Below are 48,958 nucleotides of genomic sequence, written 5' to 3' on the forward strand. Positions count from 1 at the left end.
TCGGGGCGGACCGGCGATGGTCTCGTCCTTTACTTGGCCCCGGCGCGGCTTAAAGTGCCGTGATTCGCAATGGAGCCGTCATGACTTCCTGGCTTTCGAGAACCTTGGCGAAGGTCGTTCTTGTCGTCGCCTTGCTCGGCGTCGGCATAGCCGTTGGCGCCGCCGCCTCGCCGAACAACGCCTCGCCGCCGAGCGGCACGGTGAAGTCGACGCATGGCGCTTGGTCGATCATCTGCGATACGCCGGCGGGCGCTACCTCCGAGCAATGCGTGATGATGCAGAACGTCGTCGCCGAGGATCGTCCTGAAATGGGCCTTTCGGTCGTGGTGCTGCGCACCGCCGACAACAAGGCCGAGATCCTGCGCGTGCTGGCGCCGCTCGGCGTGCTCCTGCCCAACGGCCTCGGTCTCAATGTCGACGGCAAGGATATCGGCCGCGCCTATTTCGTGCGCTGCTTCCAGGATGGCTGCTATGCCGAGGTGATCCTCGAAAAGCCGTTGCTCGACACGCTGAAGAGCGGCACGTCGGCCACTTTCATCGTCTTCCAGACGCCGGAAGAAGGCATCGGCATTCCCGTCGATCTCAAGGGCTTTGCGGAAGGCTTCGCCGCCCTACCTTGATCTTGCCGCCCATGCGCCGCGGCCATTCCTGACGCTGAGGTCCGGTGGCGGGTGCGCGTTGGCGGCCAGGAGACTCGATGCGCGCGTCGTTACCCGTCGTCATCACTGGCCTGGCGCTGGCCGGCGCGGTTTCGGCCGCCAGGGCCGAGGATCGCGAAATCCTCCAGAAGCCCGACCCCGCCGCGATCCTCGATATTGCCAAGGGCTTCGGCTCGGCCAGGATGGGCAGGGACGACAATGGCGATCCGATGATTTCCGGACGCATCGAGGGCGTCAAATACGTGATCTATTTCTATGGCTGCGAAGACCATGAGAACTGCACGTCGCTGCAATTCTCGACGGGCTACACCGACCCGCTGACCGCCGAGCAGGCCAACGCCTGGAACAGGAAATACCGCTGGGTGAAGGCCTATTCGGGCGACGGCTCGAATTTCAGGATGGATGTCAGCTTCGCCGGCGGCATCACCAGGGCCAATCTGGAGGAGCAGTTCTCCAACTGGGACTCGATGGCCGGCAATATCAAGGATTTCGTCAACGAGAAATGATAGCGGGCAGCATTGCAATCGCCGGCTTCATCCCGTTGGCGATTGTCTGGCGGCGGCTTCGCGCCTACATCCGTTGCACAACGATTTTGTTTCCACGAATGGATTTGCCATGAACAGCCTGATCGGCCAATTCGACGTTTCCGACGATCGCGTCAAAGAGATCGTCACTGAGACCATCAAGGGCGCCGACGACGGCGAACTGTTCCTCGAATACAGCGAGAGCGAAGCGCTGATGTTCGACAATGGCCGGCTGAAGACGGCCAATTTCAACACCGACCAGGGGTTTGGCTTGCGCGCCGTGGCCGGCGAGGCCAGCGGCTATGCGCATTCCAGCGATCTGTCCGAAGCCTCGCTGCTGCGCGCGGCCGATGCCGTCTCGGCGGTCAAGGGCGGCTATTCCGGCACGCTTGCCGGAGCGCCCGCCCGCACCAACCGCCACCTCTATGGCGACGAAAACCCGATCCCCTCGCCTTCCTTCGAAGCCAAGGCCAAGCTCCTGCAGGAAATCGACGGCTGGCTGCGCGCGAAGGATCCGCGCGTGCGCCAGGTGACGGCATCGCTCGCCGCCTCGTGGCAGCATGTCGAGATCGTGCGCGGCGACGGCCAGATCGTGCGCGACATCCGCCCGCTGGTCCGCATCAACGTCTCGGTCGTGGTCGGCAGCGGCGACAGGCAGGAGAGCGGCTCCTACGGCATGGGCGGCCGCAAGAGCTTCGGCGAGTTCGTCGGCGAGGAAAGCTGGAAGCATGCCGCAAGCGAGGCGCTGCGGCAGGCGCTGGTCAACCTCGAGGCGGTCCCCGCGCCCGCCGGCACGTTCGACATCGTGCTGTCCAGCGGCTGGCCGGGCGTGATGCTGCACGAAGCCGTCGGCCATGGGCTGGAAGGCGATTTCAACCGCAAGAAGACATCGGCCTTCGCCGGCCTGATGGGCAGCCAGGTTGCGGCGAAGGGTGTCACGGTGGTCGATGACGGCACCATCCCCGAGCGGCGCGGCTCGCTCACCGTCGACGACGAAGGCACGCCCTCGGCGCGCAACGTGCTGATCGAGGATGGCATACTGGTCGGCTATATGCAGGACCGCCAGAACGCCCGGCTGATGGGCATGAAGGCGACCGGCAATGGCCGGCGCGAGGGCTATGCGCACCAGCCGATGCCGCGCATGACCAACACCTACATGACCTCCGGCGACATGGAGCCGGACGAGATCATAGCCTCGGTCAAGAACGGCATCTACGCCGTTTCCTTCGGCGGCGGCCAGGTCGACATCACCTCCGGCAAGTTCGTGTTCGGCTGCACCGAAGCCTACATGATCGAGAACGGCAAGGTGACGCAGCCGATCAAGGGGGCGATGCTGATCGGCAACGGGCCGGACGCCATGCACCGCGTCTCCATGATCGGCAACGACATGAAACTCGACACCGGCATCGGCATGTGCGGCAAGGCCGGACAGGGCGTGCCGGTCGGCGTCGGCCAGCCGCATCTGCGGATGAACCAGATGACGGTGGGCGGCACGAGGGTTTGAGCCCCGACGCGGCCGCAGGACGTGTTTGGGGTCCTGCAGCAAGCTGGCGGGCCAAAAACGTTGGAAAATATGGACGGGCGTACTCGCCGAAGCGCAGCGGCGCCATGCTCGCGATTGACAAAGCCTGGGCGTAGCAGCCTCTGCCTTACCCCGAACACAATCGTGTTAGGATATTATTAATTGTTCAATTGCCCAGGCTGGCTTTCGCGCATTAACCTGCCTCCAGTCTTCTCGTTGAGGTGGTGTTGGCAGTGCTGCGTTCCCCTGGCGTCCTGACCCCTTGTTTCCTCCTTGGGTTCGTTTCATTGATTGGTGCGACTTCGCTGCAGGTTAACCCTGTGGCAGCTCAGTCGTCATGGTTCAAACGGCCGGCGACGCAGCCTGCCGCGAATGGGGTTCGCTCCGCCGCGGTCGGAGGACGCACCAGCGTTCCCTACGGCTGGGTCGATTTCTGCCATCGCCGGCCGAAAGAGTGCAAGGTGCCTGCCCTGCCTGCCACGACCGTCAGGCTGACCGCGCAGAAGCTGAGCGTCCTCAAACGGATCAACCAAAAGGCAAACCGCTCCATCAAGCCCGTCAGCAATTACGATCACTGGGGCACGACGATGGACCACTGGGACTATCCAGTGGACGGCAAGGGCGACTGCAAGATCTACGCGCTATACAAGCGCAAGCTTCTCCTGGAAGCAGGCTTTCCCCGGCAGGCGCTGCTGATGACGGTGGTGCGCGACCTCAACAATGAGGGCCACACCATCCTGACGGTGAAGACCGACAAGGGCGATCTCATCCTGGACAATCTGGTCGACGAGATTCGCCCCTGGAACGCAACCGGCTATTATTTCCTGAAACGGCAGTCGCAGCAGAACCCGAACATCTGGGTTTCGCTCAACCAGCGAGGCGGCACGCCGAAAACCTGAGGTGTCGCCAGGGCTCTCAGACTAAGCGGCCGAACTTTGCGCCTTTCCTGGAACTGCTCCCGCTGCGGCCAGCCTACTGGTTGCAGGACGGCTCGCCCTCTTGCCCGCAAGACGGCTTCTTCTTGAACTCCTCGGGCTGCGGCAGACGCCGCTCCTGCGGCTGCTGCAGACGCCGCTCCTGCATCTGCGGTCTCGGCTGCGCTTCCTCCGGCCTCCGCTCCAGTCTTTGCGGCCGCAGCGCCTGCTCGCTCGGCCTTTCCTGCCCGAACTGGCGCTGTGCATTCTCGTTCGGCCTGTTGACCCTGAAGTTGCGCTGGACGTCGACCTCCGGGCCGGCGGACCCTCCTTCGTTCTGCAGCCTGCGGAACTTCCTGCCCCTGTCGCTCCGGTTGGGCGAACCCTGATCGCTCGGTTCGACGATGGCCTGGCCGGAGGAGAAATCCCTGCGCATCAGCTTCCTCGGCCTGCCATTGGTCCGATCGGAGAACACGTCCGGATTGTTGTTCTGGAACCGCTCCCTAGCGCTCGGCCGGTTCTCGGCCGGCATGCCGTTGACGGTCGGCAGCCTGCGGAATTTCCTGCTCTTTTTGTTTGCGCCGGCCGAGCCCTGATCGCCTGGCTCGACAACGGACCGGCCCGCGGACAGGTCCTTGCGCGTCAGCTTCCTCGGCTTGCCGCTGCTCTCATCGGAGAAGGCGTTCGGATTGTTCTTCCGGAATCTCTCCCGCGCGCTCGGCTGGTTCTCGGCCGGTATGCCATTGACGGTCGGCAGCTTGCGGAGCTTGCGATTCTTGCCCTGGGCATTACCGGCTCCGATCTGCTCGTTACCCTGGCCGGTAACGGCGGCGCCGGTATTTCCGCCCGCCGCGTTCCGCTTACTCAGCAGTTTACTCGACTTGTTGCCAGGCAAGTTCTGGTCGTCGAGCGCCGGCTTGCCATTGACGAGCGGGAGCCTCTTGCCGTTCGCTCCGGGCAGGGCATGGTCGCGCGACAGCTTGCCGGTCCGGGTCTCCGACTGCGGAATAGCGGTGCCGGGCTGCTGGCCCTGGATGACGCGCTGGCCGGGCTTCGGCGGCAAGCTGACCTGTCTCTGGCCGCCCGGTTGCTGATTGGTGATCTGACGGGACAAGGCCGCCTTCTTCTGCAGCGGCGGCGGCAGCGCGACCCTGGCCGCCAGCGCATCCGCGCGGGCACCAACGGCGCCTCCGGTCGTCTGCCGGCCAGTGGTACGGCCACCCTGAACACCGGCGCCTGGCTGCGCGGCCTGATTGATGGTTTCGTTCTTGATCGTCGTGTTGATGTTGTTGATGACGGTCGTGTTGTGGATGTTGTTGAAAATGATGTCGTTCGGCGGCGGCACGATGCGGCGTGGCGGGTTGATGAACACGGGTATCGGCACGAATACCGGCGTCGGCAGGACGAAGACATCGACCGGCGGCGGCGGTGGCTCAAGCACGATGAAATCCGGCGGCGGCGGCGGCAGGAAGATCACCGTGATCGGCGGTGGCGGCGCGAAATCGAAATCGTCGAAAAAGATTACTGGACGGTCGACATAGATAATTTCCTCGGGCGGCGGCGGCGCCACGTCGTAGACGATGACGGTAAAGCTCTCCGGCGGCTCCAGCTCGGCGTCGAAATGCTCCAGCCGGCGGCGCGCGTCCCAGGCATGCGGGCCGTGCGGGTAGCGCTCCAGATACGACCAGTAGGCTTCCGGCGTGTCCTGCTCCCAGGTCTCGCGCCAGGTGATCGCTTCGCGTCGCGCGGCGATGATGGCGCGCACGCGCTTGGCCATCGGATCGTGCGGATAGGCGTCGAGGAAATCCTCGTAGCCGCGCATCGTGTCGCGATCGAGGGCGGCAACATAGGCGTCATGCGCGTCGAAATCGCGGATCGGCCTGGTTCGCGCCGCCCGGGTCTCCGCGGCCGAAACCTTGGGCGGAGGAGCATCCGCGCTGCGTTCGAAGAAGACGAAGGGCGCGTCGATCTTCGAAGCGCTCCATGGCAGTTCCCCGCCTTGGGTGACTTCGCTGACACGCAGGCGCGTGCGGTCGAACACGTCCTGCAGCGATAGGCCGCCTTCGCGCATCATCTCGGCAAGCGCCTTGGCGTAGGCTCCGTAGGGGCCCTTGCCCTCCGGCGCGACGGTTCCCGGAGCGGCATTGAAGGCGACCAGCATGTTCGGATCGGGATCGACCAATGCAAGGCCACCGGCCAGCGGCTCCTTCCACTTCGGGAAGGAATTTGGCCGCGCCGCATCAAGCACGACGATATTGACCTTGGTCGGCAACCCGGACAGCGGCCTGGTGATATCGGAAATCCGCATCGCCTGAAGCGGGACATCGTTTGGATTGGCGATCTGAGCATCGACCGGAAGGAAGTAGTTCTCGCCCTCGAACTGCACGCCATGGCCGGCGAGATAGACGAAGACGACGGCATCGGGGCCGGCGGCGGACACCTTTCTCATGAAATCGCGGAACGCGCCGCGCAGCGAGTCTTGATCCACGTCACGCGCGCCGACCACGTCGAACCCAGCGGCCTGCAATGTCTGTCCGATCAAGCCGGCGTCATTGGCCGCCGTCGCGAGCTCTCCGGTCTCATAGGCGCCGTTGCCGATGACGAAAGCCAGCCGCTTCTCGCCTTGCGCAAGCGCTCCGGTTGCGGCGCTGACCACGAAAAAGATGAGAATGACGACGAGACCAAGGAATTTCTGAAGCGTCCGCATTGCAGTCCGCAATCCGCTATCCGTGTCCGTCGTCCCTTCAGCCTAACAACGCGGAGGGGTCGAAATGTTTCCCGAAGCGGACAAAATAAAGAGACGCAACACGGCGGCTTTGGGGCGCAATTTCGTCGAAAGAACCGAGGCTTCACAAATTTCCGCGAACCAGCGGCATTGGACTACCGGCGTCGCCTCGGTTTCTCCAGCAAAGCGACTGCCTCGACATGGGGCGACCACAGGAACTGGTCAATCGGCGTAACGGCCTTCAGCGTGTAGCCGCCATCGATCAGTATCCTTAGATCCCGCGCGAGCGTCACCGGATTGCAGGAAACGGCGGCGACCAGCGGCACGTCGGAACGGGCGATCTGCTTCGATTGATCCTCGGCGCCGGCGCGCGGCGGATCGAAGACCAGGCCGTCGAATGCGTTCAGCTCCTTGAAGGTCAGCGGTCGGCGGAACAGATCGCGGCGTTCGCTGGTCACCCGCTTCAGGCCGCTGGCGAAGCGGAAGGCGCGGTCGAGCGCGGCAAGCGCTGCGGCATCGCCTTCGACGGCATGAACCTCGGATTTCGCGCCAAGCCGCAGCGCGAAACTGCCGCAACCGGCAAACAGGTCCGCGACCTTCTTCGCGCGCGACAGATGCTGGCCGACAAGGCTCGCCATAGTCTGCTCGGCGGCTTCCGTCGCCTGCAGGAAGGCGCCCGGCGGCACGGCGACGGCGACCGATCCGAACTGCACCACCGGCTTCTTCGGCTCGACAATGATCTCGCCGTCGACGGAAAGCCTCGCCAGGCCTTCGGCCATGACGAAGTTGGAGGCTATGCGGCGCTGGTTGTCGCCCTGCTTGCCGGCATCATGGACGGCAATGTCGAGGCCGGACGCGGTGACGGTCACCGTCATATGGAATGCTTTCGGCGTCGCGCAGATCAGGTCGGCCAACGCGCGCAATTTATCGAGCGCCGAGACGATCGCCGGAAGCGAGATCGGGCATTCCTCGATCGGGATGATCTCGGAGGAAAGCGCGCGCACGAAGCCGAGTTGCATGCCGGCCTCCGTGCGCCTGGCGCTGAACGTGACGCGGCGGCGGCTGTGCGGCGCGCAAGGCACCAGCGCAGCGATTTCGCAAGCGATGCCCTTGCCCTTCAACGCCTGCACGACTTTCTCGCGTTTCCATTGCCGGTAGGCTTCGGCCTCGTAATGCTGGAGCGCGCAGCCGCCGCATTCGGTGAAATGCCGGCAGGCCGGGTCGATCCTGAGCGGCGAGGCTTCCAGCACCGACATCAGCGTAGCGCGGTCCTTCTGGCGCGCGGCAGTGACGGTTTCACCCGGCAGCGTGAACGGAATGAAGACCTCCCCGCCCTCGGCATTGGCGATGCCGTCGCCCTGCGAGCCCAGCCTCGCGATGGTGAAGCGTGTGCTCATCGCGCGTCCTTCATGGCGGCGAGCAGGAACTCGCGGTTGCCGTCGCCGCCTTCGATCGGCGACGGGTGGAGACCCAGCACGCGCCAGCCGGGGACGCCGGCAAGCCAGTCATGCAGGCTTTCGGCGATGCGCTCGGCATCGCTTGGATCCTTGAGCAGGCCGCCCTTGCCGATCGCCTCGCGGCCGGCCTCGAATTGCGGCTTGACCAGAAGAATTGCCTTGGCGCCCTCGCCCGCCAATGCCAGCGCCGGTGGCAGCGCCAGTTTCAGGGAGATGAAGCTGACGTCGCAAACCAGGAAGCCGGGAATGCGGCCGCCGAGATCGGCTGCCGTCAAATCGCGGGCATTCAACCCTTCGATCACCGTCACGCGCTGGTCGCCGGCGATGTCTGGGTGGATCTGGCCGTGGCCGACATCGATTGCCGTGACATGCGTTGCGCCGCGTTTCAGCAGCACCTGGGTGAAGCCGCCGGTCGAGGCGCCGATATCGAGCGCCACGCTGCCGGAAGGATCCAGGCCGAAACGGTCGAGGCCGGCGATCAGCTTCAGCGCCGCGCGCGACACATAAGCCCGCGCCGGATCGTTGATCGCCACGGCGCAATCCGGCGCGACGGGCTGGCCGGGCTTGCGGGCAACGATGCCGTCAACCGTGACCGTGCCGCGCTCGATCGCGTCGCGGGCACGCGAGCGGCTGGCGAACAGGCCGCGCCCGACGAGCAATTCGTCGAGCCGCTGGCGCTGGCTGGCTGGCTGAGCGGAATTCATCGGCCTTCATTGGCGAAAGCCGGGCGCGAACGCAATGGGTTGAATAAGGGGCGAGAGGCTGCAGAATGCCGACAGGAGCGGGCCGTTCATCAGTCGGTGGAGGTGGCAATGCTGAAGGGTACCTGTCATTGCGGCGCGGTCCATTGGACGCTTGAGGGCGATCCCGGTGGGATAACCGCCTGCAATTGCACGCTCTGCCGCCGCTACGGCGCGCTCTGGGCCTATGACTATGTCGACGAACGCATTCGCGTCGCCGGGCCGGTGAAGTCCTATACACGCGCCGAGGTGGCCCAGCCCGTGCTGGAAATCCTGTTCTGTCCGACCTGCGCCTGCGTGGTCGCCTGGCGCGGCCTGCGTTCCAGCAAGAGCGGCCGCACGCGCATCGCCGTCAATGTCAGGCTGGCGCCGCCGGAGGAAGTCGCCGACCTGCCGATCGACCATTTCGACGGCCTCGACACGTTTGACGACCTGCCGCGCGACGGCCGCTGCGTGCGCGATATGTGGTTTTAAAAAACAGTCCGTGAAACCGGGCGCTCGACGGCCGGCATCAGGCCATCTTTGCCGGAGGCCTCCTTGCGCGGCGCCTCGGCCGGGGCCGGCGCAGCTTGTGTCGCTTGCGGCAGCACGACGAGCTGGGGCGCCTGCTTATAGGAGAAGCCGCCGCGAATGTTGCCCATCTTGCCGGCGACGATATCCAGCACCGCCTTTTCGAGATTGCGGTCGTAGCGCGTTTCGGCCGCCGCGGGCGCCGCCATGGCTGCCAAAAGGGCCATGCCACAAAGGAACGACTTCATTGTTCTTATCCCCTGCCTAGGACCAAGGTCTTAGCAGGGCGCCGTTGAAAATCGGCCAAGAGACAGGGTAAGCGAACCACCAAACGGGAGCGTTAACAAATACTTACAGAATAAAGCCGGCAAACGGATTCAGCGCGTTGAGATTTCGATTCAGGCGCGCTGCGCCTGGGTGCCGTGGCCGAGCGCAGCGAAGACGGTGCGCACGATGCCCGCCGAGTCCAGGCCGGCATCGGCATACATCTTTTCGGGCTTGGCATGGTCGGCAAACGCATCCGGCAGCACCAGCGGGCGCACCTTGAGGCCGTTTTCGAGCAGGCCTTCATGGGCAAGGAAATGCAGCACCTGGCTGGCGAAGCCGCCAATGGCGCCCTCCTCCACCGTCACCAGCACTTCATGCGAGCGGGCGAGCCGCCGGATGAGATCTTCGTCCAGCGGCTTGGCGAAACGGGCGTCGGCGACGGTGGTGGACAGGCCCGCCGCGCTGAGTTCCTCGGCTGCCAAAAGGCAATCCTGCAGCCGCGTGCCGAAGGAAAGCAGGGCGACCTTGGCGCCCTCCTTCAGGATGCGGCCCTTGCCGATTTCGAGCAGCGCGCCACGCTCCGGCATGTCGACGCCGACGCCATTGCCGCGCGGATAGCGGAAGGCGATCGGGCCATCATCATATGACGCGGCGGTGCGCACCATATGGCGCAGCTCCGCCTCATCCGCCGCTGCCATGACGACGAAGCCGGGCAGCGTCGCCAGGAAGGTGGTGTCGAATGCACCGCAATGGGTTGCGCCGTCTGCGCCGACGAAGCCGGCACGGTCGATCGGGAAACGCACCGGCAGCTTCTGGATCGCCACGTCATGGACGACCTGGTCGTAAGCGCGCTGCAGGAAGGTGGAATAGATGGCAGCGAAGGGCTTGTAGCCTTCGGTGGCCAGCCCCGCGGCGAAAGTCACCGCATGCTGCTCGGCAATGCCGACATCGAAAGTCCGCTTCGGAAACACCTCGCCAAAGAGGTCGAGGCCGGTGCCGCTCGGCATGGCGGCGGTGATGGCGACGATGCGGTCGTCCTCGCGCGCCTCCTGGATCAGGCTCTCGGCGAAGACCTTGGTGTAGGCTGGCGCGTTGGCCGGCGCCTTGGCCTGCGCGCCGGTGATGACGTCGAATTTGTTGACGCCGTGATATTTGTCGGCCGCGGCCTCCGCCGGCGCATAGCCCTTGCCCTTCTGGGTCACGACATGGATCAGCACCGGGCCTTTGCCGTTGTCGCGCACGTTTTTCAGCACCGGGATCAGGTGTTCGAGATTATGCCCGTCGATCGGGCCGATGTGATAGAAGCCGAGCTCCTCGAACAGCGTGCCACCGGTGACGTAGCCGCGCGCATGCTCGACGGCGCGGGTGATGGCGCGGTCGGCGCGCTTGCCGAGATAGGATGTCAGCTTCTTGCCGAAATCGCGCAGGCCCAGATAGGCCTTGCCGGAGGCGAGTCGCGCCAGATACGCGCTCATCGCGCCGGTCGGCGGCGCGATCGACATGTCGTTGTCGTTGAGGATGACGATCAGCCGGGCATCGAGCGCGCCGGCATTGTTCAGCGCCTCGAAGGCCATGCCGGCCGACATCGAGCCATCGCCGATGACGGAAATGACATTGTTGCGGCTGCCCGACAGGTCGCGCGCCATGGCCATGCCGAGGCCGGCCGAAATCGAGGTCGAGGAGTGCGCGGCGCCGAACGGGTCGTATTCGCTCTCGGCCCGCCGCGTGAAACCGGAGAGACCGCCTTCCTGGCGCAGCGTGCGGATGCGGTCGCGGCGGCCGGTCAGGATCTTGTGCGGGTAGGCCTGGTGGCCGACATCCCAGATCAGCCGGTCCTGCGGCGTGTTGAAGACGTAGTGCAACGCAACGGTCAATTCGACCACGCCGAGGCCGGCGCCGAGGTGGCCGCCAGTCTGCGACACGGCGTCGATCAGTTCGGCGCGCAGCTCCGCGGCAAGCTGCGGCAGCGCGCCCTCGTCAAGCGTCCGCAAATCCGCCGGAATGCGGACCTTGTCGAGCAGCGGCGTGTCTGGCTTCACTCGGGCGCGTCCTGCCTCAATCGATCGAACACGGCGCTACCAGCGAATTGCGCCATAATCATGCGCGGGAATAGGCCGCCGGCAGGCGAATGTAAATGCGCGTCAGTGACGCGCAGCCTTCGCCCACCTTAACCTTCGGGCAGCGGGATGAACTCTTCCTCATCGCCAGGAACGATATCGAAGCGGCCTGTCTTCCATTCCTGCTTGGCCTGCTCGATACGTTCTTTCGAGGACGCGACGAAATTCCACCAGATGTAGCGCTTGGAGCCCAGCGAGGCGCCGCCGAACAGCATGAAATGCGCGCCGCGCTCGGAGGAAACGACGATTTCCTCGCCCGGCTTGAACACCAGAAGCCGCTCGGCCGGGAAAACATCGCCGGCGATCGAGACGTCGCCGTCCAGCGTGTAGATGGCGCGCTCCTCGGCATCGGCCGGGATTTTCAGGCTGGCACCCGATGCCAGGCGCAGGTCGGCGTAAAGCGTGTCCGAGGCGGTCGCGACCGGCGAGCGCAGCCCCGAAAACTCGCCGATGACGACGCGGCCGCTAACGCCGTCGGCATCGATCTCGGGCAAGCGGGCCACCGACGTGTTGGCGAACACCGGGGCGACTTCTTCCTTGCCGTCCGGCAGCGCGAGCCAGGTCTGCAGGCCGGAGACCGACATCGGCGCGCCGCGCAACTCTTCCGGCGTGCGCTCGGAGTGAACGATGCCGCGGCCGGCGGTCATCAAATTCACGTCGCCCGGCGCGATCACCATTTCGGTGCCGAGCGAGTCGCGATGCCTGATCCTGCCGTCGAACAGATAGGTGACGGTGGACAGCCCGATATGCGGATGCGGGCGCACGTCGAGCGCGTGGCCGGCGCGCAGGATGGCAGGGCCCATGCGGTCGAAGAAGATGAACGGCCCGACCAGACGGCGTTTCGCCGTCGGCAGGGCGCGGCGTACCTCGAAACCGCCGATATCCTTGGCGTTGGGGATGACCATCAACTCGATCTGATCGCAGGCGAAGGCGTCACCGGGTTCGGGATCGTTTCCTGGAAAGAAGCTCATGTTGTCCCTTAGGCGAAGCGCAGCGCCGACCTGGCTTTCGCCTTGGCCGCCACTTCCTCGCGATTGCGTGGTTCCTGTGTCGTTTCAAGCGAATCCAGCAACTCGCGCGCCGCGGCGGCAATCGCCTCGACAGCATGGTGGAAGGCATGCTCGTTGCGTTTGGACGGCTTGGTCGAGCCGCTCAGCTTACGGACGAACTGAAGCGCGGCGTCATGCACTTCGTCATTGGTCGCCGGCGGTTCGAAATTGGCCAAGGTCTTGATGTTGCGGCACATGGCTTGAACTCCTTACCTGCTTTCTCTGCCCCACCCTTTGTCAACTATTCCGCGTCGAGCGGTTCCGTTCCAACCGGCTTGCCGTCGCGCGACAGCCTGATCTTCTCGACCTTGTCCTCGGCCGCCTTCAGCAGCCGGTCGCAATGGGCCTTGAGCGCTTCGCCGCGCTCATAGATCTTGATTGACTGGTCGAGCGGGACGTCGCCGCGCTCCAGATCGTCGACGATCTTCTCCAGCGCGTCGAGCGCCTGTTCGAAGCTCATCGCCTTGACGTCCTCATTGCCTTCGACAGCCATGCTTTATCCCTTCATCAGCCGCCCGACATGGGCGGCGACCGAAAATGCCAGTCCCTGCAGATCGTAGCCGCCTTCCAGCAGGCTGACGAGCCTATTGCGGCTGTGGCGGCCGGCGCGCTCCATCAGCTGGCCGGTCGCCCAGTCGAAATCATCCTCGGTCAGGTTGATCTCGGCGAGCGGGTCGCGGTGGTGCGCGTCGAAGCCGGCGGAAATGATGATCAGGTCCGGCGCGAACGCATCGATGGACGGCAGCACGCGCGACAGGAAGGCGTCGCGGAACAGATCGCTGCCGGTCTGCGGCGCGAGCGGGGCGTTGACGATGTTGCCGGCGCCGGTTTCGCTCTTCGCCCCGGTGCCCGGGTAAAGCGGCATCTGGTGCGTCGAGCAGTAGAGCACCGACGGATCGTCCCAGAAAATGTCCTGCGTGCCGTTGCCGTGGTGGACGTCCCAGTCGACGATGGCGACGCGTTCGGCCTGATGCTTCTTCTGCGCATAGCGGGCGGCGATGGCCGCCGTATTGAACAGGCAAAAACCCATTGCCGTCGCCTTTTCGGCATGGTGGCCGGGCGGGCGGGCGGCGACGAAGGCATTGGCGGCGCGGCCCTCGAAGACGTCGTCTACCGCCGCATTGGCGCCGCCGATCGCCGTCACCGCGGCCTGCCAGCTCTTCGGGCTGGCGCTGGTGTCAGCATCGATCGAGGCGATGCCGCTCTGAGGGATCGCCGCTCGCACGCGTTCGACGAAGTCCTCGGGATGCGCGTAAAGGATAGTCGCCTCGTCACCTTCCGGCGCCTTGACGCGGTCGAGCGCCGAAAAAGCCTCGTCGTCCAGCACGCGTTCGATGGCGCGCAGGCGATCGGGCCGCTCGGGGTGGCCGGGCGGCGTGATGTGTTCCAGGAAGATCGGGTGCGTGTAGAGACGGGTGGCCATGGCGCCTAATCTAGGCACCCGCGACGTGGATGACCATGTTTGGAAGCCGAATGGCTGGGGAAAATTGCGCCTTGCCATGTCGCCCGCGCCATTGGCGCTGCCCAAGCTTCGCGGTAAGGTCGCCTCGCTGCCTGGTGCCCGCGACGCGGGAGAATCGGGAACACGGTTGAACTCCGTGGCGTGCCCAACGCTGTGAGGGGGACCGCGCCGGCAAAGCCACTGTCGATGACGGGAAGGCGCCGGATGCGGGACGATCCCGAGCCAGAAGACCGGCCTGGCAGACATGGTCATCCGCTTGGTCAGGCGGGTGACTGCTTGTCGCAAGGGGAAAAGCGATGACGGCAGCAGCGATCGCCGCAAGCGGCGATGACTTTGACCAATTTGCGCGCGACGCCGTCTACCGGGCGATGTTCACCAGGCGCGACGTGCGCAGCCATTTTATCCCGGACGATCTCGATGACGGTGTGCTGGCGCGCTTGCTCACCGCCGCCCACCATGCGCCGTCGGTCGGCTATATGCAGCCGTGGAACTTCATCGTCATTCGCGATGCAGCAAGGCGGCGGCAGGTGCGCGACCTGTTCCTCGCCGCGCGCGAGCAGGAACTGCCGGCGATCGAGGCGGAGCGGCAGGCGCTCTACCGCAAGCTCAAGCTCGAAGGCATCTGCGAAGCTGCTCTCAATCTGTGCATCACCTGCGACCGGCAGCGATCAAAGGACTCGCCGCTGGGGCGCTGGCACAATCCGGAAATGGACCTCTACAGCACCGTCTGCGCCGTGCAGAATTTCTGGCTGGCGGCGCGAGCCGAAGGCGTCGGCGTCGGCTGGGTCAGCATCATCGAAACCGAAGCGCTCAAGCAGCTTCTGTCAATTCCAGAACATGTCACGCCGATCGCCTATCTCTGCGTCGGCCGCGTTTCGGCCTTCGCGCCGAGGCCGGACCTCGAAGCGCATGGCTGGGGCAAGCGCCTGCCGCTGCCGGAACTGGTGATGAGCGAGACGTTTCGCGGCGCCGGCGAAGCGCCGCTCAAATCGGCGATAGCAAGGCTTGGCTGTCCGCCAAAGCCCTGATCGGCCGGCCGCTGATCAAGCGGCCCGGGGCGTATCCCAGCGCGAGCCGCCACCGACGGAGCCCAGCGCCTTGTCGCGCAGTTCCCTGAACTTCGAGGATGCCTCGGCCAGCCGGCCGTCCCATTCGGGGTTGGGGACCTGGCCCTCGATGGCTTCGAAATAGACCTGCATCAGGGAGGCGATCGCAAAAGGCTCGATGAAGGCTGCCTTGAAGGCCCAGGCAAAGACGATTGCCAGCACGAAAGCCCAGCCGGCAAGCTGACCCGGCATGACCCAAAGGATCGCGGCGGCAGGCGCCAGCATCAACAGGAAGATGACGAAGGACACGCCCCACATGATCACCGCCAGCCAGACGGCATTCTTGACCATGTGCTTGCCGTTCTGCGCGTAAAGCACGACGCCTTGCCGCGCCGTCTCGAAAGGCGAGCTCGAATTGATGCGGATGTTGTAACCGAGGATGATCTCGTCGACATAGGTCAGCGACAGGCGGATGACGGTGTTGATGAAGCTGACCAGCCCGCTCAGGCCCGGAATGGGCAGGAAGGCGGCGATGCCGCCGATCAGGCCGGTGATGGCGCGGATGGCGCCCTTGACCAACTGGTCGACGACGAAAAGGATGTTGGCCTCGGCGAAACGCTGGGTCACCACTTCCTTCGCGTAGGCGATCTGGCCCTGGCCGTCGGGAACGTCACGGCCGTCGATCAAATGCACCATGACGGCGATATGGCCGGCCTTGAGCACGTAGAGGATGTATTCGCGGATCCAGTAGACGGCGATCGAGACGACGCCGAAGCCGACCACGCCGCCCCAGAGCGCAAATGACGTCGGGCCGTCAGGATCGGTCGAGATGTGGCCGACGCCGTAGCCGACGCTGGCGCCCGTGCCGGTCGCCATGATGTAGGCGATCGTGATGCCGAAATAGACGATCATGCGAAAGACGATGAACGGCCATGTCCGCATCATGATGGACACCGACCTGGCGATGCTGAAGTCCCACATGCCCCGACTCTCCAACCCTCGCGCATGACCCCGAAAATCGGAATCGATTTTCGGAGAAGGATCATGCGCTGAATCAAGTTTTTACAGCGTCCTTTGCGCGTTCAAAGAACGCGCGGTGCTATAGTAGGTGGCGCAGAAGGATGCGCTCGCCCCATTGATTGTCAATCGCGGCAGGGTTGCGCTGGCCCGAAACCGGTGCACAACGCGGTGGCTTGGTTACCCAAGCGTGCCCTCAAAGCTTCTTTCGCAAGCCTTCGAGCAGTTGCTTGAACGCCGCGATCGCCTTCTTCGACGTCGCTTCGGGATCTTTCGAATTGGCGATGCGCTGCGCGGCCTGGCTGCTGGCGCCGTTGATAAGCCGCGCGGCGGTCTCGGGATCGAAATCGGGAACGACGACGCCTTCCTCCTGCAGCCTGGTCAGATGATCCGTCATTGACGCGGTGCAGGCGTTGGCGTTCGGCCACTGCGCCGGATCGCCGAGCACGGCCGGGCCGTCGCGGAACATGATGCGCTGGATCTCCGGCTCCAGCGCCATCTCGATATAGGTGGTGCATTCGTCGACGAAGTGCCGCCAGCGGGTCGGTGCTTTCGAAGCCACCTCGTTGACACGCACGGCCATCTCGCCGTCGATTTCGGCGATCACCGCCTGCAGCAGCCCTTTCTTGTCGCCGAAATGATGGTAGAGCGCGCCGCGCGTCAGGCCGGCCGAAGCGGTGAAATCGTCCATCGAGGCCTCGGCATAGCCGATCGTGCCGAAGGCGTGGCGGCCGGCCGCGATCAGCTTGGCGCGTGTCTCAGCGATCATCTCCTTGCGCGGTCTGTGCATGGCTCTGGACCTATTAACATACGCATCGTATGCCAATTGACATACGCAACGTATGAACTATCTGACACTCATACGCTGCGTATGTAATCGCAGCGCCTTCCCTTGTCGAGGAGCAGGATCATGCGAAACCCATATTCGGACATCTTTCGGGCTCCCGGCACGAAAGGCTTTGCCGCCGCTGCCTTCATCGCGCGGTTGCCGATCGCCATGGCGCCGATCGGCATCGTGGCGATGCTGTCGCAGACGCATGGCGAATACTGGCTGGCCGGCGCGGTTTCCGCGACCTATGCGCTGGTCAACGCTTTCCTGTCGCCGCAAGTGTCGCGGCTGGTGGACCGGCGCGGCCAGACAGCGGTGGCCGCGCCGATGACGCTTGTCTCGGTGCTTTCCTTCGCGACATTGACCGTGGCGGCCAACCAGCACTGGCCAGTCTGGACCTTGTTCGGGTCGGCGCTGCTTGCCGCCGCCATGCCCAGCATCCCGGCTCTGGTCAGGGCGCGCTGGACCGAGATCTTTCGCGATCGTCCCGAGCTCAACACCGCCTTCGCCTTCGAATCGGCCGCTGACGAACTGGTCTATATCGCCGGCGCCTCGCTGTCGGTGGGCTTGAGCGCGGCGCTGTTTCCCGAAGCCGGCATGGTCGTCAGCACATTGCTGCTTGCGCTCGGCTCGGCGGCATTCCTGCTCCAGCGCACGTCCGAGCCGCCCGTCCGCCCGGCGGGGCATGGCGCGGCCAGTTCTGCGATCCGCCTGCGGCCGGTCCAGATCATCACCTTCGCGCTGATCTTCGTCGGCGCGACCTTCGCCACCACGGAAGTCACCACCGTCGCCATCACCAAGGAGCTCGGCCAACCGCAAGCGGCGAGCCTCGTCATCGGCGTCTATGCGCTTGGATCCTTCGTGCTCGGCATCATCGTCGGCGCGCTCAGCCTGAAGGCGCCGCTGCAGCGGCAATTGGCGCTCGCGGTCACCGTCCTTGCGATCAGCACGCTGCCGCTGCTCTTCGCCGACACCGTGCCGACGCTGGCGCTTGCCGTCTTCGTCAGCGGCGTCGCGATCTCGCCGACCTTCATCACCGCCTTCGGCCTGATCGAACGCCACGTGCCGCCGGCAATGCTGACCGAAGGCGTCACCTGGGTGACGACCGGCATCGGCATCGGCATGGCGCTGGGCTCCTTCGCCGCCGGCTGGATGGTCGACAATTTCGGTCCGCAGAGCGGGTTCTTTGTGTCCGTCGCGGCAGGCGCGATCGCTCTTGCCACCGTGCTCGCCGGCCAATGCCGGCTGGCGACGGGTGATTGCGACGTGGATCGGGGCGAGGCGGCAGTGCCCGCAGAGTGATGGTTGGGAGCGTTCCGACACTCGTTTCGCAAACGTTTGGAATTGTCCGAGCCTCCGCGACGTCGTCATCCACGGGCGGAGCGACGCGAAGCGGAGCGCAGACCCGAGGATCCATTCCGTTACCTTGATCGTAGAGCGCAGCGGAGCAGAATTCTGAACCGTCGCAGCGCGTCGAAGTCACGGAATGGATCCTCGGGTCTTCGCGCGTCGCTTCGCTCCTTGCTTCGCCCGTGGATGACGAAGTCGCGAGGGCGTTAGCCAGCTACAAAATTTCTGTCTTGGCGATATGAATGCCAAAGCCCTCGAGACCGACATAGTGGCGCTCGCGCGAGGCGATCAGGTTGATCGAGGAAATGCCGAGATCCTTCAGGATCTGCGCGCCGAGGCCGATCTCGCGCCATTCGTTCTCGCGGCGACGGGCTTCCTCATGGTCCTCGCGGTCGCCGCTTGCCGGCCGCTTGCGCTCCTGATGGGCGACGCCGACCGAGCCTTCGCGCAGATAGACAATAACGCCGCGCCTGCGCTCGCCCATCGCCTTCATGATGCCGTCGAGCCGATGGCTGGTGCCGAAGACGTCGGTGACTACGTCTTCGGAATGCAGCCGCACCGGCACCTGCTCGCCGTCACGGATATCACCGAAGACAACGGCGACATGATGCATGGAATCCCAGGGCAGCGTGTAGGTGAAGACCTGCGCCTTGCCGCCAAGCGTCTCGATGTCGGAACAGGCGACGCGTTCGACCAGCGTTTCCTTGCGCTGGCGATAGGCTATGAGGTCGGCGACCGACACCTGCTTCAGGCCATGTTCTTCGGCGAAGGCCTGCACTTGCGGACCGCGCTTGACGGTGCCGTCGTCGTTAACCAGTTCGGAAATGACGCCGACCGGCGGCAGACCGGCGAGCTTGCAGAGATCGACGGCGGCTTCCGTATGGCCCGAGCGCATCAGCACGCCGCCTTCGCGCGCGATCAGCGGGAAAATGTGGCCGGGACGCACGAAGTCGGAGGCGCCGACATTGCCGTTGGCGAGGTTGCGCACGGTGAGCGTGCGGTCGTCGGCTGAAATGCCGGTCGTGGTGCCGTGCTTGAAATCGACGCTGACCGTGAAGGCGGTGGTGTGGGCGGAGTCATTGTCCGTCACCATCGGCGCGAGGTTCAGCCGCCTGGCGTCTTCGCGCAGCATCGGCGTGCAGACGATGCCGGAGGTGTTGCGCACGATGAAGGCCATCTTTTCCGGTGTGCAGTGGACAGCCGCGACGATCAGGTCGCCCTCGTTCTCGCGCCCGTCATCGTCCATGACGACGACGATCTCGCCGCGCTCGAAGGCGCGGATCGCTTCGACGATCTTCTTCTGGTCGTATGGCATGGAACGCTCGCTTTGCTCGCAGGGGAGTAGGGGAATAAGGCAGTAGGGCAGTAGGGGAAAGGAAATTCTTGGCTGCTTCGGCGGAGCTGCTTAACATACTGCCATACTGCCATACTGCCCTACTGCCCTACTCCCCTCCCTTTCCTGTCTGTCCTCGATGCCGCAGATAATGATCTGCAATCGCGCAGGCAACCATGGCCTCGCCGATCGGCACGGCGCGAATGCCGACGCATGGGTCGTGGCGGCCCTTGGTCATCACCTCGACGTCCTTGCCGTCCTTGTCGATCGACTGGCGCGGGGTCAGGATCGAGGAGGTCGGCTTGACGGCGAAGCGGGCGACGATCGCCTGCCCGGTCGAGATGCCGCCGAGGATGCCGCCGGCATTGTTGGACAAGAACACGGGCTTGCCGTCATTGCCCATGCGCATCTCGTCGGCGTTCTGCTCGCCGGTGATGCGGGCCGCTTCGAAACCGTTGCCGATCTCGACGCCCTTGACAGCGTTGATCGACATCAGGCCGGAAGCGATATCCTGGTCGAGCTTGGCATAGATCGGCGCGCCGAGGCCGGCCGGCACGCCGTCGGCGACAATCTCGATCACCGCGCCGACCGAGGAGCCGGCCTTGCGGACGCTGTCGAGATAGGCGGTGAACACCGGGACCGATGCCGGATCGGGGGTGAAGAAGGGGTTTTCGGCGTCGCCGACGAAATTCCAGTTCCAGTTTGCGCGATCGATCGATTTCTCGCCCATCGAGACCAGCGCGCCGCGCACCACCATGCCGGGCACTATCCTGCGCGCCAGCGCGCCGGCCGCCACTCTGGCTGCCGTCTCGCGCGCCGAGGAGCGGCCGCCGCCGCGATGGTCGCGCAGGCCGTATTTGACGTCATAGGTGTAGTCGGCATGGCCAGGACGGTACTGGCGGGCGATCTCGCCATAATCCTTGGAACGCTGGTCGACATTCTCGATCAGCATCGAGACAGGCGTGCCGGTGGTGATCATCGTCTCGCCGTCCTCGTCGAGGATGAAGCCGGACAGGATCTTGACCTCGTCCGGCTCGCGGCGCTGGGTGACGAAGCGCGACTGGCCGGGCCGGCGGCGGTCGAGCTCGGCCTGGATGTCCTCGCGCCTGAAGCGGATGCCGGGCGGGCAGCCGTCGACAACGCAGCCGAGCGCCGCGCCATGGCTTTCACCCCAGGTGGTGACGCGAAAGAGATGGCCGAATGTGTTGTGAGACATGAAGGTTTGTCCTGCCCGGCGGCGAGCCGCTAAGGCTGCGTTCTATTGGCGTTTTCCACAGTGGTCAAACGGTGATCGGATGCATCAAACTGTGATATTGCGGATTTAGTTTTGACACATTCGGTTGGTTTCTGCTCTCTTCCCATCCGCCGTTGAGGACCCGCCGCTGACCAACCGGCGCAATGACCAAAGAGGACGACGATGCGTACCCTGATCGGCGCTGCCTGCGCCATGTTGCTGATTTCCACCGCCGCCGCGTTCGCCGGCCAGACCGAAGGCCTGATCAAGAAGGTCGACAAGGACACGCTGACGCTGACGCTTGACGACGGCAAGGCCTACAAGCTCAACGCAGAGACCGATCTCGACTCGCTGAAGCCTGGCATGGACATCGTCCTCGCCTACGATGTGACGAATGGCGAGAATGTCGTGACGGATATGCAGTTGCCCGACAGCGACCAGAATTAGGCTCGCACGCGAGGTTCTGACCGCTGCGCTGCGTCGGCAAAGGACGACCTTAGAAATTGGCCGAAACGCCGAAAGCTTCGTCATTCTAGGGCGAAGCAAGGAGCGGAGCGACGCGCGCAGACCCTAGAATCCATGCCGTTACGTCGAGGCTTCGCAGCGGTGCTAAACAACCTCTGTTCTGCACCGTTTTTACCATTTAGCTGGGGTCACGGCATGGATTCTAGGGTCTCCGCGACGGAGCTTCGCTCCTGCTTCGCCCTAGAATGACGAAGCGGAGGCGCGTCTTCCTCACAGCCACTCCAGGCTGCGGCCCTCCAGCCGCAGCAGGCGGTCCTGCGGGACCTCGAGGCCGGCGGCTTCCTGCTTGGACAGGCCGGCAACGAAGCGGAAGAAGCAGCGTATGACGCCGCCATGGGTGACGCAGACCGTCGGCTGACGGAGCGCATCGAACCACGGCTTCATCCGCTCGAGCAGCATCTCGTAGCTTTCGGCGCCCTCGCCGGGCGGCTGGAAATCCCATTTGGCGGCGCGGCGGCCGTCGGTTGAACCCGGGGCACGCCTCTCGAGTTCGGCGAAGGTGAAGCCCTGCCAGTCGCCGAAGCTTATCTCCACCAGACGCGGATCGGTGCGGTAGGCGGCAGGATCGAGCCCCATCGCGGCGCGCATCAATTCCATCGTCTCGCGCGTGCGCCGCATCGGGCTGGCGACAAAATCGAAACCCTCGCCCTTGCCGATCAGCGCGGCCAGCCGCTTGCCGTTGCGCCTTGCCTGCTCGCGGCCGAATGCGTTGATGTCGGTGTCGGCCTGGCCCTGCAGGCGATGCTCGGCATTCCACTCGGTCTGGCCATGGCGCGCGATGTAGACGAGCGGGTACATCAGGTCTTCCGAGGTCGGGCCAGGGCCTGGGACGAATTAGGCGAAGCGGATTATTCCTTGACGGTCGAGATATCCGGCGCGTCGACCGCCTTCATGCCGACGACATGGTAGCCGGAATCGACATGATGGACCTCGCCGGTCACGCCACGCGACAGGTCAGACAGGAAGTAGACGCCCGAATCGCCAACCTCTTCCTGCGTCACCGTCTGCTTGAGCGGCGAATTGTACTCGTTCCACTTCAAGATGTAGCGGAAGTCGCCGATGCCGGAAGCGGCGAGCGTCTTGATCGGGCCGGCCGAAATCGCGTTGACGCGGATCTTCTTGGCGCCGAGGTCGACGGCGAGATAACGCACGCTCGCTTCGAGCGCCGCCTTGGCGACGCCCATGACGTTATAGTGCGGCATCACCTTCTCGGCACCGTAATAGGTCAGCGTCAAAAGCGAGCCGCCATCCGTCATCAGCGGCTCGGCGCGCTTGGCGATGGTGGTGAAGGAAAACACCGAAATGTCCATGGTGCGCAGGAAATTGTCGCGCGTCGTCTCGACATAGCGGCCGGTGAGCTCGTCCTTGTCGGAGAAAGCGATGGCGTGGACGAGGAAGTCGAGCTTGCCCCAGCGCTTGGCGATGTCGGCAAAGACGGCGTCCAGGCTATCGGGATCAGTGACGTCGCAATGGCCAGCGACATGCGCGTTGAGTTCGGCCGCCAGCGGCTCGACGCGCTTCTTGAAGGCCTCGCCCTGATAGGTCAGCGCGATTTCGGCGCCGTGATCGGCGCAAGCCTTGGCAATGCCGAAAGCGATCGACCGATTGTTGGCGACGCCCAGGATCAGGCCTCGCTTGCCGGCCATCAGGCCTTGTCCACCCGCCATGTGCGCGTTCTCCGCAAGAATGTCTGCTTTGTGGAGTGCCTATCGCACAGGCACAAAGCCCCTTCAAGCGTTGAAAACAGACTGACTGGCGGAGAAAATCGCCTCGATCAGCCTTTTCGGTTGCGCATCAAGGCCTCGAGATCGGCGTCTCCGCCTTCCGGCAGCATCAGCCGCACATGGGCGTAGAGGTCGCCGTGGCCGCCTGTTTTTTCCGGCAGGCCCCTGCCCTTCAGGCGCAGCACCTTGTCCGAGCTCGACCATGCAGGCACATTGACCGCAAGCTTGCCGGTCGGCGTCTCCACCGCCACCTTGGCGCCGAGCACGGCGTCGGCCAGATCGACAGGCAGGTCGACATGCAGGTCGCGGCCCTCGATGCGGTATCGCGAATGGCGGCGGATGTGGATCTTGACCAGCGCATCGCCCGGCTGGCCGGGCCCCTGCTCGCCCTGCCCCTTAAGGCGGATGGTCTGGCCTTCCTCGACATAGGCCGGAAGCTTGACCGCCATCTTGCGGCCGTCGGGGAACATCGCCGTCACCTTCTCGGCGGTGGCGGCTTCCTCGACGCTGATATCCAGCGTGACGTTCAAATCGGCGGCCTGGGCAGGCTGGCGACGATCGCCACCCCTGCCGGCGCCGCGCGCGCCGGAAAAGGCATCGCCGAAGATCTGGCTGAAGATGTCGCTGTTGCCGTCGAACGGATCGCCGCCCGGCCGGCCGCTGCGAAACTCGAAATGCGCGCCGCCCGGGCCTTGCTGGCGCCGGAAGCCGGCGAACGGGTCGCCGCCAGCCGCACCTTCGAAACCCTGGAATTTCGGCTTGCCGTCGGCGTCGATTTCGCCGCGATCGTAAGCGGCGCGCGTCTTCTCGTCGCCGACGATCTCGTAAGCCTGGTTGGCGGCGGCAAAACGGTCCTTCGCCTTCGGATCATTCGGATTCTGGTCCGGATGATATTTCTTGGCGAGCTTGCGGTAAGCCGATTTTATGTCCTTGGCCGATGCGTTCTTGGCAACGCCCAGCACCTCATAGGGGTCGCGCATGCTTCCTGCCTGCAAGAGGGAATGGATTTGTAGTCGCCCCCTATATGCGCTCGCATAGGAAGAAATTCCAGTGGCGCAAGGGCAATTTGCGCGAAACTCAGAGCGCCTTGAATTCCTGCATGCGCCAGCCGCCGGCGCCGGCCAGGCACAGCTCGCCCTGGTAGAGGGCAACGCCGTCGAAGCTCTCGCGCGTGGCGCTGAAACGGCGGCAGGTCAGCCCGCCATCCTTCAACTCCACCAGCTCGGTGATCGCGCCGCGCGACCCGGTGCCTGCGTTGGCCCATGGCACCGTCTGGCCGCCAAGCTCCTTGATGTCGGCGGAAGAGACAGCGTTGCCGATGGTGGTCTGGTCGGAGTCCTTGTCGGCCGCCGCCGGGGCGGCGGGCGAGAACGGCGCGCTGGAGGTGATGATCGAGCGGTCGACCTCAGCCTTTTCCAGGCTGAAACCGCCGGCGCCGCAAGCGGCAAGCGGCAGGACCGCCGACACGACCACAGCCTTGACGCTGGCCGAAGCGATAACGCCCCATTGCCTGCTGTCAAAAGCTTGCGCGATACGCAACAATCGGCGAACTCCTCCCGCAACGGTAAAAATTTGGAAAACTATGAACGAAACCGAGTTAACAAGCAGTGACTTCACCGAGGCTGCGGAGCCGTTCAGGCTCTTTGCCGCGTGGCTGGAGGACGCCACCAAAAGCGAGATCAATGACGCCAACGGCGTCGCTCTGGCGACCGTCGATGCCGACGGCATGCCGGATGTGCGCATGGTGCTGCTCAAGGGGTTCGACGAAAAGGGGTTTGTCTTCTACACGAATTTCGAGAGCGCCAAGGGCCGCGAGATTCTTGGCAGCATGAAGGCGGCGATGTGCTTCCATTGGAAATCGCTGCGCCGCCAGGTGCGCGTGCGCGGGCCGGTGGAGATCGTCAGCGACGCCGAGGCCGACGCCTATTACGCGACGCGGCCGCGCGGCAGCCGCATCGGCGCGTGGGCCTCGAAACAGTCGCGGCCGCTGGAGAGCCGCTTCGCGCTGGAGAAAGCGGTAGCCGAATACACGGCGCGCTACGCCATCGGCGAAATCCCCCGGCCAAAACACTGGTCGGGCTTCCGCATCCTGCCGCAGACGATCGAGTTCTGGCACGACAGGCCGTTCCGCCTGCATGACCGCGTCGTCTTTTCGCGCAACGCCGCCGGCGGCTGGGACAAGACGCGGCTTTACCCTTGAGGCCGAGAAATCCCCGCGCAATGGTGTGATCTCGAGCTCAATCGGCTGCAATGCAAAGGAGTTGATCTCATGAACCTGGTCTTGGCCTATCTAGGCGTCTCGTTCATCGTGATTGCAACGCCCGGGCCAGATACGGCCATCACCATTCGCAACACGCTGCTCGGCGGGCGCATGGCCGGCGTGTTCACCGCGCTCGGCATCTCCAGCGGCCAGACGATCTGGGCGCTTGCCACCAGCGCCGGCATCGTCGCGCTTCTGGTCGCTTCGGAGCCGCTGTTCCTCGCGGTCAAATATGCGGGCGCCGCCTATCTCATCTATCTCGGCTTCAAGGCGCTGCAGGAGGCCTGGCGGCCTTCGCATCAGCAAGACATGGCAACCATCGCGGGGCCGTCACGGCGGCTGACCAGCACAAACGCCTACCGCCAGGGCTTGATCAGCGACCTTGGCAATCCGAAGATGGCGGTGTTCTTTGCAAGCCTCCTGCCGCAATTCGTGCCGCCTGGCGGGGAAAGTTTCCTCGCTCTGCTCGGCCTTGGAGCGGTCTTCGCCATCATGACCTTCGCCTGGCTGGCTCTCTACGCGACGGTGGTGGCCAAGGCTGGGGACTTCCTGCGCCGGCCATCGATCCGTCGCGCCATCGAAGGCGTCACCGGAATCGTGCTGATTGGCCTCGGCATCCGCATCGCGGCAGAGCACCGATAGTTCCGGCTATTTCTTCCGGGTCATGAAGGCGTTGAGCGCGGCGCGCGCCTCGTCGGATTTCAGCCGCTCGCGAAAGTGCTCGCTTTCCACTTTGATGCGCGCAATCAGCGCTTCGCGCGGCTCGCGCATAAGGTCGCGCGCGATCTTCAGCGCCTGCGGCGGCTTGGCGGCGACGCCGTTGGCTGCAGCCAGCACCGCACCTTCGAGCGCGTCTTCCGCCACCACTTCATAGATCAATCCGGCGGCCTTGGCGCGCTCGGCCGAGAAACCCTCGCCGAGGCCAAGCAGCGCGAAGGCGCCCTGCCGTCCCAGGAGTTGCGGCGCGATAAGGCTGGAACCGGCCTCCGGCACCAGGCCGAGATCGACGAAGGGCGTGCGGAAGAGCGTGCGCGGCGTGGCGAAGGTCAGGTCGCAGTGCAGGTTGAGCGTGGTGCCGATGCCGACGGCGATGCCGTCGACGCCCGACACCATCGGCTTTTGCGACCTCGCCAACGCCATCAGGAAATCCCAGACCTCGTTGCCGCCCTCGCCGCCGGCGGCGATGACCAGGAAATCGGCGAGGTCGTTGCCGGAAGAGAAAGCGCCGGGGACGCCGAGGAACACATGCACGCGGACCGCCGGATCGGCATCGCCTTCGGCGAGCGCCGCCGACATCTTCGCGTACATGGCGCGCGTCAGCGCATTCTTCTTGTCCGGACGGTTGATGCGGATGATCTGCACTGCGCCCTGGCGCTCGATGAGGATATGGTCGGTCACGGTTGGTCCTTTGAACGTCAGAATGCTTAAGCGGAGATCAGCGCCTTGCCGGCGGCGGCAAGGCTTTCGGCGCCGTCGATGACGCGCTCCGTCAAGGCGCGCGTCTCGCCAAGCAGGTTTTCGGCAAAGAAGCGGCAGAGCGCGATGCGGCCGCGGTCAGCCAGCCCGCCCTGCGCCAGATAGGCGCCGCCGGCGGCAAGCGAGATCAGCCGCAGATAGGGTGTGGCGCCAGCCATCGCGGCGTCTGCCTTGCCGTCGGCAAGCAACGCCTGCAGGAAGCGCGTAGCTTCGTCGAGATCGGCCAGCGCGCGGTCGAGATTGTCGGCGGTGCGGCCGAAACCTTCGATATTGGAGGTGCGCACCGCATCGGCGACCGCCTTGAGCTCGCCGATATAGCGATGCACATGCTCGCCATTGCCAAGCGGCAGTTTGCGCGAGACGAGGTCGATCGCCTGGATGCCGTTGGTGCCTTCATAGATCGGCGCGATGCGGGCGTCGCGATAAAGGGCGGCAGCGCCGGTCTCCTCGATGAAGCCCATGCCGCCATGCACCTGGATACCAAGCGATGCGACCTCGACGCCGACATCGGTGGAGAAGGCTTTCGCAAGCGGCGTCAGCAAATTGGCGCGGTCGCGCCAGTTGGCGGCGGCCTCGCCCTCGGCGACACGCGCGCGGTCGATGGCATGCGCGCAGGAATAGCTGATCGCGCGCGCGATCTGGGTCAGCGCCTTCATGGTGAGAAGATTGCGCTGCACGTCGGGGTGATGGACGATCGGCGCCATGCCGGAGCCTGAATAGTCCGGGGCCCTGCCCTGGCGGCGCTCATTGGCATAGGCGATCGCCTTCTGTGTCGCGGCCTCGGCCACGGCCACGCCCTGCATGCCGACAGCAAGGCGGGCGTTGTTCATCATGGTGAACATGCAGGCCAGCCCCTTGTTCTCCTCGCCGATCAGCCAGCCGACGGCGCCGGGCGTCGCTCCCCGAAAGCCGTCGCCATAGATCATCGTGCAGGTCGGCGAGGCATGGATGCCGAGCTTGTGCTCGAGGCCGGAACAGAAGACGTCGTTGCGGGCGCCGAGCGAGCCGTCGTCATTGACGAAGAACTTCGGCACCAAGAACAGCGAGATGCCGCGCGTGCCGGCCGGCGCGTCGGGCAGCCTGGCCAGCACCAGATGCACGATGTTGTCGGTGAAGTCGTGCTCGCCATAGGTGATGAAGATCTTCTGGCCGAAGATGCGGTAGGTGCCGTCGCCGACAGGCTCGGCGCGGCTGCGCAGCGCGCCGAGGTCCGAGCCCGCCTGCGGCTCGGTCAGGTTCATCGTTCCCATCCACTCGCCCGAGACGAGCTTGGCCAGATATTTCTGCTTCAGCGCTTCGGAAGCGTGTTTGTCGAGCGCCTCGACCGCGCCCATGGTGAGCGTCGGGCCGATGCCGAACGCCATGGCGGCGGAGTTCCACATTTCGAGCGCGGCGACGCCGAGCATCGTGGGCAGACCCTGGCCGCCGAACTCCTGTGGCCCGGACAGCGCGTTCCAGCCGCCGTCGATCCAGCGCCGGTAGAGCTCCTTCCAGCCGGGCGGCGTGGTGACGGCCGCGTCCGTCAGCACCGCGCCATGCTCGTCGCCGATCTTGTAGAGGGGAGCAACCTCCTCGCTGGCGAAACGTCCCGCTTCGGCCAGGATCGCGTCGACGAGGTCCTCGCCGAGATCGCCGAAAGTGCCGGCATCCAGCGCCGGCTTCAGCCCGGCCACCTGCTTCAGCGTGAAGGCGATGTCCTCGACCGGTGCGCGATACATGTTTGCTTCTCCTCCTCCGTCCCAGCCAAGCGTAGTGCATGGCCAGAGCGAAACCATCCGTCTTTGGGCTGGTTCGCACCTTCTTTTTACGTAAACGTCAATCTCGGCCCCGCGACCCATACGCGCTAACGCTCTGCGACGCTACAGGCCGACACGCCTCCACGAATGGTCCATGATCCTGCCTCAGCACTGCTCCTTGGTAACCGAAACGTGATCAGAGCGTTTCAGGGCGGTTCATTCCACTTCATTCCTATAGGTAGGAGTTCATTCCGTCTCATGCCGGTTGGTGTCCCGCAAAGCCGGGGCATGGTGGGGCCAATCTTACACCGGCCCTGTTGACATCGGTCCCGATGCCTGCGTCTATCTTAGCAGTTCCTTTTCGACCTTTTCTCAATGGCGAGATCTGTCTTGAAAGGAACGCTCCCATGATCATCACCCTCGACCTCGGCCAGGTACTCACCCTTGTCGCAAGCCTGTTCGGCGTCGTCGCCGGACTGATCGCAATTGCCCGCTTCGTTAAGTGGTGGTGGCACAAGCCATTGGACCCGGGCGAATGATCGACCCATTCACAGGCGCTGGAGGGTTGCTTGATGGGTCAACCTTGCGACGGCGGCTAAACGCGACAGGTCACCGAAAAATCTATCGGCACGCCCCCGTACTGCGTCAGCACAGGGGGTCGCCGCGATTTGCGCGACACGACATTACCTCACGACAAACGCGCGCTGACCGCGCTGCCTGCCCCGTAAATTTTATTGGTTCGTTTAACGGTTTGTTAAGAGATTATTCGGCGGGCGGGTATAAATGAGTTGGTCATCTGAAATCAGCGAAAGGATTCGCGCCCCGATGACCCTCCTCCAGTTTGCTTATGTAATGGTCGCCATCTCGTACCTCGTCGCCGTGGTGGCGTTGTGGGCCGGGCACTAGCATCCGTTTTCACTCGACCTTCTTTTGCTCCTGAGGCTGAAATTCGGATAGGGGACGCCAATCTAAATTCTGTGGCAATGGCGGCTTGCGAAGCATTGGAGAAGGTTGGTACGGCTTCGCCTGCTCCACATGGTATTTTGGATGCGTGGCGAATTCGACTTCGAGGGACAATGTTGCTCCATACATCATGAAGGCATGAACCTCGTCTGCAACTCGCCTTAGGTCTGACAGCGTAACCGGGCATACGATTTCGCTCCCCGATTTTGAAAACTTTGTGAGCAGCATTCCACCGGTTCCTTTGCTTCGACTGGTGAACCGCCCTCCCATGAGGGAGTGCATGATATCGTTCCGGTTAACCGCGCATATTTTGAACGCGTCGGCAAAATACTGTAGATGTCCTTGTATTTCTTCTACGACAATCAGCTGACGCCGAAGTTGATCAAATATTTTGAGGCGGGAATCGTTGTGAATGCGCTGGAATAACACCTTCACTTGCGCTTCCGACATTCTTACGGCTCGCCCAAAAAGAATGCTGAACATATGCTCAAGCTGGCTATAATTCAGTGAGATCATGCCTATCGCATATATGTCATCATCCCAGCCCGGCATGTATTCCGGCCACTTGGAGTTGGTCATGAAAGCCTCAAAAGACCGGGGGTCTGTGCAAGGGCGAGATTCAATGGAAGATCAAATTGTTGGGTCAACATTGCCGAAGGCACGCTGCCGCAGCAGCCGGCGCCCGATCCATTCGAGGCGACGTCGCTGTTCCGTCGCTGACACCTTTACGGCAATTCCAGGAAAAGTGCGCCGCGATTTTTCGTCCGGAATTGCGCAAAAATAAAGCGATATGTCAGCGTATGCTTCGACCTACCGTCTGCAGGGCCAGAAAGGCTTCGTAACGCCGGTCGTGCCACGTCCGCATGGCGCCGGCTGCCGGCCGGAAAACGTCGCCAAGCCGGGACATGGCAGGCATGGCGGTCGAAAGGTCGGAATAACGGCCGGCCGCGACCGCTGCGAGCATCGCGGCGCCCAGCAGCACCGGTTCCGGCGATTGCGAGGCGGCGACCGGCAGGCCGGCAGTGTCGGCAAGCAGTTGGCGCACCAGTGACGACTGCCCGGCGCCGCCGCTGATGACGATGGTGTCGACGGCAAAACCGGACGATCCCTGCGCCGCCACGATCTGGCGCACGCCATAGCCCAGGCCGCAAAGCCCGGCCACGTAAAGGCCGACAAGACTTTCGACGGAACGGTCGGTGCCCAGCCCGGCGATCAGGCCGCGGGCATCCGGATCCGCGAACGGCGAACGATTGCCGAGGAACTCGGGCACGACATGGATGCTTCCCGCGAGCGTGGCGGCCGCCGACAGGTCGGGCGAAGCTGCTATGGCGGCAGCGGCCAGCCAGTCGGCAAGCGATTTGCCTTCTGCCGCGGCGTGCGCGGAAGCCTCGGCTGCGGCCGGATGGAAACGCACCAGAAGATCGATGGCCGCCCCGGCCGCCGACTGACCGCCCTCGCTCAGCCAGAACCCCGGCACCATGGCGGAATAGTAGGGCCCCCACACGCCAGGCACGAAGGCAGGGCCTTCGCTGCTCGCCATGGTGCAGGCCGAAGTGCCGAGCACATAGGCCATGCGCGACGAAATGGTGCCGGCATCGCCGGCGGCACCGACCGTGCCGACGCCGCCGGCATGGGCATCGATCAGCCCGGCAGCAACGATTGTGCCCGCAACCAGCCCTAATTCAGCCGCGGCCGCCTCCGTCAGGCCGGCGCCCACCGCCGTGCCTGGATCGACCACTTCGGTGCCGATGCGGGCAAAGCCCTCGTCGGCAAGTTCGCCAAGCCCGATAGCGTGGAAATAGCTCTCGTCCCAGCGCCGCTCATGGGCGAGATAGGTCCACTTGCAGGCCAGCGTGCAGACCGAGCGGGCCAGGCTGCCGGTGGCGCGCCAGGCCAGATAATCGGCCAGGTCGAAGAAATGCGCGGCCGCGGCGAAGGTCTCGGGCAGGTTCTCCTTCAGCCATAGCAGCTTCGGCGTTTCCATCTCCGGGGAAATGACGCCGCCGACATAATCGAGGACCGGATGCCGGCCGGCATTGATGCGCCTGGTCTGGTCGAGGGCGCGATGATCCATCCAGACGATGATGTTCCTGTCGCTATCCCCCGAATGACCCACAGGCAGGGCTTCGCCATCGTCACCGACCACCACCAGGGAACAGGTCGCGTCAAAGCCGATGCCGCCGATCTTGGCGGGCTCCACGCCTGATTTTGCAACGGCGTCGCGGACGCTGGCGCACACCGCCTGCCAGATGTCCCGGCTGGACTGCTCGGCGATCTCGCCGGGCTCGATGAAGAGAGCGATGTCGCGCTTGGCTGAAGCCAGGAGCTGTCCTCGCTCGTCGAAGACGCCGGCGCGCGCGCTGCCGGTGCCGACATCGATGCCGATGAAGTGGGAAGGCATGGGGGACCTCAAGGTAAGGCAGTAGGCAGTAGGCAGTAGGCAGTAGAAAATGGTCCGCGTTGGATGGCCGGAGGCAACTGCCCCTTCCCTATTCCCTACTGCCTAAATCCTACTGCCTACAGATCATTGCTCTGCGGCAGAATCACTAGGTCGCGAATGGTGATGTTTCGCGGCCGCGTGAGCATGAACAGGACGGCCTCCGCGACCTCGGTGGGCTGCATCAGGCCACCGGCAGCCAGCTCGTCCTCGAGCTTCTGCTTCGGCCAGTCACTGATCAGCGCCGTCACCACCGGGCCTGGCGCTACGGCCCCGACGCGCAGGCCGTGCTTGGCCACCTGCCTGCGCAGCGTATGGACGAACGCCTGTATGGCATGTTTCGAGGCCGTGTAGACCGGCTCCCAGACCACAGGGACGAGGCCTGCGATGGAACTGGTGACGATGATATCGCCGGTCTTGCGCTCGACCATATGCGGCAGCACCGCGTGGACGGAGCGGAAGACCGAGTTGATGTTGAGGTTCAACATACGGTCCCAGGCGTCCGGATCGCCATTGAGGATCTCGCCGCCGACATAGGAGCCGGCATTGGCGTGAAAGATGTCGAGCTGGCCGGCCTTTTCGAGGATCCCAGGCATCATCGTCGCCACGCTTGCGGGGCTGGTGAGATCGACCACCAGCGGGATCGCGCTTTCGCCGAGTTCGGCGACGATCTCCTTCAGCTTGTCCTGCGCCCTGTCGACCAGCACCACCCGAGCGCCGGCGGCAAGCATCGCCCTGGCGCATTCGAGACCGATACCCGATGCCGCGCCGGTGACCGCGGCGACTTTTCCCGAAAGATTCTGAGCCATTGTACCCTTCTCGTTTGAACTGTTCAGGCGCGGCCGTGCGAGGCACGGGAGCGGCGCGCGAGGGAGTCGACGATCACGGCGATCGCCAGGACGGCACCGGTGATCATGTAACGAAGCGACGAGGACAGATCGAGCAGCGTCAGGCCGCTGGCGATCGACTGGATGACGATGATGCCGAGCAGCGCGGAATAGGCGCTGCCGCGGCCGCCGAACAGGCTGGTGCCGCCGATGACCGCGGCCGCTATCGCGTTCAGGTTGACGTCGCCGGTGCCGGCCTGCTGGCTGGCGGAAGCGAGCCGCGCCGCCGCAAGCACGCCGCCAAGCGCGGCAAAGGTGGAGCACAGTGCGAAAGCGCTGAGATAGATGGCGCGGACCTTGATGCCGGCGCGCCGCGCCGCCTCGCGGTTGCCGCCGACGGCGGTCATCGAACGCCCCCATTTGGTTCTGGTCAGGGCGTAGTTCATCGCCGCCACAAGCCCGACGAACAGGCCGAACATCCATGGGATGCCGCGCGACTGGTTGAGGTAGGCGACGATCAGCTCGAGACCGACGGTTATGGTGGCGACGCGCGCGACGAGCCCGGCAACGGACCGGGCCGACAGATTGGCCGCGCGGCGGCGCGCGAAGGTGCGAAGTCCGCTGACCAACATCGCCAGGCCCGGGATCGCCGCCAGGGTGTACGAGACCCATTTCGGCATCACCATCAGCTGGCCGAAATCCACCAGGGTGGAGCCATAAGGCAGGTTGATCGAACCGGTCGAGCCGAGGATATAGAGCTGCATGCCCAGCACCGCGAGCAGGCCGGCAAGCGTCGAGACGAAGCTCGGCATGCCCAGCCGGTTGAACAGCAGGGCGTAGAGCGAGCCGATCAGCGCGCCGAAGGCCAGCGCGGCGACGATGGCGAGCGCGACCGGCCATCCCTGGTTGACCCAGAGCGTGCCGACCATCGCCGAGGCGAAGCCGCTGACCGACCCGACGGAAAGGTCGATCTCACCCACCATCAGCACGCAAACGATGCCGAGCGCGATGACGCCGACCGTCGAGCAGTCGAACAGGAGATTGACCAGATTGCTGCTCGAGACGAACACGGGATTGAGACTGGTGAACACAGTCCAGATGACCACGAGGCCGACGACGACCGGCAGCGAGCCGAGATCGCCGCTGCGCACGCGATCGAGGAAGGAGCGGATCGCTCCGCCGACGCCTGCCTGATGCTTCACCCGGGCGTCGGCGCGGTCGAGCGCCAGTGGGGCGGAGGTGCTTTTCTCTGCCGTCATTGGCGCTGCTCCCTCGCATGCTCGCTGTCGGCGCTGTCGTGCTCCGCCCGCAGCCGCTCCGCGCGACGCGACACCGCGTTGTTGGACGCGCCGGTGATGGCGCTCACCAGATCCTGGTTCGAGGCGTCGGGGTCGAAGACGCCGTTGTTGCGCCCCAGCCGCAGCACCACGATACGGTCGGCGACGGCACGGACATCCTCCATGTTGTGACTGATCATCACGACGCCGAGGCCACGTGCGCGGACACGGTCGATAAGGTTGAGCACCTCCGCCGTCTGGGCGACACCGAGTGCGGCGGTCGGCTCATCGAGAAGGATGAGTTTCGGCTCGAGCAGCAATGAGCGCGCGATGGCGACCGTCTGGCGCTGGCCGCCGGACAGCGAGGCGACCGCTTCGCGCACGCTCGGGATGCGCGCCGACAATTCGTTGAGCAGCGTCCAGGCGCGCATTTCCATCGCCACTTCGTCCAGCCGCAGCGGGCTGAGCTCATTGCCGAGGAATATGTTCGCCACCACGTCGAGATTTTCGCACAGCGCGAGATCCTGGAAGACGGTGGCGATGCCCAATGTCAGCGCCGCGCGCGGATCGGGCAGCGTGACTGTCGTGCCGCGGAAATTGATCGTCCCCGAGCTCGGCTGGTGCACGCCGGCGAGAATCTTGACCAGCGTCGACTTTCCGGCGCCGTTGTCGCCGACCAGGGCCACGACCTCGCCGGCATGCACGTCGAAGTCGATATCGGTCAGCGCCGAGACGGCGCCGAAATTCTTCGATATGCCGCGCAGGCTGAGCACCAGCTCGCCGACGGAAGCCGATCCTTCGGGACTCTCACTCATGCGCTGACCTTTCGTGACGATCGATGTCGTTGAACATCCGGCCGCCCGACGGGCGGCCGGATGTCAGGATCTTATCAGTTGGTGATGCCGAGCTTCTTGCAGCCCTCGGCATAACGGTCGACGCAGAGCTCGGCGGCCGTGTTGATCTTCTTGTCGATGATCTCGGCCTTGAGGTTCTCCTGCGTCACCACCGCCGGGGTGAAGAGCTGCGAGGGCGTGTCGTAAAGGGTCATCTCGGCCTTCGGCGTCTCGCCCGACAAGAGCTTGACGGCAACATTGGCCGCGGCAGCCGCGACGATCTCGCTCGGCTTGGAGATGGTGTTGTACTGGTCGCCGGCGATGATCAGCTGCAAGGCCGCGATCGTCGCGTCGTTGCCGGTCACCGGCGGAACCGGATCAACACCGGCCGCCTTGAAGGCCGCGATCGCGCCGCCGCCGGTGCCGTCATTGGCGGCCACGACGCCGAGGATCTTGGTTCCAAAGCGCGTGATCTGGCCGCTGGCCCATTGCTGGGCTTTCGGCGGAGCCCATTCCGGCGTATCGAACTCGGCCAGGATCGGGTAGCCGCTGTTGTCGAGGCCCTCATGGATGCCCTTCTTGATCAGACCCGCGGCGGCGTCGGTCGGGGAGCCGTTGATCTGCAGCAGGCCGCCGCCGGCCGGATCGACCTTCAGAGCCTTGAGATGCTCGATCAGCGAATCGGCGATGGCCTTGCCAATGCCCTCGTTGTTGAAGGACACGTAGAAATCGGCCGGCGCCGTCGGAATGGGCCGATCATAGGCGATAACCTTGACGCCCTGGCTCTGCGCCAGCTTGACCAGCGAGGCGGCGGCGGTCGAATCGACCGGGTCGAGCACGATGGCCTTGGCGCCCTGCGAGATCACCGAATTGAACTGCTGCTGCTGGCGCGCCGCATCGGCATCGGCGTTCTGGTAGATCACCTTGCAGCCTGGGCAAAGCTTCTTCATCTCGGCGACGAAGCCGGGATAGTCGTGCTGCTCGTAGCGGGTCGATGCCTGGTCGGGCATCAGGAAGGCAACCGTGGCGTCGGTGACGGAAGCGGCGAAGGCCGCCGTGCTGCCGAGCAGAGAGAACGCGAACACGGCCGCGATGGTCGATTTCAAGGCAAACGGCGATTTCCATGCATATCTGGTCATTCGAATGACTCCGTTTCAAGAAATGGTTTCACGAGACTTGTGCGCCAAACGGCGCGTCAGGCCTTGACTGCATATCGGACTGTTGAAAGGAGTATGATCGGCAGCGGCTGAGGATCGATCCGATCCCGGTAAGCCGCGCAAACATCCTCCTTGGCGTGCTGGATTGCAGGACAAGCGATCTCCAGCACAGGGTGTCTCGCACCCCGCGTTTTTCCTTCCCTGGACGTCTGTTTGTTTTGACGCAATTCCAGACGGGGCTACGGCGAAGTCGCCGAACCGAAGCGTTTCACGCGTTTGCTGGAATTGCCTTGGGCTCCTCCCTGTTCCTCCCTGTTAGGCGGCGATCTCCGCGTTTACGTTCTGCGCCAGCAACGCCCTGAAGCGCGAAGGCGACATGCCTTTCTGCGCCAGGAACTGGCGGTTGAAATTCGAGATGTTGTTGTAGCCGGCGGCGTAGCAGATCTCGGTGATCGACATCTGGGCCTCGCTCATCAACAGCTGGCAGGCAAGGTTGATGCGCAGCCGGTTGACATACTGCACCAGCGCCATTCCGGTGTGCCGGCGGAAGCTGCGCGAGAAGGCGCTGGGGCTGCGTCCGGCGATCTCGGCCAGGGTGCCTTCGCTGAACGGCTCGGTCAGGTGACAGTTGATGTAGGCGAGCGCCTGGTTGATGCCGGCCGACATGAAGCCGGACGGGTCGGGAAGGTAGCCGGCGCTGGCCAGGGTGCGGACGTCGCTCGCACGGCTCAAGATGTCGAGCACGGCCATGAACAGCGACAGGCGGCGCACGCCTTGCGCCTCGGTCAGCTCCGCCAGCAAAGGCGCGGCCAGCTCAGCCGTCGCCAGCGAGAACAGCGCGCCGCGACGGCTGGTTTCGAGAATGCCGGCGCAGGCGGCAAGTTCGGGCAGCGCGGCGGAAGCGTCGGCAATGAATTCTTCGGAGAACTGGACGACGCGGCCGCGCAGCGGCACGGTCTCGCCCGGGGGCACGTCGCTGACCCAGTTGTGCGGCAGGTTGGGGCCGGTGAGCACAAGATTGCCCGGCTCGAACTCGCCGATGAAGTCGCCGACGAAATAGCGGCCGGTGGTGGCCACGACCAGATGCAGCTCGTATTCGGGGTGGAAGTGCCAGCGCACGGTGCGGAAAGGATAGCCGTGGGCCCAGGCCTTGAACGACTCTCCCTGTCTGATCTGGACGACTTCCAGGTCCGGATTCATCTTTATTCCTCCCGCGCGGGTCCGGTCTTATGACCGGTTGCTGCGCTTCGTCGGGCAGGCCGCGTATTCCCGCTGGCCGCCGTGATTGAAAGCTTAGGCGGCAATTGAAACGCCTGCCACCACGGCTTGTCCACCCAACCGATACTTTTTTGACGTTTTGGCGGCGACGAAAAACGGCTGATGAACACAGGCGCCCAGGGCGGGAGTGACAGGCGCGGAACCCCTTATCTGCCGAAAACGCCCGTGCTCAGACCGATTCCTGCTCCTCGCCACGTACCCGAAAAGCGTCGACGGCAATAGCCAGCAGGATCATCGCGCCGCCGATCATCTGAATGTAATAGGCAGACACGTTGATCAGCTGCAGTCCGGTCTGGATGACCGTGATGAGCAGCGTGCCACCAAGCATGCCGAGCACCCGTCCGCGTCCGCCAAGCAGGGATACGCCGCCGATGACGGGAGCCGCGACCGCGTAGAGCAGGGTCGTGCTGCCTACGGTGACGCTCACGCCACCGAGATAGGAGGCGTAGAGGAAGCCGGCGAGACCGGCCAGGAATCCCGCTGCGGCGAACGCGCTGAGCCGGACGCGCCGCACATTGATGCCGGCCGCGTGCGCGGCCCGCCGGTTGCCGCCGGTGGCATAGAGGTTGCGACCCCAGGCGGAGTAGGCAAGCACGACATGCGCCACCAGATAGATGACGAACAGCGCCACCGGCATGATCGGCCATGTGCCGATCGTCGCGCTGCCGATATAGCCGTAGCCTTCGTCAGCAATGACCAGCGTGCGGGCCTGCGTAGCGCCGAGCACCGCGCCTTGCAGAAACAGACCCATGGCCAGCGTGGCGATGAGCGAGTTCATCCGCATATAGGAGACGAAATAGCCGTTGACAGCGCCGATAAGCGTGCCCGTCAGCACCGTCACCGCGACGGCGACGGTCCAGTGCGCGCCGTATTCCTGCATGGCGTAGGCGCCGATCATACCGGAAAAGACGAGGTTGCCGATGACCGACAGGTCGATTTCGCCGATCAGAAGCGTGAACGATACCGCCAGCACCAGCACGCCCAATGTGGTTGCCTGCACCAGCACGTTCTGCAGGTTGCCCTCCGACAGGAAGAACGGATTGAGGACGCCGGCAAGGAGGCTGAAAACGATGATCAGTATCCACACCACATTGTCGAGAAGGAATTTCCTGCCGTTCATGTCGTCCTGCGTTCTGTCATGGGTTTCCGGAGCGATCTGGCGTCGGCGATGGCGTCCACCGTCAACCCCTCGGCCGAAAGCGACCGTTCGATGCGGCCCTTGGAAAAGACGACCACGCGGTCGACCAGCCGCTGCATTTCGTCCGGGTCTTGCGCGATCAGCAGAACCGCGACGCCGCGCCTAGTGGCGTCGTCGATGAGACGGTGGATGTGTTCCTTCGCCGCCACGTCGACGCCGATCGTCGGCTCGTCGAGCAGCAGGATCGCCGGGTTTCGTTCCAGCAGGCGGCCAAGCAGGATCTTCTGCTGGTTGCCGCCGCTGAGCTTGCGGATTTCCTGGTCGGGTGTATCCATCACCACGTCCATGGCCATGCGGGCCTGGCGCATGCGGCCGAGCATGCTGGAACGGCTGATCATCCATCCGGCCCGGCGGGGCCAGTTGCCAAGGCTCAGGTTCTCGGCGATGGACATCGAGGCGACATGACCCTCACCGATGCGGTCATGCGTCAGGTACGCGATGCCGGCGGCAAGGCTGTGGCCTGGGGAATCGATCCGCGCCGGGCGGCCGTCGACCAGGACGCGACCGGACGTGGCCGGGAGCAGGCCGCCCAGCGCGCGCAGCAATTCCTGCGGGCCCTCGCCAAGCAACCCGACGAGGCCGACGATCTCGCCACGGCCAACGGTCAGGTCGACGGGGCCGCCGCCGGGAAAACATAGATCGCTTATCTCGACGATGGGCGGCTTCGGCGCCATCTGGCCCTCACGCCGAAATTCTTTCACGTCGCTTCCGGTGATCAGGCGCGCCATGCCGTCGGCGGACAGCGACCCGGCGGCGCCGCTTGCTGCAACCTTGCCGTCGCGCAGGACCGTGTATTCGCTGCATAGCTGTCGGACCTCGTCATTGTGATGCGAGATGTAGATGAAGGACGTGCCCCCGGCCGTCAGCGCCTCGACCCATTCCAGCAGATGCTGGCGCTCGCGCGCCGCAAGCCCCGCCGTCGGCTCATCGAGGATGATCAGCCTGGCATCGCCCGCTACGGCCTTGATGATGGCGAGCCGCCTGCGGTCGCTGGCATTGAGGTCGCCGGCGCGCCGCCGCGAGGAGACTTGCATGACGTGGCTTTCCAGGAGCAGGCTTGCCTGTCGGTGGAGCTTGCCCCAGTCGATCAGGCTGCGGCGGCGCGGCAGGTTCGGCAGGAGCAGATTTTCGCCGATCGACAGGTCCTCGAAAATCTCGGAATGCTGTGAGAGCAGGTGCAGTCCGAGCTTCTTGCGCGCGGTAAGCGTCAGCGACGACACGTCCTCGCCAGCGAGCAGGATGCTGCCCGCATCGGCACGCGTGAAACCCGCGATGACATTGGACAGCGTCGATTTGCCGGCGCCGTTCTTGCCGAGCAGGCCGTGGATCGCGCCCTTGGGTACCGCCAGCGACACACCGTCGAGCACCGAAACTGGCCCGTATGTCTTGAAGACATTGTCGACAACCAGCACGGGCCGGCCGCTCGGCCCTGGCGCAAACGGCCCTTCGCCTGCCCGGCGCGCGCCCTCCGTCGGCTCGCGATCTGACTGTGTCATCGGTCGGCTTCCCCATGCCAGGTCAAGTAGGGCGCGGCCGACAGCGCGCGCCCTCCCCTGCCGGTTCTCAGCCGGCGTTCTGTTCCATCTTCCAGACCTTGGTGACGACGTTGGCCCAGTGGCGCGGATCGTCGGCGTTCTCCTTGGTCAGGAAGTAGGGCGGAATGGTCAGAAGGGGCCCTGATGGACTGTCGGCGATCATGCCCTTTTCCCAGAAGTATTTCTTGTTCTCATAGGGGCCGGTCGGCACCGGCTGGCCCTTGAGCGTGTACTGTTCCAGCAGGTCAACAACAATCTCGACATAGGCGATCGGGTCCTGGGCGATATCGGCATCGATCTCGCCGGCCTTCACCCATTCGAGCGCATTGGGCGAGGCGTCGATGCTGGTCAGGATGATGTGCTTCTCGTGACCGACCGGGAAAAGGCGCTTCTGCGTCTCCATGGCCTTGCGGGCGTCGACGACGAAGATGTCGGTTGGCATGTGGATGGCGTCGAGGTCGGGGCGCTCGCGCAGCGTGGCTGAGACGACGGCCAGCGCCTCGTCATGCTGGTTATTCTGCGGCCGCGAGATGACCTCGATATCCTTGTATTTGGACTTGAGGGTTTCCTCAAAACCCTCCTTGCGGTTGCGCAGGGCTACCGCCGTCAGCGAGCCGTAATTGTTCAGCACGCTGCCCTTGGGCGAACCGTATTTCCTGGTCAACAATTCGGCCGTCTTTTCAGCCGCCATGACGCCCGACTGACGATTGTCGAAGGTGACTGAGGCGGCGACGCTGCCGCCGGTGAGCGGCGTATCGACCATGCCGACTGGAACGCCCAGTGACTTGGCCTTCTTCGTCAGCGGGATAAGCAGTTCGGAATCGAGCGCGTCCGAGATAAGGTAGCGTGGCTTCTGCAGCAGCAGGCTGTTCCAGTCGTTCACCTGCGCGTTGGAATCGCCGTTGGCGTCCTTTCCGACGAATTGCAGACCCAGGCTCTCGGCCTTGCGCTTCAATGCCTCCTGCAGGACGACGAAAAAGAAAAAACCGAGATAGGGCGTTTCCCAGGCCACCACTTTCGAGAGCTCCTGCGCCCTGGCCGGACCACTCCCAGCCATCACGCCGGCGGCGGCCGTCGCCGCGGCACTGGCAAGCAGGGCGCGACGGTTCAATCTGAAATCCATGATATTCGGCATAGTCTATCCTCCCTTCCCAAAGGCAATCGATCAGTCTCGCGCGCGATCTCCACCGGGCCGCAAAACCGTTCTTTGGCCGGCAAAGGCTCCTCCACTGCCGGCTGCTACAGCGTGAAGGCTAGCCAAGCGAAAAATATGATGCCACCACGTCTCTGACGCACGATCGATACTTTCTTGTACTTTGAACGCGACGCCGATGGCGGTCCTGCGCTTGACGTGGAGGCAAGTCGTTGCGGCAAGAAAGTATCGAACGGCCAGCGGATTTCTGGTGGTGAGGCCAACGACGCGTTGCTAGCGTTGCTTTGCTCGATCCATGAGGAGGCGACGGATGACGGGACATTGGATGGGAACGTGGGCCGCCAGCCCGATGAATGTGTGGCCGGGTGACGCCGTGCTCTACGGCTTCCACGACCAGACGGTCAGGCAGGTCGTCCGCATCAGCAAGGGCGGCGTGCGCTTTTGCATCCGGCTTTCGAACGAGCATGGCAGCGAGCCGATCGACATCGGCGCGGCATCCATCGCCAGGGCCAGCGCCGGCGGCGGCATCGAGGGCGGGAGTGCGCGCGGGCTGACTTTCGGCGGCTCGCGCGCAGCCAGGATCCTGCCCGGCGCGCCGCTTTTGAGCGACCCCGTCGAATTCGAGGCCGGCGACCTTTGCGACCTAGCCGTCAGCCTGTATTTCAGCGGTTTCGCGCCCGTCCAGACGTATCACTTCGAGGCCCAGCAGACGGCCTATATTTCTGATTACGGCGAGTTCGTCGACGCAGAGCGCATGCCCTTGCAGCAGACGTCCACGAGCCGCTATTTCCTCACCACCGTCCTTGTCGGCTGCGAGGCCGACAGCTGCTCCATCGTCTGCTTCGGCGATTCCATAACCGATGGGTTCGGATCAACGGTGGATGCGAACGCCAGATGGCCGGATCGCCTGGCCGAGCGGCTTTCGGCGGCGGGTTTGCTTACCCGTCTCGGCGTTCTCAACCATGGCATCGGCGGCAACCGGGTAAACGCCAGCAGGGCGCGCGGCGCAAGTGCGCTCGCCCGCTTCGACCGCGATGTGCTCAGTCTACCCAATGTCGGCCACATCGTGCTTCTGGAAGGCATCAACGACATTGGTTGGCCGGGAACGATACTAGCCGGCGCGGCGGAGGCCGTCTCGGTGGAGGATATGGTCGGCAGCTACCGGCAACTGATCGCCCGCACCCATATGCGCGGCATCAAGGTCATCCAGGGCACGCTGACACCCTTTGCGGGCGCATTCGAAGGAGAGGCGCTGCGCACGTTCCATTCTCCCGAGAAGGAACGGATGCGCCGCGCCGTCAACGAATGGATAAGGACCTCCAGCCCCGCCGACGCCATCGTCGATTTCGACCGGGCGCTGGCGGATCCGCAAGACGACTCGCGCATTCGCGCGGAGTTCGACTGCGGCGATGGCCTGCACCCCTCGGACGCCGGCTACAAGGCGATGGCCGATCTCTTCGACCTCGATTTTTTCGGCCGGTCGGCAGGATAGCCCCGGCGAAACTAACGACGCCAGTCGCCGCGGCCGTATCGGTCGGAGCCCTGTCCTTGTTTGTACATCCGCCCCCGAAGCACTTCCTTAACCATGGCGGTTCAGGATCGTCCCCTGGTCAGTGGGGACACCCTGATTGAAAAAGCCGGCGCGCCCTCTTCGCCGCCTGGCGCTTCTCGCGGCGGCGGTTGCGCTGGGCACGGCGGCACAGGCCTCGGATTTCTCCGAGCCGTGGAAGAATGCCGACCGTCCGCTGGTGATCGACGCCTACGAATACAATTCGATCGACTGGCAGCAGCTCGTCACCGACAAGCGCATCGCCGGCTTCATCAACAAGGCGTCCGACGGGCTGCCGCCGCCCTATTTCTGCTTCGGGGCCGAGGCCGACGTCAAACTCTGCAAGGCTCAGTGGAAGCGCTATGCGGTGACGCGCGAGTTGTTCCAGACGCGCAAGGTTGTGGCCAAGGCGCTCGGCCTGAAATGGGGCGCCTATCACCTCGCGCGGCCCGGCAACCCGGTCGAGCAAGCCAATAATTTCATCGATTTCGCGCAACCGGCGCCCGATGAGCTGATGGCCCTCGACATCGAAGGCATCGACGCCACGCAATGGATGTCGCTGGAAGATGCCGAGGAATTCGTGCGCCAGGTGCATCGCCGCCTCGGCCGCTTCCCCGTGCTCTACACCAACGGCAAGACCGCCCAGTATATCGCCGACAACCGCTACCAGTACCGGCTGCTGTCGCGGCTGCCGCTCTGGTATGCGCGCTACAAGCCGGACATCGACGTGCATTTCCCGATGGGAAACTGGCAAGGCTACGCGCTGTGGCAATTCTCGGCGCAGGCCAATTGCGGCCGTTTCCGCTGCCCCTACCGGGTGCCCGGCACGCCCAACGACATCGACGTCAGCGTCGCGCCGATGAGCGCGGATGAATTGCGCCAGCAATGGGCCTTCGGCGGCCTGCTCGACGTGCCGGCCGACTACCTCGCCTCGATCCCGGTGCCGATTTCGCGCGAGGCAGCGCTCGCCGGCAAAATCACGATCACCTATGCCGACGTGGCGACGCCGCCGACCGTCGAGGAAATGGTCGCCGTGCTCGGGTCGCGCTGGGAAAAATTCCGCGACGGGTTCCGCATGCCGGTGGTGAAGACGGTGCCGCAGCGCGCGGGCTTCGGCATCGCGCAATATGTTGCCTGGAAACGGGCCGGCCAACGCACGCCCGCACAGCTCGACGCAGCCTTCGCCGCAGCCGACCCGGTCAACACCGCTTCGACGGCGCTCGACCACCGCAGGCAGTAGTAGCCGTACCGTTAAGCGGTTCAGCCTTTCACGGAATCGCAGAACCGCTCTAAATTTTTGTTTTTACGCAATTCCGGACGAAGGCTACGGCGAAATCGCCGAGCCTGATCGTTACACACTTTTCCTGGAATTGCTCTAGCGATGGCTGCCCAGGCTGGCATACATGCCGGTGGTGCGAAACTGCGTCGGGTTGATGCCGTAGCAGCGGCGAAACACCTTGGAAAAGTAGTTCGCATCCTCGAAGCCGCACAGCACCGCGACTTCCTTCACCGGCAGGAAATCCGCCCTGGTCAGCAGCTTCGCCGCGCGTTGCAGGCGTTGCTGCAAGACGAATTCGGCCGGCGGCAATCCCTCGCTCTCGGCAAAGCAGCGCGAGAAATGGGCGCGGCTGAGGCCGCTGATCCCTACCAGATCCGCCACCGGCAGCGGCTTGTCGAGATTGGCGTTGATATGGTCGATGACCGGCTGCATGGCGCTCTGCTTCTCGGCGAAGGCGTGCGAGCCGAAGACATCGTCGTAAAGCGCCATCGCCGCCTCGTAGGCGATCGCGGAGGCAGCGCCGGGCGAACCAGCACCCTTGATGAGCCGCAGGCTACAATCGGCCAGGTGATCGATCGTCGCCGGCTGTAGCCGGAATACCGGTCCTGAGACGCTCAGAATGGACTTGTGGATGCGCAGCGCCTCCTCGCCGTTCATCGAGATCCAGAAATATTCCCAGCGGTCGCCCTGCCCCAGCCAATAGCGATGGTTGTGCGGCACCAGTACCAAAAGCGTGTCGTTCGCCTGCAGGCGATAGTTACGGCTTTCGTAACGCAGCTGGCCGTTGCCGCTGATCGTATGCTGGAGCACGGTGAACGGCGTCTGGCCGCGCTTTCGCCCGTCCCAGTCATAGGTCACACCTTCGCGCACTTCATAGCCGGTGCTGGTCGGCATCGCATGCAGGCGCTGGCGGCCGCGCGGCAGCGAAATCGTGCGCATCAACTGTCCGTTGGCGATCAGGTCCTGCAGCACAAAATTACCCTTGAAAGCATAATCCTTCTCTGGCCGAGCGCGCGAATAAGCGCATAATCGGATCCTCAAGAACGGGAATGACCCGCGGTCGAGGAGCGGGCGGGAGGAAAAAAGCCGGATTTCCGGCTTTGAGCGGTGCGTGCGCCTTGGCACGCGGCCGTGTCCTCCCTTGCTGCTCCTTGCCTAGCATTCGATTGGATCGAGGTGAAGGTGATGAGCTTCAAAATCGCTATTATCGGCGCCGGCAGCGTCGGATTCACCAAGAAGCTGTTCACCGACATTCTGTGCGTGCCGGAATTCAAGGATATCGAATTCGCGCTGACCGATGTCAGCGAGCACAATCTCGGCATGATCAAGGCGATCCTCGATCGCATCGTCGAGGCCAATCATCTGCCGACTAGGGTGACGGCGACGACGAACCGCCGCGAGGCGCTGGAGGGCGCGCGCTACATCATCAGCTGCGTGCGCGTCGGCGGCCTCGAAGCCTATGCCGACGACATCCGGATCCCGCTGAAATATGGCATCGACCAATGCGTCGGCGACACGATCTGCGCCGGCGGCATCCTCTATGGCCAGCGCAACATCCCGGTGATCCTCGACTTCTGCAAGGATATAAGCGAGGTCGCCGAGACCGATGCCAAATTCCTGAACTACGCCAACCCCATGGCTATGAACACCTGGGCCGCGATCGAGTACGGCAAGGTCGACACGGTCGGTCTTTGCCATGGCGTCCAGCATGGCGCCGAGCAGATCGCCGAAGTGCTGGGCGCGAAGTCAAGGCATGAACTCGACTATGTCTGTTCCGGCATCAACCACCAGACCTGGTTCATCGATCTGCGGCTGAACGGCCGCAAGATCGGCAAGGACGAACTGGTTGCCGCCTTCGAGGCACACCCGGTCTATTCCCAACAGGAAAAGCTGCGCATCGACGTGCTGAAGCGCTTCGGCGTCTATTCGACCGAAAGCAACGGCCATCTCTCCGAATATCTGCCCTGGTACCGCAAGCGGCCCGACGAGATCACGCGCTGGATCGACATGTCCGACTGGATCCATGGCGAGACCGGCGGCTATCTCCGCTATTCCACCGAAACCCGTAACTGGTTCGAGACCGAATATCCGCAATTCCTCGATGCGGCGTCGAAGCCGATCGACCCGGACAAGCGCTCCAACGAGCATGCCAGCCACATATTGGAAGCGCTGGAGATGAACCGCGTCTATCGCGGCCATTTCAACGTCAAGAATAACGGCGTGATCACCAACCTGCCGCAGGACGCCATCATCGAATCGCCCGGCTTCGTCGATCGCTTCGGCATCAACATGGCCGCCGGCATCACGCTGCCGGAAGCCTGCGCGGCCACCTGCATGGCCTCGATCAACGTCCAGCGCATGTCGGTGCATGCGGCGATCGCCGGCGACATCGACCTCTTGAAGCTCGCCGTGCTGCATGATCCGCTGGTCGGAGCGGTGTCGACGCCGGAAGAGGTCTGGCAGATGGTGGACGAGATGGTCGTCGCTCAAGCCGCCTGGCTGCCGCAATATGCGCACGCCGTTCCGGCGGCAAAGGAACGGCTGTCGAAATCCAAGGTCAAGACCCGCGAATGGGCCGGTGCCGCGCGGCGCAACGTGCGCTCAATCGAGGAATTGCGTGCCGAAAAGGCCGCACTGAAGCAGGCCGGCTGAAAATCAGGGCGCGGCGGCGGATCCACGGGAGGCAAAGGTCCGTCGCAGTCAGCCGTCGAGGCGGAATGCAAGCAGAAAACGTCTGAACAAGAGGGAGGAAATAATGAGGAACCTACGCAGCATTGGCATTGCCGCCGGATTGGCGCTGAGCGTCTCCGTTCCGGCACCCAACGCCTTCGCGTCCGAGCCGACGGTGCCGCCCAAGCCGGCGACGTTTCCGGCCGAGGGCAAGATCAAATACGTGGCGCGCGACTCCATCCTGGAGTTCAAGGCGCTGCCGGAATATCACGAGCCGGACTGGGTCACCGAAAAATACGTCAAGGCCGGCAAGCTGCCGCCGGTGAAGGACAGGCTGCCCAAGGAGCCGCTGGTGTTCAAGACGGCCAACATGCCGGACGGCGTCGGCGTCTATGGCGACACGATGCGTCATGTCATCGGCGGCCGGCCGGAAGGCTGGAACTATGGCGCCGGCCAGACGCAAGGCTGGGGCGGCATCGACATCGGCCTGTCCGAATGCCTGACGCGCACGGCGCCGCTGTTCCAGGTCGAGGCCAAGGATACCGAACCGCTGCCCAACCTCGCCAAGAGCTGGGAATGGTCGAAGGACGGCCATAAGCTGACCATGCATCTGGTCGAGGGCGCCAAATGGTCCGATGGCGTGCCCTTCAACGCCGACGACGTCATGTTCTACTGGGACGACGAGGTCATCGACCCGAACGTCTCGCCGCTCAATGGCGCGACGCAGGAAACCTTTGGTGTCGGCACGACGCTGAAGAAGATCGACGACTACACCGTCGAGTGGACCTTCAAGGATGCCTTCCCGAAACAGTACCTCTATACGATGGCCTACGGTACCTTCTGCCCCGGGCCTTCACACATATTGAAGCCGCAGCATCCGAAATATTCGAAGAACACCTACGACCAGTTCAAGAACGCCTTCCCACCGGATTTCATGAACATGCCGGTGATGGGCGCCTGGGTGCCGGTCGAATACCGGCCGGACGACATCATCGTCATGCGCCGCAACCCCTACTACTGGAAGGTCGACGAAAAGGGCAACCAGCTGCCCTATCTCAACGAGCTGCAATACAAGCTGTCGACCTGGGCCGACCGCGACGTCCAGGCGGTCGCCGGCTCGGGCGATTTCTCCAACCTTGAGCAGCCGGAAAACTTCGTTGCCTCGCTGAAGCGCGCTGCAGACGCGAACGCGCCGGCACGCCTGGCCTTCGGTCCGCGCCTCATCGGCTACAATCTGCGCCTGAACTTTTCCGCCAATGGCTGGGGCAACCCGGACGAACGCGGCCAGGCCATCCGCGAGCTGAACCGCAACGAGGACTTCCGCAAGGCCGTCACCATGGCGCTCGACCGCAAGGCGCTCGGCGACTCCCTCGTCAAGGGGCCGTTCACCGCCATCTATCCCGGCGGCTTCTCCTCCGGCACGAGCTTCTATGACCGCAGTTCCACCGTCTACTATCCCTTCGACCTCGAAGGCGCCAAGGCCGAGCTCGCCAAGGCCGGTCTCAAGGATACGGACGGCGACGGCATCGTGAACTTCCCGGCCGGCACCGCCGGCGGCAAGGATGTCGAGATCGTGATGCTGGTCAACAACGACTACACGACCGACAAGAGCCTTGCGGAAGGCGTCGTCGCGCAGATGGAGAAGCTGGGCGTGAGGGTAGTGCTCAACGGCCTCAATGGCACCCAGCGCGATGCCACGCAATATTCCGGCCGCTTCGACTGGCTGATCCGGCGCAACGAGCAGGAGCTGACCTCCGTCGTGCAGAATACTGTGCAACTGGCTCCCATCGGCCCCAAGACCAGCTGGGATCACCGCGCGCCGGAAAGCGGCCAGGTCGACCTGATGCTTTTCGAAAAGGACCTCGTCGACATCGTCAACAAGTTCATCTCCTCGTCGGACAATGACGAGCGCGCCAGCCTGATGAAGGAGTTCCAGAAGATCTCGACGGAACATGTCTACAATGTCGGCCTGACGGAATATCCCGGCGCGCTGATCGTCAACAAGCGCTTCTCCAACATTCCGCAAGGGACGCCGATCTTCATGTTCAACTGGGCCGAGGATTCGATCGTCCGCGAGCGCGTGTTCGTGAAGGCGGACAAGCAGGCGAAATACGAACTGTTCCCCGAAGAGCTTCCCGGCAAGCCTGGAGACAAAGGCCCAATGTAGGTTTACCTCCCCTGACTGAGAGAGACCCGGGGGGGGGGGGGGGGGGGGGGGGGGGGGGCCCCCCCCCCCCCCCCCCCCCCCCCCCGGGCGGGGGGGGGGGGGGGGGGGGGGGGCCGGGGGGGGGGGGGGGGGGGGGGGGGGGGGCGGGGGGGGGGGGGG

Annotated in this window: 45 protein-coding genes and 1 riboswitch; of the genes, 15 read left to right on the forward strand and 30 right to left on the reverse strand. The window is 64.1% G+C overall.

Features of this window, described 5'->3' with window-relative positions; all coding sequences use genetic code 11:
• Positions 1–80: 80 nt before the first annotated feature.
• The 4 genes from AC0L2L_RS12775 (at position 81) to AC0L2L_RS12790 (ending at position 3,604) form a co-directional block, all read left to right on the forward strand.
• Positions 81–620 (forward strand): invasion associated locus B family protein, encoded by a 540-nt coding sequence (locus AC0L2L_RS12775; RefSeq protein WP_473578796.1) that lies wholly within the window; start codon positions 81–83, stop codon positions 618–620.
• A 77-nt stretch (positions 621–697) separates the two neighbouring features.
• The gene (locus AC0L2L_RS12780; protein WP_473578797.1) at positions 698–1,165 is read left to right on the forward strand and encodes a YbjN domain-containing protein; all 468 of its coding nucleotides are present in this window, start codon (positions 698–700) and stop codon (positions 1,163–1,165) included.
• A gap of 109 nt (positions 1,166–1,274) precedes the next feature.
• Positions 1,275–2,687: a metalloprotease TldD gene (gene tldD, locus AC0L2L_RS12785; RefSeq protein ID WP_473578798.1), complete on the forward strand. Its 1,413-nt coding sequence runs from the start codon at positions 1,275–1,277 to the stop codon at positions 2,685–2,687.
• A 338-nt stretch (positions 2,688–3,025) separates the two neighbouring features.
• Positions 3,026–3,604 carry a transglutaminase-like cysteine peptidase gene (locus AC0L2L_RS12790; protein ID WP_473578799.1) on the forward strand — a complete coding sequence of 193 codons (579 nt, stop codon included), beginning with the start codon at positions 3,026–3,028 and terminating at the stop codon, positions 3,602–3,604.
• Between the two features lie 73 nt (positions 3,605–3,677).
• On the opposite strand, the gene AC0L2L_RS12795 is transcribed toward AC0L2L_RS12790, so the two are convergent.
• From AC0L2L_RS12795 to AC0L2L_RS12805, 3 genes are all read right to left on the reverse strand, one after another.
• Positions 3,678–6,326, reverse strand: coding sequence for a caspase family protein (locus AC0L2L_RS12795; RefSeq protein WP_473578801.1), 2,649 nt, complete (start codon positions 6,324–6,326; stop codon positions 3,678–3,680).
• Positions 6,327–6,499: 173 nt separating this feature from the next.
• Positions 6,500–7,741 (reverse strand): class I SAM-dependent RNA methyltransferase, encoded by a 1,242-nt coding sequence (locus AC0L2L_RS12800; protein WP_473578803.1) that lies wholly within the window; start codon positions 7,739–7,741, stop codon positions 6,500–6,502.
• Positions 7,738–8,505, reverse strand: a complete 768-nt coding sequence (locus AC0L2L_RS12805) for a TlyA family RNA methyltransferase (protein WP_473578805.1) — start codon at positions 8,503–8,505, stop codon at positions 7,738–7,740. Before AC0L2L_RS12805 ends, AC0L2L_RS12800 begins: the two co-directional genes overlap by 4 nt.
• A gap of 108 nt (positions 8,506–8,613) precedes the next feature.
• On the opposite strand from AC0L2L_RS12805, the gene AC0L2L_RS12810 reads away from it, so the two are divergent.
• Positions 8,614–9,015 carry a GFA family protein gene (locus tag AC0L2L_RS12810; protein ID WP_473578807.1) on the forward strand — a complete coding sequence of 134 codons (402 nt, stop codon included), beginning with the start codon at positions 8,614–8,616 and terminating at the stop codon, positions 9,013–9,015.
• On the opposite strand, the gene AC0L2L_RS12815 is transcribed toward AC0L2L_RS12810, so the two are convergent.
• The 6 genes from AC0L2L_RS12815 to AC0L2L_RS12840 all read right to left on the reverse strand — a co-directional run bounded on the left by AC0L2L_RS12815 (position 9,012) and on the right by AC0L2L_RS12840 (position 13,907).
• Positions 9,012–9,299 (reverse strand): hypothetical protein, encoded by a 288-nt coding sequence (locus tag AC0L2L_RS12815; RefSeq protein WP_473578809.1) that lies wholly within the window; start codon positions 9,297–9,299, stop codon positions 9,012–9,014. The two genes, AC0L2L_RS12810 and AC0L2L_RS12815, sit on opposite strands and share 4 nt — an antisense overlap.
• 150 nt (positions 9,300–9,449) lie before the next feature.
• Positions 9,450–11,357, reverse strand: coding sequence for a 1-deoxy-D-xylulose-5-phosphate synthase (dxs, locus tag AC0L2L_RS12820; protein WP_473578811.1), 1,908 nt, complete (start codon positions 11,355–11,357; stop codon positions 9,450–9,452).
• A 128-nt stretch (positions 11,358–11,485) separates the two neighbouring features.
• Positions 11,486–12,406, reverse strand: a complete 921-nt coding sequence (locus AC0L2L_RS12825; protein WP_473578813.1) for a pirin family protein — start codon at positions 12,404–12,406, stop codon at positions 11,486–11,488.
• Between the two features lie 8 nt (positions 12,407–12,414).
• Positions 12,415–12,681, reverse strand: coding sequence for a DUF2277 domain-containing protein (locus AC0L2L_RS12830; RefSeq protein ID WP_027164647.1), 267 nt, complete (start codon positions 12,679–12,681; stop codon positions 12,415–12,417).
• A gap of 44 nt (positions 12,682–12,725) precedes the next feature.
• Complete coding sequence (locus tag AC0L2L_RS12835) at positions 12,726–12,977, reverse strand: exodeoxyribonuclease VII small subunit (RefSeq protein WP_027164646.1); 252 nt, start codon at positions 12,975–12,977, stop codon at positions 12,726–12,728.
• 3 nt (positions 12,978–12,980) lie between these two features.
• Positions 12,981–13,907, reverse strand: a complete 927-nt coding sequence (locus AC0L2L_RS12840; RefSeq protein ID WP_473578815.1) for a histone deacetylase family protein — start codon at positions 13,905–13,907, stop codon at positions 12,981–12,983.
• Positions 13,908–14,021: 114 nt separating this feature from the next.
• Positions 14,022–14,200: riboswitch (cobalamin riboswitch) on the forward strand.
• Between the two features lie 42 nt (positions 14,201–14,242).
• Here AC0L2L_RS12840 and bluB point away from each other — a divergent pair.
• Entirely contained in the window at positions 14,243–14,974 is a 732-nt protein-coding gene (gene bluB / locus AC0L2L_RS12845) for a 5,6-dimethylbenzimidazole synthase (RefSeq protein WP_473578817.1), read from the forward strand.
• Between the two features lie 15 nt (positions 14,975–14,989).
• On the opposite strand, the gene AC0L2L_RS12850 is transcribed toward bluB, so the two are convergent.
• Together AC0L2L_RS12850 and AC0L2L_RS12855 are read right to left on the reverse strand one after the other, a co-directional pair.
• Positions 14,990–15,973, reverse strand: coding sequence for a hypothetical protein (locus AC0L2L_RS12850; RefSeq protein WP_473578819.1), 984 nt, complete (start codon positions 15,971–15,973; stop codon positions 14,990–14,992).
• 232 nt (positions 15,974–16,205) lie between these two features.
• Positions 16,206–16,799: a TetR/AcrR family transcriptional regulator gene (locus AC0L2L_RS12855; protein WP_473578820.1), complete on the reverse strand. Its 594-nt coding sequence runs from the start codon at positions 16,797–16,799 to the stop codon at positions 16,206–16,208.
• Between the two features lie 120 nt (positions 16,800–16,919).
• Here AC0L2L_RS12855 and AC0L2L_RS12860 point away from each other — a divergent pair, with 120 nt between their 5' ends.
• Positions 16,920–18,140, forward strand: a complete 1,221-nt coding sequence (locus AC0L2L_RS12860) for an MFS transporter (protein WP_473578822.1) — start codon at positions 16,920–16,922, stop codon at positions 18,138–18,140.
• A 262-nt stretch (positions 18,141–18,402) separates the two neighbouring features.
• Here AC0L2L_RS12860 and ribB read toward each other — a convergent pair whose 3' ends face one another.
• Together ribB and aroC are read right to left on the reverse strand one after the other, a co-directional pair.
• Entirely contained in the window at positions 18,403–19,503 is a 1,101-nt protein-coding gene (gene ribB / locus AC0L2L_RS12865) for a 3,4-dihydroxy-2-butanone-4-phosphate synthase (RefSeq protein ID WP_473578824.1), read from the reverse strand.
• A 127-nt stretch (positions 19,504–19,630) separates the two neighbouring features.
• The gene (gene aroC / locus AC0L2L_RS12870) at positions 19,631–20,737 is read right to left on the reverse strand and encodes a chorismate synthase (RefSeq protein WP_473578826.1); all 1,107 of its coding nucleotides are present in this window, start codon (positions 20,735–20,737) and stop codon (positions 19,631–19,633) included.
• Between the two features lie 201 nt (positions 20,738–20,938).
• Here aroC and AC0L2L_RS12875 point away from each other — a divergent pair, with 201 nt between their 5' ends.
• Positions 20,939–21,202 carry a DUF1344 domain-containing protein gene (locus tag AC0L2L_RS12875; RefSeq protein WP_473578827.1) on the forward strand — a complete coding sequence of 88 codons (264 nt, stop codon included), beginning with the start codon at positions 20,939–20,941 and terminating at the stop codon, positions 21,200–21,202.
• Between the two features lie 288 nt (positions 21,203–21,490).
• Here AC0L2L_RS12875 and AC0L2L_RS12880 read toward each other — a convergent pair whose 3' ends face one another.
• From AC0L2L_RS12880 to AC0L2L_RS12895, 4 genes are all read right to left on the reverse strand, one after another.
• Entirely contained in the window at positions 21,491–22,078 is a 588-nt protein-coding gene (locus tag AC0L2L_RS12880; protein WP_473578829.1) for a histidine phosphatase family protein, read from the reverse strand.
• A 50-nt stretch (positions 22,079–22,128) separates the two neighbouring features.
• On the reverse strand, positions 22,129–22,947 hold the full coding sequence (fabI, locus tag AC0L2L_RS12885) for an enoyl-ACP reductase FabI (RefSeq protein WP_473578831.1): 819 nt from the start codon (positions 22,945–22,947) through the stop codon (positions 22,129–22,131).
• A 107-nt stretch (positions 22,948–23,054) separates the two neighbouring features.
• On the reverse strand, positions 23,055–23,984 hold the full coding sequence (locus AC0L2L_RS12890) for a DnaJ C-terminal domain-containing protein (RefSeq protein ID WP_473578833.1): 930 nt from the start codon (positions 23,982–23,984) through the stop codon (positions 23,055–23,057).
• Between the two features lie 97 nt (positions 23,985–24,081).
• On the reverse strand, positions 24,082–24,546 hold the full coding sequence (locus AC0L2L_RS12895) for an RT0821/Lpp0805 family surface protein (RefSeq protein WP_473578834.1): 465 nt from the start codon (positions 24,544–24,546) through the stop codon (positions 24,082–24,084).
• Between the two features lie 40 nt (positions 24,547–24,586).
• Here AC0L2L_RS12895 and pdxH point away from each other — a divergent pair, with 40 nt between their 5' ends.
• Both pdxH and AC0L2L_RS12905 read left to right on the forward strand, forming a co-directional pair.
• On the forward strand, positions 24,587–25,204 hold the full coding sequence (gene pdxH, locus AC0L2L_RS12900) for a pyridoxamine 5'-phosphate oxidase (RefSeq protein ID WP_473578836.1): 618 nt from the start codon (positions 24,587–24,589) through the stop codon (positions 25,202–25,204).
• Positions 25,205–25,273: 69 nt separating this feature from the next.
• A complete protein-coding gene (locus tag AC0L2L_RS12905) occupies positions 25,274–25,906 on the forward strand; it encodes a LysE family translocator (protein ID WP_473578837.1) in 633 nt (210 codons plus the stop codon).
• A 6-nt stretch (positions 25,907–25,912) separates the two neighbouring features.
• On the opposite strand, the gene AC0L2L_RS12910 is transcribed toward AC0L2L_RS12905, so the two are convergent.
• Together AC0L2L_RS12910 and AC0L2L_RS12915 are read right to left on the reverse strand one after the other, a co-directional pair.
• On the reverse strand, positions 25,913–26,662 hold the full coding sequence (locus tag AC0L2L_RS12910; RefSeq protein ID WP_473578838.1) for a crotonase/enoyl-CoA hydratase family protein: 750 nt from the start codon (positions 26,660–26,662) through the stop codon (positions 25,913–25,915).
• Between the two features lie 26 nt (positions 26,663–26,688).
• Positions 26,689–28,458, reverse strand: coding sequence for an acyl-CoA dehydrogenase family protein (locus tag AC0L2L_RS12915; RefSeq protein ID WP_473578839.1), 1,770 nt, complete (start codon positions 28,456–28,458; stop codon positions 26,689–26,691).
• A 425-nt stretch (positions 28,459–28,883) separates the two neighbouring features.
• On the opposite strand from AC0L2L_RS12915, the gene AC0L2L_RS12920 reads away from it, so the two are divergent.
• Positions 28,884–29,015, forward strand: coding sequence for a hypothetical protein (locus AC0L2L_RS12920; RefSeq protein ID WP_473578840.1), 132 nt, complete (start codon positions 28,884–28,886; stop codon positions 29,013–29,015).
• Between the two features lie 376 nt (positions 29,016–29,391).
• Here AC0L2L_RS12920 and AC0L2L_RS12925 read toward each other — a convergent pair whose 3' ends face one another.
• The 10 genes from AC0L2L_RS12925 to AC0L2L_RS12970 form a co-directional block, all read right to left on the reverse strand.
• Positions 29,392–30,018: a hypothetical protein gene (locus AC0L2L_RS12925; protein WP_473578842.1), complete on the reverse strand. Its 627-nt coding sequence runs from the start codon at positions 30,016–30,018 to the stop codon at positions 29,392–29,394.
• A 214-nt stretch (positions 30,019–30,232) separates the two neighbouring features.
• The gene (locus AC0L2L_RS12930; RefSeq protein WP_473578844.1) at positions 30,233–31,840 is read right to left on the reverse strand and encodes an FGGY-family carbohydrate kinase; all 1,608 of its coding nucleotides are present in this window, start codon (positions 31,838–31,840) and stop codon (positions 30,233–30,235) included.
• Positions 31,841–31,956: 116 nt separating this feature from the next.
• Positions 31,957–32,685, reverse strand: a complete 729-nt coding sequence (locus AC0L2L_RS12935; protein WP_027164627.1) for an SDR family oxidoreductase — start codon at positions 32,683–32,685, stop codon at positions 31,957–31,959.
• 23 nt (positions 32,686–32,708) lie between these two features.
• The gene (locus tag AC0L2L_RS12940) at positions 32,709–33,962 is read right to left on the reverse strand and encodes a sugar ABC transporter permease (protein WP_473578846.1); all 1,254 of its coding nucleotides are present in this window, start codon (positions 33,960–33,962) and stop codon (positions 32,709–32,711) included.
• The gene (locus AC0L2L_RS12945; RefSeq protein WP_473578848.1) at positions 33,959–34,795 is read right to left on the reverse strand and encodes an ATP-binding cassette domain-containing protein; all 837 of its coding nucleotides are present in this window, start codon (positions 34,793–34,795) and stop codon (positions 33,959–33,961) included. Before AC0L2L_RS12945 ends, AC0L2L_RS12940 begins: the two co-directional genes overlap by 4 nt.
• A 74-nt stretch (positions 34,796–34,869) precedes the next feature.
• Positions 34,870–35,952 carry an ABC transporter substrate-binding protein gene (locus tag AC0L2L_RS12950; RefSeq protein ID WP_473578849.1) on the reverse strand — a complete coding sequence of 361 codons (1,083 nt, stop codon included), beginning with the start codon at positions 35,950–35,952 and terminating at the stop codon, positions 34,870–34,872.
• A gap of 333 nt (positions 35,953–36,285) precedes the next feature.
• Complete coding sequence (locus tag AC0L2L_RS12955) at positions 36,286–37,170, reverse strand: AraC family transcriptional regulator (protein ID WP_473578851.1); 885 nt, start codon at positions 37,168–37,170, stop codon at positions 36,286–36,288.
• Positions 37,171–37,417: 247 nt separating this feature from the next.
• Positions 37,418–38,368, reverse strand: coding sequence for an ABC transporter permease (locus AC0L2L_RS12960; protein WP_473578852.1), 951 nt, complete (start codon positions 38,366–38,368; stop codon positions 37,418–37,420).
• Positions 38,365–39,942 (reverse strand): sugar ABC transporter ATP-binding protein, encoded by a 1,578-nt coding sequence (locus tag AC0L2L_RS12965; RefSeq protein ID WP_473578853.1) that lies wholly within the window; start codon positions 39,940–39,942, stop codon positions 38,365–38,367. The genes AC0L2L_RS12960 and AC0L2L_RS12965 overlap by 4 nt, the downstream gene beginning before the upstream one ends.
• A 67-nt stretch (positions 39,943–40,009) precedes the next feature.
• Positions 40,010–41,116, reverse strand: coding sequence for a sugar ABC transporter substrate-binding protein (locus AC0L2L_RS12970; RefSeq protein WP_473578855.1), 1,107 nt, complete (start codon positions 41,114–41,116; stop codon positions 40,010–40,012).
• 328 nt (positions 41,117–41,444) lie between these two features.
• Here AC0L2L_RS12970 and AC0L2L_RS12975 point away from each other — a divergent pair, with 328 nt between their 5' ends.
• Together AC0L2L_RS12975 and AC0L2L_RS12980 are read left to right on the forward strand one after the other, a co-directional pair.
• Positions 41,445–42,626 (forward strand): SGNH/GDSL hydrolase family protein, encoded by a 1,182-nt coding sequence (locus AC0L2L_RS12975; protein WP_473578857.1) that lies wholly within the window; start codon positions 41,445–41,447, stop codon positions 42,624–42,626.
• Between the two features lie 136 nt (positions 42,627–42,762).
• Positions 42,763–43,923, forward strand: a complete 1,161-nt coding sequence (locus AC0L2L_RS12980) for a glycoside hydrolase family 25 protein (protein WP_473578859.1) — start codon at positions 42,763–42,765, stop codon at positions 43,921–43,923.
• A 135-nt stretch (positions 43,924–44,058) separates the two neighbouring features.
• On the opposite strand, the gene AC0L2L_RS12985 is transcribed toward AC0L2L_RS12980, so the two are convergent.
• Positions 44,059–44,934, reverse strand: coding sequence for an AraC family ligand binding domain-containing protein (locus AC0L2L_RS12985; protein WP_473578861.1), 876 nt, complete (start codon positions 44,932–44,934; stop codon positions 44,059–44,061).
• A 213-nt stretch (positions 44,935–45,147) separates the two neighbouring features.
• On the opposite strand from AC0L2L_RS12985, the gene melA reads away from it, so the two are divergent.
• Together melA and AC0L2L_RS12995 are read left to right on the forward strand one after the other, a co-directional pair.
• The gene (gene melA, locus AC0L2L_RS12990; protein ID WP_473578862.1) at positions 45,148–46,614 is read left to right on the forward strand and encodes an alpha-galactosidase; all 1,467 of its coding nucleotides are present in this window, start codon (positions 45,148–45,150) and stop codon (positions 46,612–46,614) included.
• A 103-nt stretch (positions 46,615–46,717) separates the two neighbouring features.
• Positions 46,718–48,799: an ABC transporter substrate-binding protein gene (locus AC0L2L_RS12995; RefSeq protein WP_473578864.1), complete on the forward strand. Its 2,082-nt coding sequence runs from the start codon at positions 46,718–46,720 to the stop codon at positions 48,797–48,799.
• The last annotated feature ends 159 nt before the right edge of the window (positions 48,800–48,958 follow it).

The organism is Mesorhizobium sp. WSM4832 (assembly GCF_055811115.1).

Excerpts from the sequence above, each read along its gene's own strand:
- AC0L2L_RS12780 (WP_473578797.1), top strand. The coding sequence starts at position 698 with ATGCGCGCGTCGTTACCCGTCGTCATCACTGGCCTGGCGCTGGCCGGC.
- melA (WP_473578862.1), top strand. The coding sequence starts at position 45,148 with ATGAGCTTCAAAATCGCTATTATCGGCGCCGGCAGCGTCGGATTCACC.
- AC0L2L_RS12965 (WP_473578853.1), bottom strand. The coding sequence starts at position 39,942 with ATGACACAGTCAGATCGCGAGCCGACGGAGGGCGCGCGCCGGGCAGGC.
- AC0L2L_RS12945 (WP_473578848.1), bottom strand. The coding sequence starts at position 34,795 with ATGAGTGAGAGTCCCGAAGGATCGGCTTCCGTCGGCGAGCTGGTGCTC.
- AC0L2L_RS12975 (WP_473578857.1), top strand. The coding sequence starts at position 41,445 with ATGACGGGACATTGGATGGGAACGTGGGCCGCCAGCCCGATGAATGTG.
- AC0L2L_RS12925 (WP_473578842.1), bottom strand. The coding sequence starts at position 30,018 with ATGACCAACTCCAAGTGGCCGGAATACATGCCGGGCTGGGATGATGAC.
- AC0L2L_RS12890 (WP_473578833.1), bottom strand. The coding sequence starts at position 23,984 with ATGCGCGACCCCTATGAGGTGCTGGGCGTTGCCAAGAACGCATCGGCC.
- fabI (WP_473578831.1), bottom strand. The coding sequence starts at position 22,947 with ATGGCGGGTGGACAAGGCCTGATGGCCGGCAAGCGAGGCCTGATCCTG.
- AC0L2L_RS12935 (WP_027164627.1), bottom strand. The coding sequence starts at position 32,685 with ATGGCTCAGAATCTTTCGGGAAAAGTCGCCGCGGTCACCGGCGCGGCA.
- AC0L2L_RS12950 (WP_473578849.1), bottom strand. The coding sequence starts at position 35,952 with ATGACCAGATATGCATGGAAATCGCCGTTTGCCTTGAAATCGACCATC.
- AC0L2L_RS12860 (WP_473578822.1), top strand. The coding sequence starts at position 16,920 with ATGCGAAACCCATATTCGGACATCTTTCGGGCTCCCGGCACGAAAGGC.
- AC0L2L_RS12825 (WP_473578813.1), bottom strand. The coding sequence starts at position 12,406 with ATGAGCTTCTTTCCAGGAAACGATCCCGAACCCGGTGACGCCTTCGCC.
- aroC (WP_473578826.1), bottom strand. The coding sequence starts at position 20,737 with ATGTCTCACAACACATTCGGCCATCTCTTTCGCGTCACCACCTGGGGT.
- AC0L2L_RS12995 (WP_473578864.1), top strand. The coding sequence starts at position 46,718 with ATGAGGAACCTACGCAGCATTGGCATTGCCGCCGGATTGGCGCTGAGC.
- AC0L2L_RS12955 (WP_473578851.1), bottom strand. The coding sequence starts at position 37,170 with ATGAATCCGGACCTGGAAGTCGTCCAGATCAGACAGGGAGAGTCGTTC.
- AC0L2L_RS12880 (WP_473578829.1), bottom strand. The coding sequence starts at position 22,078 with ATGTACCCGCTCGTCTACATCGCGCGCCATGGCCAGACCGAGTGGAAT.
- AC0L2L_RS12915 (WP_473578839.1), bottom strand. The coding sequence starts at position 28,458 with ATGTATCGCGCACCGGTCGAGGACATCGCCTTCACGCTGAAGCAGGTG.
- AC0L2L_RS12775 (WP_473578796.1), top strand. The coding sequence starts at position 81 with ATGACTTCCTGGCTTTCGAGAACCTTGGCGAAGGTCGTTCTTGTCGTC.
- AC0L2L_RS12835 (WP_027164646.1), bottom strand. The coding sequence starts at position 12,977 with ATGGCTGTCGAAGGCAATGAGGACGTCAAGGCGATGAGCTTCGAACAG.
- AC0L2L_RS12830 (WP_027164647.1), bottom strand. The coding sequence starts at position 12,681 with ATGTGCCGCAACATCAAGACCTTGGCCAATTTCGAACCGCCGGCGACC.
- AC0L2L_RS12905 (WP_473578837.1), top strand. The coding sequence starts at position 25,274 with ATGAACCTGGTCTTGGCCTATCTAGGCGTCTCGTTCATCGTGATTGCA.
- pdxH (WP_473578836.1), top strand. The coding sequence starts at position 24,587 with ATGAACGAAACCGAGTTAACAAGCAGTGACTTCACCGAGGCTGCGGAG.
- AC0L2L_RS12850 (WP_473578819.1), bottom strand. The coding sequence starts at position 15,973 with ATGTGGGACTTCAGCATCGCCAGGTCGGTGTCCATCATGATGCGGACA.
- AC0L2L_RS12795 (WP_473578801.1), bottom strand. The coding sequence starts at position 6,326 with ATGCGGACGCTTCAGAAATTCCTTGGTCTCGTCGTCATTCTCATCTTT.
- AC0L2L_RS12970 (WP_473578855.1), bottom strand. The coding sequence starts at position 41,116 with ATGCCGAATATCATGGATTTCAGATTGAACCGTCGCGCCCTGCTTGCC.
- AC0L2L_RS12875 (WP_473578827.1), top strand. The coding sequence starts at position 20,939 with ATGCGTACCCTGATCGGCGCTGCCTGCGCCATGTTGCTGATTTCCACC.
- AC0L2L_RS12920 (WP_473578840.1), top strand. The coding sequence starts at position 28,884 with ATGATCATCACCCTCGACCTCGGCCAGGTACTCACCCTTGTCGCAAGC.
- AC0L2L_RS12810 (WP_473578807.1), top strand. The coding sequence starts at position 8,614 with ATGCTGAAGGGTACCTGTCATTGCGGCGCGGTCCATTGGACGCTTGAG.
- ribB (WP_473578824.1), bottom strand. The coding sequence starts at position 19,503 with ATGCCATACGACCAGAAGAAGATCGTCGAAGCGATCCGCGCCTTCGAG.
- AC0L2L_RS12930 (WP_473578844.1), bottom strand. The coding sequence starts at position 31,840 with ATGCCTTCCCACTTCATCGGCATCGATGTCGGCACCGGCAGCGCGCGC.
- AC0L2L_RS12855 (WP_473578820.1), bottom strand. The coding sequence starts at position 16,799 with ATGCACAGACCGCGCAAGGAGATGATCGCTGAGACACGCGCCAAGCTG.
- AC0L2L_RS12940 (WP_473578846.1), bottom strand. The coding sequence starts at position 33,962 with ATGACGGCAGAGAAAAGCACCTCCGCCCCACTGGCGCTCGACCGCGCC.
- AC0L2L_RS12805 (WP_473578805.1), bottom strand. The coding sequence starts at position 8,505 with ATGAATTCCGCTCAGCCAGCCAGCCAGCGCCAGCGGCTCGACGAATTG.
- AC0L2L_RS12800 (WP_473578803.1), bottom strand. The coding sequence starts at position 7,741 with ATGAGCACACGCTTCACCATCGCGAGGCTGGGCTCGCAGGGCGACGGC.
- AC0L2L_RS12840 (WP_473578815.1), bottom strand. The coding sequence starts at position 13,907 with ATGGCCACCCGTCTCTACACGCACCCGATCTTCCTGGAACACATCACG.
- AC0L2L_RS12960 (WP_473578852.1), bottom strand. The coding sequence starts at position 38,368 with ATGAACGGCAGGAAATTCCTTCTCGACAATGTGGTGTGGATACTGATC.
- bluB (WP_473578817.1), top strand. The coding sequence starts at position 14,243 with ATGACGGCAGCAGCGATCGCCGCAAGCGGCGATGACTTTGACCAATTT.
- tldD (WP_473578798.1), top strand. The coding sequence starts at position 1,275 with ATGAACAGCCTGATCGGCCAATTCGACGTTTCCGACGATCGCGTCAAA.
- AC0L2L_RS12815 (WP_473578809.1), bottom strand. The coding sequence starts at position 9,299 with ATGAAGTCGTTCCTTTGTGGCATGGCCCTTTTGGCAGCCATGGCGGCG.